Here is a 55,703-nt window from a genome sequence, read left to right on the forward strand (position 1 = left end):
TCCGGGGGCGTGCGCAGCAGGTACCCGACCCCGCGCTTGGTGTGGATGAGCGGCTGGACCGGCTCCTCGGTGCCGTCAGGACCGGTCACCGTGAGGTTGTCGATCTTGCGGCGCAGGTAGGAGATGTAGGACTCGACGATGTTCGCGTCGCCGCCCCAGTCGTACTGCCAGACGTGGTCGAGGATCTGCGACTTCGAGAGCACGCGGCCCGCGTTGAGCATGAGGTAGCGCAGCAGCTTGAACTCGGTGGGCGACAGGTCCACGACCTGGCCCGCGCGGCGCACCTCGTGCGAGTCCTCGTCGAGCTCGAGGTCGGCGAAGCGCAGCACCGCGGTGTCCTCGGGCTCGGCGTGCGTGCGGCGCAGCACCGCACGGATGCGGGCCACGACCTCCTCGAGGCTGAACGGCTTGGTCACGTAGTCGTCGCCACCGACCGTGAGGCCCGTGACCTTGTCCTGCGTGTCGTCGCGCGCGGTGAGGAACAGCACGGGCGTGTGCTGGCCCGTGGCCCGCATGCGCCGCGTCACGGTGAAGCCGTCCATGTCGGGGAGCATGACGTCCAGGACCACGAGGTCCGGCTCGACGTCGCGCACGAGCTTGAGCGCGCTCGTGCCGTCCGCCGCGGCGAACACCTCGAACCCGGCGAAACGCAGGGACGTGGACAGCAGCTCGCGGATGTTGGGCTCGTCGTCGACGACGACCAGCCGCGCCTCGGGTTCGCTCATGGTTCCAGTGTGCGACCGAACCCTGGGAGTCGCCTGGGCGCGAGCGGTGGGTCGGGGAGCTGTGGGTGGCGCCCCGGACCATGGTGCGGCGGAGCCGTCCTGGCACTGACAGCAGCCGGTCGAGACGGAAGGATGCAGGCATGCGCATCAGCGACGACCAGAGGAGGGCGCGGCTCGTCGCGCACCAGCTCGACCTCGGGGCTGCCGGTCCCGCGCCGGAGAGCACGGTCGAGGGGGTCGTCGACCGGCTCGTCGCCCTCCACGCGACCGACGCGCCCAGCGTCTACCTCTCGGTCCTCGCGCGCGTGCCGGAGCTGCGCATCGAGGACCTGCAGGCCGCGATGTACGACCGGCGCACCCTCGTGCGGGTCCTGGCCATGCGCCGGACCCTGTTCGTCGTGGCGCGCGACATGGTGCCGGTCGTCCACGCGGGGGCGAGCGCCGCCGTCGGGCGCAGGCTCAGGGCCCGCCTCCTGAAGGAGCTCGCGACCCTCCCCATGGACCCGCCCGTCGAGGACGCCGAGGCCTTCCTGGCGGCCGCCGAGGAGCAGGTGCACGACGCCCTGGCCCAGCACGGACCCCTCACCGGGGCGCAGCTCTCGGCGCAGGCCCCCGTGCTGCGGACCGCGTTCCTGCCCACCACGACCAAGTCCTGGGACGTGCGGCGCTCGCTGACCTCGCCTCTGCTGTCGCTGCTGTCGGCCGAGGGGCGGATCGTGCGCGGCGAGCCGACCGGCGGCTGGTCGTCCAACCGCTTCCTGTGGCGGCCCGTCGAGGACTGGCTGCCCGGCGGCATCCCGGAGGTCGACGAGGCCGAGGCGCGCGTGCGGCTCGCGCAGGTCTGGCTCGAGGCGTTCGGACCCGCGACCCTGGCGGACCTCCAGTGGTGGACCGGGTGGAACCTGGGGCAGACGCGGGACGCGGTCGCGACGCTCGACGTCCGAGAGGTCGAGCTCGCAGGGCTCGGTGCAGGGGTCGTGCTGCGCTCGACCGAGCTGCCGACCGGGCCGGGGCTGGGTGCTGCGGCCGGGCACGTCGCGCTGCTGCCCTCGCTCGACCCCACCGCGATGGGCTGGAAGCACCGGGACTGGTACCTCGGTCCGCACCGCGAGCAGCTCTTCGACTCGGCGGGCAACATCGGCGCGACGGTCTGGTGGGAAGGACGCATCGTGGGGGCGTGGGCCGTGCGGACCGACGGCGAGGTCGTGTCCCGCCTGCTCGAGGACGTCGGGACCGAGGGCGCCGCGGCCGTCGGGGCCGAGGCCCAGCGGATCGGGTCGCTCCTGGGCGGGGGAGGCGTGACGGCGTCGTTCCCCACGCCCCTGTACCGCGAGCTGCGGGGCTGAGGCCGGGCGCGGCCTGACACGTCGTGCGGACGGCGTGCCCCGCGTGCGTGCCGGCCGTGCTGCTGACGACGCGAAGGGCGAGGCCGCGCGTGCTGCGCGGCCCCGCCCTTCGGTGAACTCAGAGGTAGCGCAGCGGGTCGAACTCCTCGAGCGGGATGATCCGGACGCGCGGCAGGATCGTCGTGAACGCCCCCACGTTGTCCTCGAGGTCGTAGAAGCTCAGGCCGCGCGAGGCCAGCTCGGAGAAGCGCGAGTTCACGAACTCGCGGAAGCACAGCAGCCCGACGCGGCGGTCGCTGTCCTCGAGCAGCTCCTCGACCTGCGGGATGAAGTCGCCGTCGTGGCTCGCCAGGAGCACGTCGCCCGGGCGGTCCTTGAGCGCCTCGAGGGTGCGCTGGATACCGATGTCCACGACCTTCTCGGAGCTGGAGCCGGCCAGCGGGATGGGACGGTAGCCCATCGCGAGCAGCGCCTGGACGAACGCCATGGGCATCTGACCCGACGAGGCGTTCAGGAAGAACAGCGGTGTGACGTCCTGGGCCCACAGGTGGGCCGCGAAGTCGACGATGCGGTCCCAGCGCGGTCGCTCCTCGGGGTTGGGGCGGTGCCCCAGGACGCTCATGCCGAGCGTCGCGTCGATGTTCTCCCCGTCGACGATCAGGTAGGTGCGGCGCGGGGCCTCTCCCTGGATGTTGACGAGGCCGTTCGACGTGCTGGAGTCCGACATGGGGTCCAGCCTATCCGGCGGGGGGAGTCCCCGATCCCGACACGGAACGGGTCGAGGCGTGGGCACGGTTTGCACCGGACCCCCCGGGGGCGAGTACCTTTCAGCGGTGAACCAGCAGCTTCTCGACCCGGTCCGGATCACGGTCGTCCAGAACTCCCCGGACGTCACTCTGGACGCCTTCGCCGTCCGGCTCGGGCCCGACGTGCGCCTCGTCCGTCCCTTCGACGGGGACGCCCTGCCGGCAGCGACCGACCTGGGCGACGGGTTGGTCGTCCTGGGCGGGCAGATGTCCGCCTACGCCGACGACGTCGCCCCCTGGCTCCCCGCGCTGCGCGACCTGCTGGCCGCCGCCGTGTTCTCGGACGTCCCGACGCTCGGGATCTGCCTCGGCGCCCAGCTGCTCGCGGTCGCGGGCGGTGGCAAGGTGCAGGTCGCGGCCCCTCCCGGTCGCGAGGCAGGCCTGACCCGCGTGTTCTGGAAGGCGGGCGCCGAGGGCGACCCCGTCCTGGGGCCGATCGCCCGCGCCGCGGCGGGCACGGGCAAGCGGGCCCGCTCGTTCACGGTCAGCATGCACGCCGACGCGATCATCGACCTCCCCGAGGGCGCGTCGTGGCTCGGTATGTCGGACATGTACCCGTACCAGGCGTTCCGCCACGGCTCGGCCCTGGGGGTCCAGTTCCACCCCGAGGCGACGCTCGCCACGATCCGCGGCTGGGCCGACCAGCACGACGACGTCGACACGACCAACATCCTGGCCGACGCCGCGCCGTTCGAGGGCGAGGTCCTCGAGACGGGCCGCCTCCTCGCGGAGTCGTTCCTGGCGGTCGTGCACGACGACGTCGCTCGCCGGGGTGTGCGGGCGTAGGTCGCGCAGGGCGCGTCGCGCCGCGACACGACGCGTGTCCGCCCGGGCTGACCGGTCGGTCGGTGGCAGGGTGTCGGGATGATCCGTCACACCGTCGCCTTCCGCCTGCGCCACCCCGAGGGGTCCGCCGCAGAGACCGCCTTCCTGACCGACGCCCGCGTCCTCGCGACGATCCCGGGGGTCGAGCGGTTCGAGCAGCTGCGCCAGACCAGCGCCAAGAACGACTTCACGTTCGGCTTCTCCATGGAGTTCGCGGACGCCGCGGCCTACGCGGCCTACGACCAGCACCCGGACCACCGGGCGTTCGTGGCCGATCGCTGGGTCCCCGAGGTCGAGGACTTCCTGGAGATCGACTACGAGCCCCTGCCTGCGGGCTGACGCGCGACCGCAGGCCTGCCCCGGCAGCCCCTGCTGAAGAGGCGTGGCCCCCGGGCCGGACCGTCCGACTGCCTCTCCGACGACGACGCGACGGCCGGTGACCACGAGGTCACCGGCCGTCGCCGCATCCTTGCGTGGGGCGCCCGCACCCCGGCCGCAGCGCCGTCTTGTCAGGGGACTACCACTCGCTGGGGGCGTCCTGGGTGCCGGCCTCGATCGACGTGACGGTCGTGGGCGAGATCTGTGGGGCGGGGGACGAGCCGCCGCTCTTGAGCGCCGCGAGCCGGGCCTCGATCTCGATGTTGGCGCCCGAGGTCTCGAGCTCCTCGAACTGCGCGTCGAGCGAGGACGCGGCGACCTCGGCCTGGCCGAGCGCCTTGGCCTCCTCGCGGCGGACCTTCTCCTCGAAACGCGAGACCTCGCTCGTGGGGTCGAGGACGTTGATCGAGCTGATCGCGCCCTGGACGGTCTGCTGCGCCTCCGCGGACTTCTGACGGGCGACCAGCGAGTCGCGCTTGGACCTGAGCTCGCCCAGCTTGTCCTTCATCTGCGCGAGCCCGGTCTTGAGCTTCTCGACCGTCTCGCGCTGCGAGGTGATCAGGGGCTCGGCCTGACGGACCTCGCCCTCCGCGGAGATCTGCTTCTGGAGGGCGACCTTGGCGAGGTTGTCGAACTTGTCGGCGTTGGCCGGGTCGCCTGCGGACCTGTACTGGTCGGCGCGTGCGGAGGCTGCGGCGGCCTTGTCGCCCCACTCGCGGACCGCGGCGACGTCCTCGTTGTAGTCCTGCTCGGCGAGCCGGAGGTTCCCGATGGTCTGCGCGACGGCCTGCTCGGCGTCGGCGATGCTGTTCGTGTAGTCGCGGACGAGCTGGTCCAGCATCTTCTGCGGGTCCTCGGCGCCGTCGAGGAGCGCGTTGATGTTCGCCTTGGCCAGCTGGGTGATGCGTCCGAAGATGCTCTGCTTCTCTGCCATCGGTCGTGCCTTCCTGCTCGTGGATGCGTGTACGCGGTGCTGTCGTGACGACGTGGTGCCTGGCCGTGCGACCTGCGGGGCCGGGCGAGGGGCGGACCCCTAGAACCGTCCTCCTCTGCTGGAGCGACCACCCGAGGAGCGGCCACCGGACGAACCGCGGGAGGACCGGCCGGACGAACCGCCACCGCCGAACCCCCCACCGCCGTAGCCGCCGCCGAACCCCCCGCTCGAGCGACGGCCTCCTCCGCCCCCTCCGCGCAGGATCTGGTCGAGCAGGATGCCGCCGAGGACCATGCCGCCGACGTTGTTCCCGCCTCCCGAGCTGCCGCCCCCGAACATGCCGGGCCCGTTCTGCTGCTGCTCCCATGCGGCCGCGTCGCGCTGGGCCAGCTGGGCTGCGGACTGTGCGAGGGAGTCGGCATGCTGGGCCGTGGCGAGGGCGCGGACGGGGTCGGACGGCTGCAGGGCCCGCGCCTCGCCGAGGTAGCGGATCGCCTCGGAGAGCCGGGTCCGGGCCTCGGGGCCGACGGCGCCGCGCCGGGTCTCGATGAACGAGTTCGTCGCGCGGATCTGGGAGTCGACGCGGCCCAGGGTGTCGCGCAGGAGGGCGGCGGCGCGTGCGGCCTGCTCGGCGCTCTCGCGGAACGGTGCGAGGGCGGCGTCGATCGCGGCCTCGGCGTCGGTGAGCCGGCGCAGGGCGGCGAGCGGGTCGCCACCGGTGCGTGCGGACTGGGCGTCGGCCACTGCGGCCTGGGCCTCGGTGGAGCGCGCGGTCACGGTGGGATCGCCCGGGGCGAGGCGCGCGGCGTCGGAGATGTCCGCGGTGATCGAGGCGACGGCCACGTCGAGGCGCTTGCCCGCCTGTGCCAGGTCCTCGCCCGCCGAGTCGACCGCGTCGAGGAGCACGACGGCCTGGCCGACCGCGTTCTCGGCGGCGCGGGCGTGGGCGACGGCCGACGCTCGGTCCTTTCCCTCGAGCGCGGCGCGTCCTGCGGCGACGGCCTCGCGGGCGCCCGCGACGAGCTGCGTGGCCTGGTCGGGGTTGGCCGCGACCGACGCGAGCGCGGCCTCGGGGTAGGTCGCGAAGAGGCCCGCGAGCGTGCTGCGGGCCGGGGCGATGCGGGCCTCGACCTCACCGGCGCGCCGCTCCACGGTGTCGAGGACCTCGGGGGCGCGGGACTGGAGGTCGCGCAGCTCGTCGAACTGGGCGGACTCGGCGTCGAGCGCGGACGCGACGTCGGCGCACAGCGTGATGATCTGGGCCATGATCGAGCGCGAGACCGGCTCGGTCTCGGGGGTCTGGTCGTCGAGCTGCTGACGCAGCGCGAACGCCTGGGAGACCTTCTGCTTGCCCGTCTCGAGCGCGACCTGGAACTCCTTGGTGGCCTCGAGCCCGAACTGGGCCTGGGCGAAGCCGAGCTCCTGCTCGGAGGTCTTGATGGCGTCGTCGATCGCGACGAGGGCCGAGCTGGCCCGACGGTTGAGCTCGTCGGTGGGGAGCTGTGCGAGCTCGTCGGCCTCGTCCGCGCCACCCTGCTGCGCGGCCGTGCCGCGTCGCTTGCGCAGGATCGAGCGGACCACGAAGAAGCCTGCGATCGCGAGCAGGCCCACGACGAGCGCGATCAGCCAGCCGGATCCGCCCGACGACGACGAACCGGTCGCCTCGGTGCGCAACGTGTCCGCGGCGACGATCGCGGACTGTGCCCACTCCTCCTGGCTGAGCTCGTCCTCGACCGCGGCCTGGACCTTGTCGAGCGAGGCGTCCGAGAGCCCGATGTTGTTGTCGGCCGAGAGGTCGTAGCGACGGTCCTCGGTCGCGACGGCGAGCAGGACGTCGTCGCGGCCCAGCCCCGACAGGTTGGCCGTCGCGGTGGCCCAGGTCTGGGCATCCTGACCGTCGAACGTGTCGACGTACACGACGTAGAGCTGGTACGGGGTGTCGGCCTCGAGGCGGTCCATCGCGGCCTCGACCTCGTCGGTCTGGTTCCCCAGGACACCGTCCGGGTCGGTGATGCGGCCCGGGAGGTCCAAGGGCTGTGCAGCGGGGAGCCGGGTGTCGGCTGTCGACGACGTGACCGTGCCCGGCGCCTCGGCCACGACAGCCGTGGTGGCCGCACCGTCGCTCGGCCACGCGGTGTCGACAGCGCCGGCGGGCGCCGCGAACGTCGCCGCTCCCAGGGTGCCGAGGGCGGCGAGCGTGAGCCCGGTGCGCAGCGCGGACGGGAGCGTGCGGGCGGGGCGAGGTGCGGCTGTATCGGACGACGAGGTCACCTCGTGATCCTTTCCCAGGGGGCGCCCCGCCGCAATCGCGATTCCGGACACCGGTGGGCATTTCACCCGGCCTGTGTCCTGCACCGGATCGGGGCGGTCTGGTTCTTCCGGGCGTCGCGGGCAGGCCGCGTGATGTACGCCCGTCCGTGGGACTGGCCCTCCGAGGAAGGTGGAATATTCGTACGGCGTACAGTGTTCTTCGAGCGCCACGCTCCCGACGAGAGGCCCTCATGACTCCCCGCACGACGACGTCCTCGCCTGCCGCGGCCCCGACCACCGTGCCCTCCCGCACCACGGCCCCGGCTCCGGACACTGCCGCGCCCGCCGTCTCGCCCCTGCCGCCGCTCGTCGAGCAGGCCGAGCGCCTGATCGCGCTCGGTGTCCACGAGCTCGCCGGGCTGTCCGCTCGCGAGGTGCGCGACGCCGTCGGGCGCCTGGCCCTGAGCGCGCCCCCTGGCGGGCTGCTCGCCGTCCATCCGCGTCTCGCCCCGCCGTCCGTCCTCGCGCCCCTGCTCCGTCTCGGGGACAAGGAGGGGTTCGTCGTGGTCGACATGGACGACGTGGACCGGTTCGAGCCTCTCGAAGGGCTCGCGCTGCCCGAGGAGGCGCTCTACGTCGTGACGGACGTCGACCGTGGCGACGACATGGCGAGCTGGTCCCCTGACGAGGCGCTGCCGGAGCTCGCTCGTCGAGGCCGCACGCCCCTCGTGCTCAGCGAAGGGATCCACTGGGCCGTGCAGGTACCCGACGTCGTGGCGCGCAACCACTGCTTCATGACGATCGGGTCGCGGCTGCGCAAGGACGAGGGACGCCTCGACTCGCGGACGCCCGCGGTGTGGATCTCGAACGGCACGGGGCGCGACGGCAAGCAACGCCGCGGCGCGCCCAAGGTCGGCTGGTGCTGGGCGGGCAACCGGCACACGTGGCTGGGTTTCGCGTCGGGGGACCGGCGGGTGGTCTAGGGGCTCGCTGCCCGACGGCGGAGCGCGCCCTCTACTGCACGACGTCCAGGTCCTCCGCGTCGACGATGCGATACGCGTAGCCCTGCTCCGCCAGGAAGCGCTGCCGGTGCGCCGCGAAGTCCTGGTCCACGGTGTCGCGCGAGACCACGGCGTAGAAGTGCGCGGTGCGCCCGTCCTGCTTGGGCCGCATGATGCGTCCCAGGCGCTGCGCCTCCTCCTGGCGCGACCCGAACGACCCCGACACCTGGATCGCGACCGACGCCTCGGGCAGGTCGATCGAGAAGTTCGCGACCTTCGACACGACGAGCCGGTTGATCTCCCCGGAGCGGAACGCCTCGAACAGGCGCTGACGCTCGCGCACGGTCGTGGCACCCGTGATGACGGGCGCGTCGAGGTGCTCGCCGAGCTCCTCGAGCTGGTCGAGGTACTGGCCGATCACGAGGACCTGGTCGTCAGGGTGCGCGGCCGCGATCTGCTCGACGACCCGGTTCTTGCCCGGTGCCGTCGCGGCGAGCCGGTACTTGTCCTCGGGCTCGGCGGTCGCGTACGCCATGCGGTCGCGGTCGGGGAGCGTGAGCCGCACCTCGACGCAGTCCGCGGGCGCGATGTACCCCTGGGCCTCGATGTCCTTCCAGGGCGCGTCGTACCGCTTGGGCCCGATCAGGCTGAAGACCTCGTCCTCGCGGCCGTCCTCGCGCACGAGCGTCGCGGTCAGGCCCAGGCGGCGGCGCGCCTGGAGGTCCGCGGTCATGCGGAAGATCGGGGCCGGCAGCAGGTGGACCTCGTCGTAGACCACGAGGCCCCAGTCGCGCGCGTCGAGCAGCTCGAGGTGCGTGTAGACGCCCTTCCGCTTGGTCGTGAGCACCTGGTAGGTCGCGATCGTGACGGGCTTGATCTCCTTGCGGGCGCCCGAGTACTCGCCGATCTCGTCCTCGGTCAGCGTGGTGCGCCGCACCAGCTCGTCGCGCCACTGGCGCGCGCTCACGGTGTTCGTGACGAGGATCAGCGTCGTCGTCCCGGACTTCGCCATGGCCCCGGCCCCGACGATCGTCTTGCCCGCACCGCACGGGAGCACGACGACGCCGCTGCCGCCGTGCCAGAAACCGTCGACGGCCTGCTGCTGGTAGGGCCGCATGGCCCAGGGCTTGTCCTCGTGCGCCGGGTCGGTGGGCGACAGGTCGATCGGGTGCTTCTCGCCGTCGACGTAGCCCGCGAGGTCCTCTGCGGGCCAGCCGAGCTTGAGCAGCACCTGCTTGAGGTGCCCACGCTCCGAGGGGTGCACGACCACGGAGTCGTCACCCAGGCGGTCACCCACGAGGCCCGCCGTCCGCTTGGACTTGAGGACCTCGGCGAGCACGGCCTTGTCGGTCGCCTGGAGCACCAGGCCGTGCGTGGGGTGCGCGACGAGCTGGAGCCTCCCGTAGCGCGACATGGTCTCCGCGACGTCGACGAGCAGCGCGTGCGGCACGGGGTAGCGGCTGTACTGGAGCAGGACGTTGACGACCTGCTCGGCGTCGTGGCCCGCGGCCCGCGCGTTCCACAGGCCCAGTGGCGTGAGCCGGTACGTGTGGACGTGCTCGGGGGCGCGTTCGAGCTCGGCGAACGGGGCGATGGCCCGGCGGGCGTCGCCGGAGAGCGGGTGATCGACCTCGAGCAGCAGCGACTTGTCGCTCTGCACGATCAGGGGGCCGTCGGCCATGTGCGTCCTTCCGGGTGGTGCGTCGTGTCGTGGCGCGGTGGTGCGGGCTAGTCGTTCGGTGCCCCCGAGGAGGCGCCCGTGGGTGCGTCGTCCTGCGCGGGCGCAGGGGCGTCGGTGAAGACGCCGGCGATGCGGTGGACCGCGACGGTGAGCTCGGCGTCCCGGGCAGGGTCGAGAGCGCGCAGGCGCCCTCCTTCGAGGACCAGGGGCTTCACGCGGCGGCGGGTCGGCTGACCCGTGGGGTCGATCGTCTCGAGCACCACGTGGTCGCCGGCGTCGATCGCGTCGCGCAGGAGTCCCAACGCGGCAGGGGGTTCGGTTGTTCCGCGCGGCTCGGGCGGGGCGTCCGCGCGGCTCGCCGACGCCGGGGGGGCGGCGAGGGCTGCGTCGTCGGCGGCGCGCAGGCGCGGGACGAGGTCGGCGTACCGTTCGCGCCGGGCTGCGGTGTCGAGCGCGGCCCCCTCCCGTGCCGGTGCTCCGTGCCCGACGGCGGAGCGCCCCCGGGTGGCCGTGTCCAGCGGGCGCCGCCCGCCCACGCGAGAACGGACCGTCGACCGGACGCGCTCGGTGCGCACGACCCGGCCGTCGGGCCCCTCGACCATGGACGCGAGGCCGCGGTCGCGCAGCGCCGCCTGGAGCGTCGCGGCCGGGACGAGCGCGGCCAGGACCGTGGGCGCGACGCGGAAGAGCGACAGGTGGCGTAGCGCCGGGTCCTCGACGAGACCCGTGAGGAGCGCGGGGTCCTCTGCGCGGACGTAGCTCGACGCGGTCCCGACGCGCAGCCGCCCGTGCCGCCGGGCCGTGTCGCGCACGAGGTAGTCGAGCGGCTGCGGGAGCGGCGTGCGCGAGTGCGCCGCGAGCTCGGTGAGCAGGTCCTCCGCGCTGCGGCCCGCGTCGAACGCACGGGTCAGCGACTCGGGCGTGAACCGGACCGTGATCGCGGCGCCGCGGGACTCGACGTCCGCGGCGTCCTCGAGGAGCCGTTCGAGAGCGGCGCTCGGGCGTCCCGGCACGATCCCCGTGAGGTCGCCCTGGACGAGCAGCTCGTCGACCTCGGGCGGCAGGACCGACTCGAGGGCGTGCGCGAGCGCGGTCTCGGGTGAGCCGACCTCGCCGACCCTGCCCGTCGCCGCCGGTGAGCCGACGCGCAGGCCGTGCGCGGCGCCGTCGGGCACGGGGAGCAGGAGTGCCCGACCCGTCGGGGCGAGCGCGCCGACACCTGTGACGCCCAGGAGCGCGGCCTCGTGCACGAGGCCCTCGACGGCCTGGGCCGGGGGAGTGGCGCGCGGCGACCCCCAGCGCAGGACCTCGAGCAGGTCGGTCGGGGTCAGGGCCTGCCCGGGGCGGTCGGCGAGGGCCGAGAGGAGGTCGAACCGCAGGCGCGGGACCCACGGGCGGCTCAGGTCGGGTTCGAGGGCCGCGCGGAGCGTGCCGCGCTCGTCGCGGCTGCCGATGGTCCACGGGGTGCGTCCCGACGCGGCCCATGCAGCGGCGAGCGCGGCCCAGCGGCTCGCGAGCGGCAGCTCGAGCCAGTCCTCGCCCGCGAGCGTCACCGTGAACGAGGGCGGGTCCTCGCCGTCGTCGACGACGAGGCCGGTCGCGAGCGCGAGCTCGGCCACGAACGCGGCGGTCGGCTCGTCGACCTCGAGGGTCGTCGCGAGGCGACGCAGGTCGCGCACGCCCAGCCCGCCCGCGCGCAGGACGTTCGGGGGCGAGGCCTGCCACAGGGCCAGGAGGTGCGCGACGAGCCGGACCACGTCCTGGGCTGCGCGGGCGGCCTCGGCCGTGATGGTGTCCTCGGCGAAGTGCGGGGCGTCGGGCTGGGGTGGGTGCGCGGCCGTGCTCGCGTGCGTGCGGCCGCCGCGCAGCGCGAGCGCGACCTCGCGCGGCAGGACGACGTGACGCTCGTCCGAGGCGAGGAGCAGGCGGTGGCGCAGGAGCCAGGTCGTGGCCTCGCGGCCCACGGGGTCGGCGCGGGGCGCGACCCCCACGGGCGGCCCCCAGGTCAGGGCGTCGAGGATGCTCCGCGCCCCTGGGGGAGCGTCGGCGAGGAGAGCGCCGAGGGCTACGGCCGCCTGGTCGGACGACGGGCCCGACGGCGCGTGGGCGAGCGGGGAGGACGGGTCCGCGGGGCCGAGCCCCGCCGGGTAGGGGCCGAGGACCTCGGACAGGCCCGGGGCGACGGCCAGGTCGCTCGCGGCCGACGGGTCCGTCGAGTCGGAGGTACCCCGGTCCCACAGCAGGGCCCCCTCGAGCAGGTGCGCGACCGCCGCGCGGACGAGCGGGGCGTCGGCGGGCTCGGTCGCCAGGGCGGCCAGGAGCCGGTCGATCGTGACGGGCGGGTGGGGAGCGGCTGGGGCGGAGGGCTGGTCCCCGAGGACCAGGACGGAGTCGAGCACCTGCAGCTCGAGGGCGTCGAGGCGGGCGACGGCCCGGTCCAGGCTGGTACGGCTGGTGGCGCGGGCTGCGAGCGAACGCAGGGTCGACGGCGAAGGAGTGGCCAGGTCAGGGCGCTGCATCAGCAGCGCGACGAGGTGCTCGTCGCTGCGGGAGCGAAGAGCCTCGGGGAAGGTCCGGCGCGGAGCCGGAGGCGTTGAGGCCATTCGTCCGATGCTACGCGGGTCGAGGGTGCGCCTCACCCGGGTCCTCGAGGCGCGGATGGTCGTGGCGGTGCTGTGCCGCGGCGGTCACGCACCGACCTGGGGCCGTGCGGAGCGTCGCGTGTCGACCGGTGTCCGCGGGGCGTGCGGATCGAGCGCCCGCGCCCCGACCTCCGCGACGTCGAGGGAGTCGACCGCATCGAGCCCGCCCATGACGAACGCGGTCAGGGCGTCGAGGGCGAGGTCGGACGAGAGGACCTTGGTGTGGCCGAACCCGGACGTGAGGACCAGGCGAGACCTGTCGCCGTGGGCAGCGTGCAGCCGTCGCGCGTCCAGGTCAGGCATCCGTCGGTCGCCGCGGTCGTGCACCACGAGGAGTTCGGTCGTCGTCGGCAACAGGTGGGTCACGGCGTCGTAGCGGGCTGAGGCGGAGGCCCGGTCCTCGCCGAGCCGGGCGAAGAAGCGGGCCCCGACGTGGGTCAGCGTGCGGGCGTCCAGGCCCAGGTCGCGCCCGAACTGCGTGAGATACGGATCGGGGCTGCCCACGCCCGAGACGACCGCGACGCGTCGCGTCGGGACGGTCGAACGGGCCGCGGTGAGTGCAGCCAGGGCGCCCAACGAGTGCCCGACGAGCGCGTGGAACGGGCCGTGGACGCGCTGCAGGGCCTCGGTCGCCGCGACCCAGTCGCGGATGTCGGCCGGACCGCCCGGAGACGTGCCGTGCGCCGGGGCGTCGAACGACACGACGTGGAAGCCCTCGGCGACGAGCTCGCGAACCAGGGGCGAGAGTTGGGACGCGCGCCCGCGCCACCCGTGGACCAGCAGCACCGTGCGCTGGCCGGACCCCCACTCGTAGCTCGTGAGCGCCCGGCCGCGGACGATGAGCGTTGCTCGCCGCGCGGTGTGGTGCGTGGACGTGTCGGCATCGCGCACGGGGATGCGGGGAGCGGTGACGAAGAAGGCTCGCAGCGCGAAGCGGCCGGCGAGCCCCGGGGAGACGGTGGCGACGGCGCGCAGGCCGCGGCCGACCGCGCTGTTCAGGACGGGCATGTCTCCTCCAGATGAATGCGTACGATCGTTCGTTCTGTAGATTACGCGAACGATCGTTCGTACACTAGGGGGATGGCAGAACTCGCAGCCCTGGACGGTCGACGAGCCCGTGGTGACGCGTCACGGCGGGACGTGCTCGCACGCGCGACGGACCTCGCGTCGGTCGAGGGGCTCGACGGACTGACGATCGGTCGCCTGGCCGAGGCGTCGGGCCGCAGCAAGAGCAGCATCGCCACGCTCTTCCACGGCAAGGAGGGGTTGCAGCTCGCGACCGTCGTCGCGGCACGGGAGATCTTCGTCGCGACCATCGTCGAGCCGGCGCGCACCGAGCCGAGGGGCCTGCGCCGCCTGGTCATGCTGCTGCGGAACGCTCTCGTGTACTCGAGGGACCGAGTCTTCACGGGCGGCTGCTTCTTCGCCGCGACCGCGGCCGACGTCGACTCCAAGCCGGGTCCCGTGAACGCCGCTGTGCGGTCGGCGCTCGCGGACTGGTACGGCTACGTCGAGGCGCAGACGAGGGCGGCGGTGGCAGCGGGCGAGCTCGCGATCGACCAGTCCGAGGCCGAGGTCCTCGCGTTCGAGCTGCTGGCCCTCGACGAGGCCGCCAACTCGCGGTCCTTGCTGCTGGGCGACGACCGCCCCTACGTGCTCGCGGCGGCCGCGATGCGCGCCCGGCTGCTCGCCGCCGGGGCGGACCCCGAGCTGCTCGGCGCGCTGGATCTCGCGGGCTGAGCCAGGCCGCGAGCCCAGCCGAACCTGGCGCGGGGGCCTTGTCGACGAGGGTTCGCTGAGCGAATCTCTGTCCCGCTCAGCGAACGCGACTTCCGCTCACCGGAATGCGCTGCGCAGGCATCCCCTGTCCCGCGCTCGGCAACGGTGCCGGTGCATGGTGCCCGGTGGTCGGCTGGTCCGGCGAACCGCTGCACCCGCTCCGGGGCCGTGGCTGCGGTGGCCTTGCAGCCGCTGTCGCCCGCGCTCCCAGGGGTCGCCGTGACCCTCGATCCGGAAGAACCGACGGCCGGCCACGAGGATCCCGTGACCGGCCGTCGATCTGTGTGTCGCGCTGTCGCACTGTCGGGCGGCCGTGCTGTCGTGCGGCGCGCCCCACACGGGCCGCCGGCCCGGCGCGCGCCGGTCAGTCGAAGCTGAGGCGCACGCTCGACACGGCGTGCCCGCCGTCGACCCGGGTCGACACGCCGAACGCCTGGAGGGGCGCGACGTAGGAGATCCAGGAGTCGTCGCCGCCCAGCGCGTCGATGTTCGCCCGGGCGATCTTCTCGATCGCGTCGATGTCGACGAACACCGCCGAGCTGGCCGACTTCGCGTCGGGCACGACCGTCGTGAACGCGGGCTTCGTGCCCAGCTTGCCCTCTGCTGCGAGCTGGGCCGCGTAGTCGTCGTTCGACGCGATCACGAGGCCGTCCTTGGTCGTGGCGCTCGAGAGCTTGTCTGCCCCGGCGTCCACGAGGATCGCGTCGATCCGACCCAGGAGGTCCTCGAGGGCCGCCTTGTCACCGATCGTGCGCGCCCCGAAGCTCACGTCTCCCGGGCCCGTCACCGACGAGATGTCGTCGAGACCCGCGGAGTCGAGCGCGACGACGATCTGCTCGCCCAGGAGCGTCTTGAGGTCCTCGGGCAGCTTGATGTCGAACGACTTCTCGAGCTCTTCGACCGTCTCCTGGAAGCCGAGACCGCTGGGCAGCAGGTCGTCGCCGTACGGGTCGTCCGTCAGGTAGTCGTCGCCGTAGAGGTCGTCGGTGCCGAGATCGGTGTCGAGGTCCTCGGTGCCCAGGTCGTCGGCCCCCAGGCCCAGGTCGGTGCCGGTGCACGACGACATGAAGGCCTCGTCGTAGGTCCTCTTGTACTCGGCCTCCTCCTCGGCCGTGAGGCCGAGCCCGGAGAAGTCGGCGGCGTACTCGGGCTGCGCGAGCAGCGCGGCGCACTCGGCCTCGGTCACCGTGGGGAGCGTCGTCGTGCCGACCGGGTTCGAGGACAGCGACCAGTCGTCGTCGAGCAGGTCGCCGCTGCCGCCCAGCCCGCCGAGGTCCTCCAGGCCACCCAGCCCGCTGGACCCGAACGTGTCGGCGAGCGTGCTCAGCTGCTCCCACGCCTCGTCGATCGCCGCGGGGTCGACCGTGCCCGCCGACGCGAACAGCGTCGTGTCGGGGAGCCCGGTCAGGAGCGAGGTCCCGGAGCCCTCGAGCGGCGTGAGGGTCGCCTCGTCGGCGCCCACCGCGAACGCGAGCTCGAGGTGGTCGGAGCCGGCGCGCAGCGCCCCCGTGACCGAGGTGACGCCGTCGAGCTCGGCGAGCGCCGCCGTCGTCTCCTCGCTGTCGCCCTGACCTGCGAGGGAGTCCTCCAGCAGGCCCTTGGCGCCCTGGACGTCCACCCACACCGAGACCAGCCCGGCGTCGCCCAGGGCCTTCCTGCCCGCGCTGAACAGCGGGTCGTCGGCGAGCGAGGCCTTCTTCGCGGCGGTCGCGACGTCCGCGGCAGCGAGCGTCTCGGACGTGATGAGCGCGAACCCGTCGGTGAACGCTACCTGTGCGGGCTCGATGCCGTCCCCGCAGCCCAGCTCGGACTCGATGGCCGTGCGGGCCGCGCCCTCGTCGGTCACCTGGAGGACCACGACGGGCTCGGGCTCGGCGCCGTCCTCGGCGGCCGGGAGGGACGCGACCCCCGCACGCTGGCCCAGCCACGGCTCGACGTCGGCCGCGTAGTCGACCGTGCACTCGCCGCTGCCGGCGATCGCGTCGACCAGGAGCTCGCGCAGGTCCGCCGTCTCGCTCAGGTCGACGTCGAGGTCCTTCGCGAGGTCCGGGAAGCGGTTCGCGAGGCGCAGGAGGTTGACCTTCTGGGTGGCCGACGGGTCCAGGTCGACGCGCACGTAGGCGATCGTGGTGTCCGGGAGCGCGGCCTCGGGCTGCGCGCCGCCGCCGTCGAGCGTCGTGTACGCGAAGACCCCGCCACCCACCAGGACGAGTGCGGCGGTCGCCGCGCCGCCCAGGACCAGGCCCGTGCGCAGGCGCGAAGGCTTGACGGGGCCCGGGGTGGGAGGCGGGTAGCCGGCAGGCTGCTGCCAGGCCCCGGAGGGGTCGGCGGGCGGGAAGGTGGGCGGCGTGGTCATGAAGAACCTCTGTGTCGGGGGCGGCGCGTCCGGCGCTGCGGGGCCGGCGGTCGCCTGAAGGCTAGTGGAGCCGGACGGTCCGCCGCCGCCCCCTCTCATGGGGAGTTCTCCCCTCCGTGCCGGGCTGCCGCGGTGTCGCGCGGCTCGCGGCTCGTCGCGTCCCGTGTTTCTCACCCGGAGCCCGCTCCCGGACGCGGCCGGGCGGATGCGACGGTGGGGGCGCACGCCCGGTAACCTGAGAGTTCTGATTCCCACGAGCACAAACGAGGTTCACGTGCCCACCGGCAAGGTCAAGTGGTTCGACACCGAACGAGGGTTCGGCTTCATCGCCAGCGATGAGGGAGACGAGGTCTTCCTGCACGCTTCCGCGCTGCCCGACGGCGCTGCCGCGCCCAAGCCCGGTGCCCGGGTGGAGTTCGGTGTGGCCGACGGCCGCCGCGGCCCGCAGGCGCTCGCGATCAAGCTGCTCGACCCGGCGCCGTCGGTCGCCAAGGCGCAGCGGCGCCCTGCCGAGGAGCTCGGGGTCGCGATCGAGGACCTCATCAAGGTGATGGACCAGGTGGGCGGTTCGCTGCGCCGTGGCCGCTATCCCGACGCCGCCAAGGGAGCCCAGATCGCCCGGGTCCTGCGCGCTGTCGCCGACGACCTGGAGGCATGACATGGCTGCCGTGGCCGCCGCTGAAGGACCGACCGTTCGTCGCGTGAGCGCGCGCGCCGCCAAGGACGCCGTGCTCACGGGTGCGGTGGACCTGGCGCGTGCCGCGGCGGAGCAGGTCGCCGAGCACCCCGGGGACGTCGGGGAGCACCTGGGGACCCTCGCCGTCGAGGACCGCCTGATCTCCCACCTGTTCGCCTGCACCATGCTCGGGTACCGGGGGTGGCGCTGGACGGTGACTCTCGCCCGCGTGCCGCGCGGTCGTGTCGCGACGGTGTGCGAGGTCGAGCTACTGCCGGGCGACGGCGCCATCCTGGCCCCCGAGTGGCTGCCGTGGTCGGAGCGCCTGCGCCCCGGCGACATCGGCACGGGCGACGTGCTGCCGTTCCAGGCGGACGACCCGCGCCTCGAGCCGGGCTACGTGCCGACGGGCGACGAGGAGCAGGACGAGGTCGCGATCGAGGAGCTCGCGCTCGCCCGCGTGCGCGTGCTCTCGCCACAGGGCCGTGACGAGGCCGCCGAGCGCTGGTACCGCGGCACGCGGGGACCCACGGCGCCGGGCGCGGTCGCGTCCAGCGCCGAGTGCGGTTCGTGCGGCTTCCTGGTCCCGCTCCAGGGAGCGCTCGGGCAGCTCTTCGCGGTCTGCGCCAACCCGTGGTCCCCGGACGACGGCAAGGTCGTGAGCCTCGACCACGGGTGCGGGGCGCACTCGGAGACGGACGTCGAGCCGCACCCGACCGACTGGCCCGCGCCGGACCCGTTGATCGACGAGATGGACGTCGAGATCGTGCAGCTCCTCGACGCTGCACAGGCGTCGAGCGGGACGGCCGGTCCGGCGACGGACGTCGACGCGCCCGTCGACGTCGAGGTTCCCGCCGAGGCGGCCCCCGTGGAGCGTTCGGCCGAGGTCGAGGCGAGCATCCAGCTCGCGCTGTCGCGCATCACGCTGCCCGAGCCGGGCACCTCGTCGGCCGGCACCTCGGGCGACGGTCCGGACGACGTGCCGTCCGCCCCTGCCGAGGACGCAGCGCCGGACGAGCCCTCACGGTGACCGACGACGCCTTCGGGACAGCGGCCCTGCGCCGGGCTGTCTCGGAGGCGTGGCTCGCGTCGCCGACTCGCTTCCGGGAGGACGCGAACACCGAGGAGGACCACGCGCGCGGCTACTACCGCGACCGTGTGGTCGTCGAGCTCGCGCAGAACGCGGCCGACGCCGCGGCGCACGCGGGCGTCCCGGGCCGCCTCGTCCTGCGCCTCGCGCCGGACGAGGCGGGATCCTGGTGGCTCACGGCCGAGAACTCGGGTGCCCCGCTGGACGCGGCTGGTGTCGCGTCCTTGGCGTCCATGCGCGCCTCCGCGAAGCTCGCCCCGTCCGGGGCTCGCCCGGACGCCCCCGCTCCGGGGTCCGGCCCCGGCCCGACGGCGGAGCGCACCTCCGCGGCATCGGGACCCGGGCGCGTGGGCCGGTTCGGCGTGGGCTTCGCAGCCGTGCGGTCGGTGGCCGACGAGATCGTGGTCCGGTCGACGCTGGGCGGCGTCGAGTTCTCGCTCGAGCGCACGCGCGAGGCCCTGGACGGGCTGACGAGAGCTTCCGGGGCGGACCGGGCCGACGCGGACCGGCTCGCGGCCGCGGTCCGTGAGCGGGGAGCCGCGCTCCCGGTGCTGCGGCTGCCGTTCCCCGCTGACCCGTTGCCCACAGTCTCGTCGCCCGCCGTGCCCGCGGACACCGTCGTGTCGCTGCGCCTGCGGGACGACGAGGCCGTCCAGGCCGTGCGCCGCCAGCTCGACGAGCTCGACGACGCCCTGCTCCTGGCCCTGCCCGCGCTCGACGAGGTCGTCGTGGACGTCGCGGGCGCCGGCGAGGTGCGCCGCCTCCAGGACGCCGACGCCCGGTGGACCGTGCTGCGGGACGCGGGGGAGACCCCTGCCGACCTGCTCGCGTCGCTCCCGGTCGAGCAGCGGCACGTGGGGTGGTCGCTCCTGTGGGCCCTGCCGCACGAGCGGACCGCGGTCCCGGGTCTGCTGCACGCTCCCACGCCGACCGACGAGCGGCTGACCTTCCCCGCGCTCCTGATCGCGTCCTTCCCGCTCGACCCGAGCAGGCGCCACGTCCTGCCCGGTCCCGTGGCCGATGCTCTCGCGGCGAGGTCGGGCGAGGCATACGCGCGCCTCCTCGCGCGTCTCGCGGCGCAGGGGGCGAACGACCCGGGCTCTTCTGCGACTGCGCCGGACGCCCGCCGCAGCTCGGTCCTCGGGATCGACCACGCCCCAGACCGCGCCGATGTCCGCGGCCACGTCCTCGGGCTCGTCCCCACCGGTCTGCCCGCGAGCGAGGTCGACGCGCGGATCCGAGACGTCGCCCTGGACGCCCTGAGGGGCGCGCCGCTGCTCGCCCCGGTCGGTGAGATCATGGCGGCGACGGCGCACCGGGACGGTCAGGACGAGCCGGACGCTTCACGGCACCTCGTCGCTCCACGAGATGCTCAGGTCCTTGCGGGCGAGGTGGGCCGCGACCCCGCCGTGCTCCGGGTCCTCGGACGCTGGGTGCCCGGGCTCGTGGACGTCCCGTCGCCCTTCCTCGCGGTCGCGCGCTCGCTGGGCGTGCAGGCGCGTGACCTGGCCGACGTGCTCGACGAGCTTCCCGCGGGCATGGGCCCGAGCAGCTGGCGGGAGATCTACACGGTCCTCGCGCCGCACCGCGGCCAGCCGGGTGTGCTCGACGCTCTCGGTGCCGTCACCGTCCCGCTCGCGGACGGCCGCACGGTGCGGGGGGCCCGTGGCGCGCTCCTGCTCACCTCGGACGAGCGGGATCCGGGCACGGCCGGCACAGCGAGCGCGGCCGGTTCGCCGCCGTTCCTCGCGCTCGCGCGCTCGCTCGGTCTGCGGCTCGTCCACCCGGAGGCGGCGCACCCGCTCCTCGAACGCCTCGGCGCCACGGTGTCCTCGGCGCGCACGCTCCTCGAGGAGCCCGCGGTCAAGGACCACGTCCTGCACCTCGCGGACGAGGCCGCGGACGGCGATCCGCTCCTGGGCGACCTCGAGGACCTCGGAGACGTCGAGCCCGAGCCGTGGACGACCGTTCCCCTGCCAGGTAGCGAGCCCGACGCCCCGGTTCCCGGCACCGAGGGGGACGTGCCCGCCCAGGTGCCCTCCGCCGTCGGGCAGGTGCTCGCCCTGGTGCGGGCCGCGCTCGACGAGGGCGCGCTGCCCGCCGAGCTGCCCTTCTGGCTCGGCGAGCTCCCTCTGCCCACCGCTGACGGCGACCTTTCCCCGGCGCGCGAGTGCGTGCTGCCCGGGTCGTGGGCGGCCGAGCACCTCGACGGCCTGGTGCCGCTCGTCGCGCAGGCCGAGCCGTCGGGCGCGTGGAGCGAGGACGTGCTGCGCGCGGTCGGTGTCCAGGCGGACGTGTCGGTCTACCGGGTCGCGGACGTCCTGACCCCGTGGGCCCGGGGGGCCGACCTGGCTGACGACGCGGCCGACCCGGCCGACCCGCAGTCCTGGCTCGCGGGCTGGACCGACTACCTGGACGCCCTCGCGGGCCTGCACGGTGGTGGGGCGTACGTGGGCGACCTCGACGGGGTCGCGGACCTCGACGCCGTGTCCGACGACGCCTGGCCCGCCTTCCTCGCGCGCCTCGCGCACGACCCCGACGCCCGCGCCGCGCTCCTCGCCCCCGTCCGGGGCCAGGGGAGCGCGCGGGTGGGGGACGCGCCGTCGTACACCGCGTGGTGGCTGCGCCGGCACCTCGGCGCGCCCTTCGCTGCCCAGCCCGGCACCGTCCCCTTCCTCGCCGACCCACCCCCGGCCGTGCGCGGTCTGGACACCGAGGTGGTGCGCGCGCTGGGCGGGGTCGTCCGGCTCGAGGACCTGGACCCGGCGGACTGGTCGGGGTACCTCGCCGCGCTACCCGACGTCGGCACGCCCCTCCCGCTGTCCGCCTCGCTCGCGGTGTGGCGCGGGCTGGGCGCGCTCGCGGGTCGCGCCCCGGCCGCGGAGGTGCTCGACGAGCTGCCCGAGCGCCTGCCCGGCCTGCGCGCGGGGCGCGCGACGTGCGTCGCGGCCGACGACCTGGCCGTCGCGACGAGCGCCATGTGGGCGCAGGTGCGGACCGTGCTGCCCGTCGCGCCCGGTAGCGCGGGGGACGCAGCGCGCGTGGGCGAGACTCTCGCGGACCTGCTCGACCTCCTGCTGCTCGCGCCCCCGGGGAGCGTGGACGTCCCCCTGCCCGACGGCGAGGGCTCGCCCCAGGCGGTCGACCCCCGTGTCGTGGGGCTCGTCCCGGGCGTCCCGGTGCGCTGGTTCGAGCACGACGCCCTGAGCGTGGACGGCGTCGAGGTCGACTGGTGGGTGTGCGCGGGACGCGACGGGGCGCAGGTGCACGCCGCGACGACGTCGGGCCTCGCGCGGGGGCTCGCCGCCGCGGCCGGTCGCCCGGACGCGCGGCACCTGCTCGAGGTCGCGCTCCTGGATCCGGACGCGGCCGACGAGCTGCTCGCCGAGTCGGCGTGGGACCGATGACCGGCACGACGCGCACCGCATGAGCCGCACGACCCGCCCCAGCCGCGCGACGCCGTCGGACGACGGGCCCTCGGGCATCTTCGACCGGCGGCTCGTGGGCGGCGTGTACGTCCCCACGTTCGTGTTCGAGGCCGGGGTCAGCGCGATCGTGCCCGTGATCGCGCTGACCGCTCTCTCGATGGGTGCGGGGATCGCGCTCGCGGGGTTCGTCGTGGCGCTCCTGGGGATCGGGCAGATCGCCGGGGACGTGCCCGCGGGGGCGTTCGCCGCGAGGTTCGGCGACCGGCGGGCCATGATGACGGCCGCTGCGGCGTCGGTCGTGGGTCTCGTCGCGTGCGCGCTCGCGCCCAACCTGTGGGTCCTGGGTGCCGGGGTGTTCTGCGTCGGCATGACCAACGCGGTCTTCATGCTCGCGCGCCAGGCCTACCTGACCGAGGTCACTCCGGTGCTCAAGCGCGCCCGCGCGCTGTCGACGCTCGCGGGCACGCACCGGATCGGGGCGTTCGTCGGCCCGTTCGCCGCGGCGGCCGTGCTCGCGGTGTGGGACCTGCAGGCCGCGTACTGGCTGGCGGTGGGGACGAGCCTGCTCGCGGGGCTCGTGACCCTCGTGGTGCCCGACGTCGCGGCCCGGTCCACCGAGCACCGCCGGACCGCGGCTCCCGTGAGCTTCCGGACCGTCCTGGTCGAGAACCGGCGGGTCTTCGCGACGCTCGGGCTCGCGGTCGTCATGGTCGGTGCGACGCGCGCGGCCCGCCAGGTCGTGCTGCCCCTCTGGTCGGAGCACCTGGGGTTCAGCCCCGCGACGACGAGCGTGATCTTCGGGCTGTCCGGTGCGGTCGACATGCTGCTCTTCTACCCGGCCGGCAAGGTCATGGACCGCATGGGCCGGTTGTGGGTCGCGATCCCCTGCATGGTCGTGCTGGGCGGCGCGATCGTCGTCCTGCCGCTCACGAGCACGGTCGCCGGGGTGGCCGTCGTCGCGATGGTCATGGGGTTCGGCAACGGGATCGGTTCGGGGATCCTCATGACGCTCGGGGCCGACGTCGCTCCACCGGACGTGCGCGCCCAGTTCCTCGGGATCTGGCGCCTCTTCCAGGACTCCGGGGCCGCGCTGGGTCCGCTCGTGGTCTCGGCGGGGGCCGCGCTCGGCAGCCTCGCGGGCGGGATCGTCGCGTCCGGGACGGTCGGGCTGCTCGGGGCGGTCGCGCTCGCGAGGTGGGTGCCCCGGTGGTCCGTGCACGCGAACCGGACCACACGCCGTCGGGCCGGGATCGAGACCTCGTCCCGATCCTGACCCGACGGTGCGTCCGGAGGCGTGCTCAGCGTGCCGAGCGGAACTGCGCCGTGAGGGGGCACTGGAACGGGTCGCGCGAGGCGATGCCCACCCGGTTGAGGTACGCGATGACGATCCGGTAGGAGTCGATCAGCGTCGTCTCGGTGTACTTGATGCCCTTGGCCTGGCAGAACTCGATGACCATGGGGCGGACCTTGCGGAGCGCGGGGCTCGGCATGCTGGGGAAGAGGTGGTGCTCGACCTGGAAGTTGAGGCCGCCCATGAAGACGTCGACCGCGCGGCCGCCACGGATGTTGCGGCTCATGAGGACCTGGCGGCGCAGGAAGTCGATCTTGACGTCGGGTGCGATGACCGGCATGCCCTTGTGGTTGGGGGCGAACGAGGCCCCCATGAGGAAGCCGAACACGGCAAGCTCGACACCGATGAAGGCGAAGCCGATGCCCACGGGCATGAGCAGGAAGACCGCCGCGGCGAACCCGACCAGGCGGATCGTGACGAACGTGATCTCGACCGCGCGGCGCTTGACCGGCTCCTTGCCGAAGATCGTCTTGAGTCCGTTGACGTGCAGGTTGAGGCCCTCGAGGAGCAGGAGCGGGAAGAACCAGTAGCCCTGGTGCGACGCGAGCCACCCGCGGACACCGGTCTTGGGCTTCTCGAGCGTCTCGGTCTCCCACACGAGGACGCCGTTGATCATGTCCGGGTCCGTGCCCAGGACGTTGGGCTTCTGGTGGTGCTTGGAGTGCTTGTGCAGCCACCAGCCGTAGCTCAGCCCGCCGAACAGGTTCGCGATGACCAGGCTCGCCCAGTCGTTCCACTGACCCGAGCGGAAGATCTGGCGGTGCGCCGCGTCGTGCCCCAGGAACGCCATCTGCGTGAACAGCACGCCCAGCGCGCCCGCGATCGCGAGCTGCCACCACGAGTCGCCCAGCAGCACCATGCCCACGCCGCACGCGGCGAGCAGTGCCACGATGCCCGCGAACCGCGCCCAGTAGTAGGCGTAGCGACGACGCATGAGCCCGGTCTCCTGGACCATGCGGGTCAGCTCCGAGAAGTCGCTGACCTGTCGCTGGCGAGCCGACGGCGCCTTCGCCTGAGGGGGGTCGAGCTCCAGTACCGCGCTGCTAGGCGTCATCATCGTCCACTCGTCGATCGGGGGGCGGACGCAGAACAAGACGCCGCGAGATCGACTCTACGAACGGGGTGGGCGAAGAACTATGGGGTTGTCCCCCCTATCGGGAGGGCGGCGCGGGAAGCGGGTCGACGAAGGCCCCCGGCGGGCGCGGCTCACTCGGGCGAGCGGTACTCCGCACGGTTCCTGCGCTCCCACGCGAGGCCGACGAGGCCGAGCAGGAGGCCCGCGCCGCACGTGGCGGGGGCCTGGTACGTCGCGTGCCCGAGCACGAGCAGGACCAGCGAGACGGCGAGGGCGATCGCCCAGAGCGACATCCCCGCGAGGGCCACGTGGCGCAGGTCGACACGGAGCGCCGGCGGGTTGGGGCGGCGCCGCTCCGGGTGGACCAGGAGGGAGATCATCGAGGGCACGGGACGAGTCTAGTGCGGGCGGCGTGAGCCGGGGGAGCGGGTGAAATCTGCGGTGAGACGGGCCGGGCGCTGCCTGCGCGCCGAGACGTGCGGGCACGTGTCGGTGCGTGCCGAAGCCTCCCGGGGTCGGCCGTTTGCCCTCTTCCGGCGCGATGCCCTTTTCACCCGGTGACCGGCGTCACAACCTGGACGGTCGACCATCTCTCCAGTGTGAGACGAACGGTGGACGACGGTTCCGCCATCGCCTCGACAGCCGCTAGTATCCGAAGGCTCGATGAACGCTCAGACCTGGACGCACGTCCAAGCTTCGGGGTGACGCACCGCAGCGTCCCCCGGGAGATCGTCTCCTCGGGACCTTTACTTGGACGGTCGTCCGACTCCCTTTCCTGTTCCGGCAAGCCACGGGCGATCCTTGCCCGGAGGCGCTGAATCACAGGGCTGAGAGTCGGGGCGTCCGCAACCTTCTCACCCGGGTGAAAAGGCGTTCACAGCATTCTTATTACCTGGGGACGGCTCCTAGTATGAGTCGTTCCGCGCAGTCAAGAAGTCGGCTGCAGGACTTTATCGAGAGGTTGCCGGGCCATGGCCGGAAGCGTCATCCACGACACGCGTCGTGGACTCCGCCACATCTTCACCGCTTCGCCTGCCGCTCCTCTCCGGGCGGCCCGTGCGTCGTTCGCCGAGGTCTCCTGGGACAGGTCCTACCGGATCCGCCTGGTGGCGACCGACACGCTCGCCATCATGGTCGGTGTCGTCGCCGCCTACTTCCTGCGCTGGGACAAGTTCATCAGCCAGCCGGTCCGTGAGGACGTCGGTGTCCCGTACCTGGTCCTGAGCGTGCTGATCGGCGTCGCCTGGGCCGGTTCGCTCGCGTTCTCCAAGACGCGCGACGTGCGGATCGTGGGCAGCGGGCCCACCGAGTACCAGCGGGTCTTCGACTCCTCGTGGCGGCTGTTCGCCGTCCTGGCGATCCTCGCGTTCCTCTTCCGCTTCCCGGAGGGCCGCGGCTACCTCGTGGTCGCGTTCCCCCTGGGGCTGGGCGGTCTCCTCCTGGGGCGCTACCTCTGGCGCCAGTGGCTCCACCGCAAGCGTGCTGCCGGCTCGCACCGGACCGCGGTCCTGGCGATCGGTCACCGCGACCAGGCCGAGCGGCTGATCCGTGACCTCAACGAGCGAGACAGCTCGGGCTACCGCGTCGTGGCCGTGTGCATCCCCAGCGGCCAGGTGCGGGACGGCGACTCGATCCTGGGGGTCCCGATCCTCGGTGACCTGCGGTCCGCGGGGCAGGTCGCCGCGCGCGTCGAGGCGGGGTGCGTCGCGGTGAGCGGGTCGGACGCCGTGACCGCAGAGGTCGTGCGGCACCTGAGCTGGGAGCTCGAGCCCGTGGGCGTCGACCTCATGCTCACGACCGAGCTGGTCGACGTGGCCGGTCCGCGCATCACCATCACCCCTGCCGAGTCGGTGTCGCTCCTGCACGTCGACGCCCCGCGGTTCACGGGCCCCAAGTTCGTGTTCAAGTCGATCTCCGACTGGTTCGGCGCGGCGATCCTCACGATCCTGCTCCTGCCGGTGCTGATCACGGTCGGCCTCGCGGTGTGGCTCACGAGCAAGGGCCCCGTCTTCTACTCGCAGCAGCGTGTGGGTCGCAACGGCGAGACGTTCTCCATGCTCAAGTTCCGTTCGATGCGCGTCGACGCGGAGCTGGACCTCACGGCGCTCGCCCAGGCGAACGAGGGGTCGGGGCTGCTGTTCAAGATCCGCGACGACCCGCGCGTGACTCCCGTGGGCCGGTTCATCCGCCGGTACTCGCTCGACGAGCTGCCCCAGATCTTCAACGTGCTGCGAGGAGACATGAGCCTCGTGGGCCCGCGCCCGCCCCTGCCGCGCGAGGTCAGCCAGTACGAGAAGAAGGTCCGTCGCCGCCTCCTGGTCAAGCCGGGCCTCACGGGCCTGTGGCAGGTCGGTGGTCGCTCGGACCTCTCCTGGGAGGAGAGCGTGCGCCTCGACGTGTACTACGTGGAGAACTGGACCATGTTCGGGGACTTCCTGATCCTGGCCCGGACGGCGCGTGCCGTGGTGTCGGGTCACGGGGCGTACTGACCGCGGTTCACTAGCACGTCACGCACCCGATTCGGGAGCGCAACACGGCATCTGGCACCATTCTCCCCATGACCACCACGACTGACGAGCGCGAAGCGCCCCCGCGTTCCAGCGGCATCGACCGCTTCTTCAAGATCACCGAGCGCGGCTCGACCATCGGCGCCGAGATCCGTGGCGGTCTCGTCACGTTCTTCGCGATGTCCTACATCATCATCCTGAACCCGATCATCCTCTCGGGCGCGGACGGCACGGGCCGCTTCCTCGGCGGCGGCACCGACGGTCCGAACATGGCCATGATCGCGGCCACCACGGCGCTCGTCGCCGGGATCATGACGATCGCGATGGGCGTCTTCGCGAACTACCCCATGGCTCTGGCCGCGGGCCTCGGCCTCAACGCGGTCGTCGCGTTCACGATCGCCACGATCCCCGACGTCACGTGGGCCGACGCGATGGGCATCGTGGTCATCGAGGGCCTCATCATCCTCGTGCTCGTCCTCACGGGCTTCCGCGAGGCCGTGTTCCGCGCCGTCCCGGTCGAGCTCAAGACGGCGATCAGCGTCGGTATCGGCCTGTTCATCGCGCTCGTCGGTCTGGTCAACGCGGGCTTCGTCGCCTCGGGCGGCGGGACGCCGCTCCAGCTCGGCGCGACCGGGTCGCTCGCGGGCTGGCCCATCCTCGTCTTCGTGGTGGGCCTGGTCCTCATGATCGTCCTGTGGGTCCGCAAGGTCCGGGGCGCGATCCTCATCTCGATCCTCGCCGCGACGGTGCTCGCGGTGGTCATCCAGGCGATCGCGGGCGTCGGCACCAAGGGCGCCGGTGCGGCGAACGGCTGGAGCCTGAACGCCCCGGCGCTCGACGGCAGCCCCGTCTCGGTCCCCGACTTCGGTCTGCTGGGTCAGTTCTCGCTGCTGGGCTCGATCGAGAAGGTCGGCGTCGTCACGGTCGTCCTGCTCGTCTTCTCGCTGCTCCTCGCGGACTTCTTCGACACCATGGGCACCATGGTCGCCGTGGGCTCGGAGGGCAAGCTGCTCGACGAGACGGGCAACCCGCCCAGGTCGCGCGCGATCCTGGTCGTCGACTCGATCGCCGCTGCTGCCGGCGGTGCGGCGAGCGTCTCGTCGAACACGAGCTACGTCGAGTCCACGACGGGCGTCGGCGAGGGCGCCCGCACGGGCCTCTCGGCCGTCGTGACCGGCATCGCCTTCCTCCTGGCGACCTTCCTGTCGCCGCTCGTCGCGCTGGTCCCGAGCGAGGCGGCCGCACCGGCGCTCGTCCTCGTCGGCTTCCTCATGATGACCCAGATCACGGGCATCAAGTGGAACAACGTCGAGGTCGCGATCCCCGCGTTCCTCACGATCGCGCTCATGCCGTTCACGTACTCGATCACGGCCGGCATCGGTGCGGGCTTCCTGGCGTTCGTGGTCATCAAGCTGGCGCTGGGCAAGGTCAAGGCGATCCACCCGCTCATGTGGGTGGCCGCGGCCGCGTTCGTCATCTACTTCACCCTCGACCCGATCAGCGACGCGCTGGGCCTCTGACGTACGCTCGCTGGCGATGACCTCGCCGATCCTGCACCTGACGCCCACGCTCCAGTCCTACGACTGGGGTTCGAGGAGTGCCCTGCACTCCCTGCTGGGGCTGGAGCAGGACGGAGGTCCCCTCGCCGAGATGTGGATGGGCGCGCACCCGAAGGGCCCGTCGTCGGCTTCGGCCGACGGCGGGCCGTCGGCGTCTCTGGCGGACCTGATCCATGCGGACCCGGTCGCGATGCTCGGGCAGCGCGTGCTGGACGAGTACGGTCCCCGTCTGCCGTACCTGCTCAAGGTGCTCGCGGCGGACCGTGCGCTGTCGTTGCAGGTCCACCCGCAGCCGCACCGCGCGCGGGCGGGGTTCAACCGCGAGAACCGTGCGGGCATCCCGCGCGGGTCGGCAGAGCGCAGCTTCCACGACGACCAGCACAAGCCGGAGATGGTCGTCGCGATCAGCAGGTTCGAGGGACTCTCCGGGTTCCGTCGTCCGGCGCGGGTCCTGGAGCTGCTCGACGGGCTGCGGGGGGACCTGGTCTCTCGGATGCGGGCCGCGCTCGAGGCGCGTCCTTCTGCGGCCGGGTTGCAGGAAGCGTTCACGCTCGCGCTGCACGCGAGGACCCTGCCCGACGTCGCAGCGGACCTGGCCGTGACCGTCGCCGACGTCGCAGCCCGTCTGGGTGCGGGCACGACGTCGCCTCGCGCGGACGCCACCGTGGTGTCTCTCGCGGACCAGCACCCGGGGGATCCCGGAGCGGTCGTGTCGATGATGCTCAACCGCGTCACGCTCGAGCCGGGGGAGTCGATGTTCGTCCCGGCCGGGCACGTGCACGCCTACCTCTCGGGGTGCGCGGTCGAGGTCATGTCGAGCTCGGACAACGTGCTGCGTGCCGGGCTGACCACCAAGCGGGTGGACGTCGACGCCCTGCTGGCGTGCGTCGCGTACGCCCCGGGGCCTGCGGCCCGCCCGCGGGTCCGACGGCTCGGGACGGGGCCCGTGCCTGGGCGCCGGGGCGCGCTCGCGGCGGGCCACGGGCTGCAGGAGTACCGGGCGGCGATCCCGGAGTTCGCGCTCGTCATGGGGGAGCTGTCGCTCGACGACGGGGCCGTGGTGCTGCAGGCCGAGGGGCCTCGGATCGTGCTGGTCCTCGCCGGGCAGATCGAGGTGGGGTGTCCTGCCGTCGGTAGCGGCACGGCGGGTGGATCCCTGCAGGCGGTGGTGCGCACCGGGGAGTCGGTGTTCGTCCCGCACGCTGCAGGAACGTTGACGCTGAGCGGATCGGGCCGAGCGGTCGTCGCCTACGTGCCCTGAGGGCGTCGTCCGCCGCCGCCCTCCACCGACGCAGCGAAGGGTCGTGATCTCGCTCACGATCCATTTCATTACTTAAGGTAATGAGTTAGGGTAAAGAGATGCCTGCTGCGGAACCGATCACGTCCTCGTCCCCCACGAAGGCGCAGTGTCGGCCCGCGACCCTCGGTGGCGACCTGCGCGTCGCCCTGACCCGCGTCTCGCGCGCGCTGCGCTCGCAGCGCGGAGGCGCCGACCTTCCCGAGGGGCAGTTCGGGGTCCTGACCGTGCTCCACAAGCACGGCGGCATGACCCCCGGCGCGCTCGCGACGCACGAGCGCATCCGGCCGCCCTCCATGACGCGCACGGTGAACGCGCTCGTCGAGCTCGGCCTGGTCCACAAGGTCGAGCACCCCACGGACGGGCGCCAGGTCCTCGTCGCGCTGACCGACGCCGGCGTGCTCGAGGTCAAGGAGACCCGGCGCCGCCGCGACGCGTGGCTCACCCAGCAGCTGACCAGCCTGACCCACGAAGAAAGAGAGACCTTGGCCCGCGCCAGTGACCTGTTGACCCGGATCGCCGCACGATGAGCGCGACGTTCTCCTCCCTCAAGTACTACAACTACCGCCTGTGGTTCGGCTCCGCGCTCGTCGCGAACGTCGGGACCTGGATGCAGCGCATCGCCCAGGACTGGCTCGTCCTGACGGTGCTCACGGCGAACTCCGGCGTCGCCGTCGGCGTCATCACGGCCCTGCAGTTCGCGCCCGTCCTCGCGCTGTCCGCATGGGCGGGCGTCCTGGCGGACCGCCTGCCGCGCCGCAAGATGCTGATGGCCACGCAGGGCGCCTCCGGCCTGCTCGCGCTCGGGCTCGGCGCCCTGGTGCTCTCGGGGCACGTCGAGCTGTGGCACGTCTACGGGTTCGCGCTCGCGCTCGGGTGCGTGTCCGCGCTCGACGGCCCCGTGCGTCAGACGTTCGTCGCCGAGATGGTGCCGAGCGACAAGCTCTCGAACGCGGTGGGCCTCAACAGCGCGTCGTTCAACGCGGCCCGGCTGATCGGCCCCGGCGTCGCCGGCCTGCTGATCGCCGCGGTGGGCACGGGCTGGGTGTTCATCATCAACGGCATCAGCTTCGGCGCGACCATCTTCGCGCTGTCCCGCATGCGCACGCGCGAGATGCACAGGCTTCCGAGCGCCTCGCGCGAGAAGGGGCAGATCCGCGAGGGCATCCGCTACGTGCGCGGCCGCTCCGACATCATCGTCATCATGGTGGTGCTGAGCGTCGTGTCGACGTTCGGCCTCAACTTCCAGCTCACGTCGGCCATGATGGCGCGCGTCGAGTTCGGCATGGGCGCGGGCGAGTACGGGATGCTCGGGTCGATCCTCGCGATCGGCTCGCTGACCGGCGCCCTCATGGCTGCGCGGCGCGAGCGGCCCCGCGTGCGGCTCGTGATCGGGTCGGCGTTCGGCTTCGCGGTCGCGACCGGGGTCATGGCGCTCATGCCGAGCTACACGACGTTCGCGCTCGCGTGCATCCCTGTCGGCTTCGCGTCGCTGACCATGATGACCGCGGCCAACACGACCATCCAGATGACGACGGACCCCGTGATGCGCGGGCGCGTCATGTCCCTGTACATGATCGTGTTCCTCGGGGCGACGCCCGTCGGTGCACCGATCGTGGGCTGGATCGCCGAGGCCTACGGTCCCCGCTGGGCGATCGGGATCGGCTCCATCACGGCGCTCCTGGTCTCGGTGGGCGCGGCGATCTGGGCCATGCGGAACTGGAAGTTCACGGTCAGCTACCGCGTGACGCAGCGCCCGCACCTCCTGGTGACCTACCCCGCGGGCGGCGCGGCGCGGCGCGCGAGCCGCAGCGACACGCGCGAACGGCTCGGCGTCGACGACGCGCAGGACGTGGCCGAGGCGGCATGACCTCGCTCGGCCGGTGGCCGGGCAGGCGCGTCGAGCGATCGTCTCGAGCCGTGCGCAACGAGAAGCGGCCCGCCCCGGGTTCCCGGGGCGGGCCGCTTCGTGTCTCAGGTCTCAGGCCAGCGCGTCGACCACGAAGTCGATGCTCTGGGTGAGCAGCTCGACGTCCGTGGGCTCGATCGCGGGGAACATCCCGATGCGCAGCTGGTTGCGACCCAGCTTGCGGTAGGGGAACACGTCGAGGATCCCGTTGGCGCGCAGCGCCGCGATGACCTGGGTCGCGTCGATCGACTCGTCCAGGTCGACGGTCCCGACGACGGTGGACCGGTCCTCGGGGCGTGTCACGAACGGCGTGGCCCACTCGCGCGACTCGGCCCACGCGTAGAGCGTGCGCGCCGAGGTCGCCGAGCGGGCGCTCGACCATGCGAGACCACCCTGCTCGTTGAGCCAGTCGACCTGCTCGGCGAACGTCACGAGCGTCGAGACCGACGGCGTGTTGAGGGTCTGGTCCAGGCGCGAGTTCGTCAGCGCCGCCTGGAGCGAGAGGAACTCGGGCACCCAGCGGTCACCGGACTCGATCTCCTCGAGGCGCGCGACGGCGTCGGGCGACAGGATCGCGACCCACAGCCCGCCGTCGGACCCGAAGACCTTCTGGGGCGCGAAGTAGTAGACGTCGGTCTCGGCGAGGTCGACCGGGAGGGCGCCTGCGCCCGACGTCGCGTCGACGAGCGTCAGCGCGCCCTGCTCGCGCGATCCGGGGACGCGACGCACGGGGGCCATGGCGCCCGTGGAGGTCTCGTTGTGGGGCCAGGCGTAGACGTCGACGCCGTCCGCGAGCTCGGGGAGCGCGACCGACCCCGGGGGAGCGGTGACGACCTGCGAGGGCTCGAGGAACGGTGCGCGCGTGGTCGCGGTCGCGAACTTGGCGCCGAACTCGCCGAACGCGGCGTGCTGGGCGCGCTCGCGCACCAGGCACAGCGTCGCGACGTCCCAGAACGCCGACGACCCGCCGTTGCCCAGGACGACCTCGTAGCCCTCGGGGGCGTCGAACAGGTCCGTGAGCCCGGAGCGGATCCGGCGGACCAGGGACTTGACCGGTGCCTGGCGGTGCGAGGTGCCGAGCACGGACGTGCCGGCCTCGACGAGCGCGCGCACCTGGGCGTCACGGACCTTGGAGGGCCCGCAGCCGAAGCGGCCGTCGCTGGGCAGCAGGTGCGGGGGGACGGTGATCTGGGTGGGCTCAGGCACAGGGCAACGATAGTCCGGCCTGGCGCGAACACCGTCGGGCGTCCACAATGTCGGTGGCTCGGACCTAAACTAGGGTCAGCGGCCCGCCGGTGCGGCAGGTGCCCCCAAGCCCCCAAGCGACAGGAGCGCGACGTGACCGACCTGATCGACACCACCGAGATGTATCTGAAGACCATCTACGAGCTCGACGAGGAGGGCATCGTCCCCCTGCGTGCGCGCATCGCGGAGCGCCTCGGACACTCGGGACCCACCGTCTCCCAGACGGTGGCCCGCATGGAGCGGGACGGTCTCGTCGTCGTGACGGGGGACCGTCACCTCGAGCTCACCCCGGACGGCCACGCCAAGGCCCAGCGCGTCATGCGCAAGCACCGCCTCGCGGAACGCCTGCTGACGGACGTCATCAAGCTCGACTGGGAGTTCGTGCACGTCGAGGCCTGCCGGTGGGAGCACGTCATGAGCGAGCTCGTCGAGAAGCGCCTCATCGGCCTGCTCGACCACCCGCACTACGACCCCTACGGCAACCCCATCCCCGGGCTCTCGGAGCTGGGGGAGGACATCCAGGAGATCGAGTACCTCGACGGCGTGGTGTCCCTCCCGGCGTACGTGGCCGCCGCGGACCGCGCGGGGCGCGAGCCGGGCGGGCTGCGCGTGGTCGTGCAGCGCATCGCCGAGCCGCTCCAGACGGACACGGACCTGCTGGCCCGCATCGCGGCCGCGGGCATCCTGCCCCGCCAGGAGGTCACGGTCACGCCGGAGACGGGGTCGTTCACGGTGTCGGCGGAGGGCGCGGAGACCGTCCTCGACCTGCCCGACGACGTCGCTCGCCACATCTTCGTCACGGCGCCCTGAGCGCAGCGCACCACGGGTTCCGCCGCCGCCCCGCACCCCCTCCGTGGGGTGCGGGGCGGTGGTGTTCTCGGTGCCTTCTCGGGGTGCCCGGGGCAACGATCTCGTGCCGGTTCGTCCTGCTATACCAGGCCTTTCCAGGGCGTCGTGACGGGAACGTGACATTCACCCGGAGGTCGTGTACGTTCGGTTCTGCTTCACGGATGAATCGTCCGTCGAGGCCCTTGCGCGGAACGCCGAACCCTGTCACCGCGCGAGGAGCACCACGACCCGATGACAGGGACGGGGGACCCAAATTCGGGTACCGGAAACGGTGCCCTTGGGGTGAAGCCAGACGGACCTCGGTCCTGACGGCCGGGTGATTCTCCCACCCGAACCCGACAGCTGACCTCGCAGGCGTCCAGGAGAGGTATCCAGTGAACGCAGTCACGACCGGCGCACGCCACCGTGCAGCGCGACGCCCGCTTTCCACCCTTGCTTCGGCGGCGACGGCTTCCTCCGTCGGCCGCCGCACCGCTGTCGTCGCTGCCTCGTCGGGACTGATCGTCTCGATGCTCGGCGCGATGCCCGCCAACGCTGCGCCCGTCGACCACGACACGGCCAAGCTCAACACCGTCGACCTGAACGCACTCACGACGCAGGCCCGCGCCGCGCTCGAGTCCGCTCCGTCCGTCACGGTCGCCGCTGAGGCCGGCTTCACGATCGAGAGCGCGGCCGTCGCCGTGACCCCCGCTCCTGAGCCCGAGCCGGAGCCCGTCGTCGAGCGCGCCACGCAGGCCTCCTCGCGCTCGGCCGCACGCACCGCCAACACCACTGCCACCACGTCGACGACCGAGAAGGCTGCTTCGGTCTCCGTCCCGGCCTCGGCCAACGGCAGCGCGATCGTCTCGATCGCCAGCCGCTACGTGGGCGTCCCGTACGTCTACGGCGGCACCACCCCGGATGGCTTCGACTGCTCCGGCTTCACGAGCTACGTCTTCGCGCAGGTCGGCATCACCCTCCCGCGCCAGTCGAGCGCGCAGGGCAACGTCGGCACCAAGGTGTCGCGTGCCGACGCTCAGCCCGGCGACCTGATCTGGACCCCCGGCCACATCTCGATCTACGCCGGCGACAACATGCAGATCGACGCCCCGCGTCCCGGCAAGACGATCCAGTTCCGTCAGATCTGGCAGTCGAACCCCACGTTCATCCGCGTCGCCTGAGCTCCCTCGCGGGACTCTGAGCCTCGCGGGAGCGATCTTCCGCAGCTCGACCAGCACCCCGTCACCCTGCCTCGTGCAGGGTGACGGGGTGCTGTCGTTCGCGGGGGGCCAGTGCCGGGTCGGTGCCGGGCGGGCCGAAGCGTCATGGGGTGCGCCGACGAGAGAGCGACCCGCCCCTCCGGGGCCCGGCGCCTCGGTGGACTTTGCCTGTTCTTTCGATAGGTTTGTCTCAGGATGGTGCTTCACCATCGGGAGGAGATGAAACCATGACTCGTGCAGAGATCGTGCTCGTCGGGGTCGACGGTTCGGAGCCCAGCCTGCACGCCCTGGACTGGGCGGCTGCGTACGCGCGCCAGGTCGGCTGGCCCCTGCACGTCGTGTGTTCGTACTCGCTCCCGTCCTTCACCGCGGCCTCGCTCGACGGCGGGTACGCGGCCCTGGACGACACCGCGATCCAGGAGGGTGCCAAGGCGGTCCTGGCCGAGGCCACCCAGCGGGCCGAGGCCGCGGGCGTCAGGACGACCGCCGCGATCGCGACCGGCGACGCCGCTGGTGTCCTGGTCGAGCTCTCCAAGGACTACAGCCTGGTCGTGGTGGGGACCCGCGGGCGGGGTGGGTTCACCGAGCGTCTGCTCGGCACCGTCTCGTCGGCGCTGCCCGCGCACTCGCGGTGCCCCACGGTCGTGGTGCCCCTGAAGTCGGACGGGGAAGGCGGCGAGCTGCCGGCGATCCAGCCGCTCAAGCGGATCGTGGTCGGCGTGGACGGCTCGCCGTCGGCCGACATCGCCCTGCGGCACGCCATCAAGCAGGCCAGGGCGTGGAGCGCCGAGCTCGTCGCGGTCGCCGGGGTGCCCGTCGGTGCGGGGGCTGGGCTGCTCGCGTGGCTGCCGGCCTCGATCGACCACCAGCAGGTCCTCGACGACATCACCGAGGGGCTCAACGTCATCGTGGACCGGCACGAGGCCGAGAACCCCGACGTCCCGATCAAGCGGATCGTCCTCGACGGGACGGGAGCCGAGCTCCTCACGGAGTTCTCGACGGCCTCGGACCTCGTCGTGGTCGGGTCGCGCGGGCGTGGTGGCTTCACGGGGCTGCTCCTGGGCTCGACGAGCCAGGCGGTCCTGCACCACTCGGCCTGCCCCGTCATGGTCGTGACCAAGCGCTGCGAGGACGAGAAGCCCCCGGTGGCGAAGGGCGCCTCGGCAGAGGGCTGACGGCACCGCACCGCGGGGACGTGCGGAGCGGGCGTGACCTCGAGGTCACGCCTGCTCCGACATGCCGCCGCAAGGACGGGTTCAGTTGCGCGTGCGGTACAGGTGCATGGTGATCGGCGCGAAGACGGCGGTGAGGAGCACCGAGGCCAGCAGGACCCACCCGATCTGGTCGAACGTGGCGGTACCGGCCATGAGGGCGCGGACCGCGGTCGCGAGGTGGCTCACGGGGTTGATCTCGGCCCAGGTGCGCAGCGCCGAGGGCATGGTGTCCGGGTCGACGAAGATGTTCGACGCGAACGTCAACGGCATGAGCACCAGCATCGAGACGCCCATGACCGCGTTGGGCGTGCGCATCACGAGGCCCAGGATCGTGAAGATCCAGCTGATCGCGAACGCGAAGACCAGCAGCAGGGCGACGGCCAGCAGGACGCCGACCAGCCCGCCGGCGGGCCGGAAACCGATCGCGAGCCCCAGGCCCACCGTGATGACCGACGCGATCGTGTACCGGACCGTGTCTCCCATGAGCGCGCCCACGATCGGGGCGGGCCGCCAGATCGGGAGCGAGCGGAACCGGTCGAACACGCCCTTGGTGATGTCGGTGTTCAGGGTGAAGCCCGTGTAGACCGTGATGATCAGGACCGTCTGCACCAGGATGCCGGGCAGCAGGTACTGCAGGTAGGTCGTCGTGTCCCCGGCGATCGCCCCGCCGAACAGGTACGTGAACATGAGCGTGAAGATGATCGGCGTGAGCGTGACGTCGAACAGCTGCTCGGGGACGTGCTTGATCTTGAGCAGCGCCCGCCACGCGAACGTCAGGGTGTTCGCGAGCGGCGACGGCCGGGTCGGGTGCTGGTCGATCGCGATGGCCTCGCGCAGCGTCTGTGCCTCCGGGGTGGTGATCACCTCGGTCTGGGTCGCGGCCATCAGGCCACCTCCTCGGTGTGGCTCGTGGTGCCACTTCGGTCCTGGTCTTCCTCGTCGACCGGCTGGCCCGTGAGCGCCAGGAACACCTCGTCGAGGCTCGGCTGCCCGAGCGTGAACTCCGGTACCCCGATCCCCGCGTCCGCGAGAGCGGGCAGGAGCTGTGCTGCCAGGTCCGCGCCGTCGTCGGGCACGCGTGCCGAGAACGCGTACGGGTCCGGCGCGAGCACGACCTCCGCGCGCAGCACGCGCTCGACGATCTCCGCGGCCCGGGCGCGGTCGGACGAGTCGGCGAGGCGCAGGTTCACCGACCCCTCGCCGACCGAGCGCTTGAGCTCGGTCGCGGTGCCCTCGGCGATGACCTTGCCGTGGTCGATCACGGCGATGCGGTCCGCGAGCTGGTCGGCCTCCTCGAGGTACTGGGTCGTGAGCAGCACGGTCGCGCCGTCGGCCACGAGCACGCGCACGATGTCCCACACCTGGTTGCGGCTGCGGGGGTCGAGCCCCGTGGTCGGCTCGTCGAGGAACAGCACGCGCGGGCTCATGACGAGGCTCGCGGCGAGGTCGATGCGGCGGCGCATGCCGCCCGAGTACGTCTTGACGGGCCGGTTCGCGGCCTCGGCGATGCCGAACGCCTCCATGAGGTCCATGCCCCGGCGCCTCGCCGCGGGCTTCGAGAACCCGTAGAGCCGCGCGATGACGATCAGGTTCTCCGCGCCGGTCAGGTCCTCGTCGACCGACGCGTACTGGCCCGTGAGACCCACGAGTGAGCGGACGGCGTCGGGCTGGGCCAGGACGTCGTGCCCCAGGACGTGGGCCGTGCCCGCGTCGGGGCGCAGGAGGGTCGTGAGCATGCGGACGGCCGTGGTCTTGCCCGCGCCGTTGGGACCGAGGACCCCGTAGACCGTGCCGGTCGGCACGGCGAGGTCGATCCCGTCGACGGCCCGGGTCTCCTTGAAGTGCTTGACGAGGCCGTGGGCCTCGATCGCGAGATCTGGTGCGCTGGTCATACGTGCTCCCTGAGTCGTGGGTGGTGCACGGGTCTGTCCAGGTTCGACCGGCGGCGGCGTGAGAACTCATCGGTGCCGGGCGGCCGAGATCTCCATCATGCGACGACGGACGGCCCCGGACCAGAGGTCCGGGGCCGTCCGTCGGGAGCGGGGCGGGTCAGGCGTCCGCAGCCGCCTTCTCCGCTGCGGCGAGCAGCACGCACGTCGCGACACCGTCGATCGCGACCCGGACCTCGTCGAGCGGGGGCAGGGTCGGGGCCAGGCGGATGTTGGCGTCCTGCGGGTCCTTGCCGTACGGGAACGTGGCCCCCGCAGGCGTCAGGGCGATGCCCGCCTCCTTGGCGAGCCGGACCACGCGCGCCGCGGTGCCCGGCACGACGTCGAGCGACACGAAGTACCCGCCGAGCGGCGCGGTCCAGGACGCGACACCGTCCGCACCGAGGCGCTCGCGCAGGATCGTGTCGACGGCCTCGAACTTGGGTGCGATCACGTCCCGGTGCTTGCGCATGTGGGTGCGCACACCCTCGGCGTCGCCGAAGAACTCGGCGTGGCGGAGCTGGTTGATCTTGTCCGGGCCGATCGACTGGGCCGCGAGGTGCTTCTTGTACCAGGCGATGTTGGCCGGGGAGGCGCCCAGGAACGCGACCCCCGCACCGGGGAACGTGATCTTGGAGGTCGAGGCGTAGAGCAGCACGCGGTCCGGGTTGCCGGCCTCGGCGGCCAGGGCGAGCGCGGGCGCGGACTCGGTCTCGACGTCCGTGAGGTGGTGCACCGCGTACGCGTTGTCCCACATGATGCGGAAGTCGGGCGCAGCGGCGGGCATCGACACGAGGCGCTGGGCGACCTCGCGCGAGACCACCGAGCCGTCCGGGTTCGCGTAGGTCGGCACGACCCACATGCCCTTGATGCTCGGGTCGTCCGCGACGAGGGCAGCGACGGCCTCGGCGTCGGGACCGTCGGCCGTCATGGGGACGGTCACCATCTCGATGCCGAACGCCTCGCACAGCGCGAAGTGCCGGTCGTATCCCGGGACCGGGCACACGAACCGGACCTTCTCCTCGCGGGACCAGGGGCGCTCGGAGCCGGGCAGGCCGAACAGCATCGCGAACGCGAGCGTGTCGTGCATGAGCGTGAGGCTCGCGTTGCCGCCTGCGAGGAGCTGGGCGACGGGGACGTCGAGCAGCTCGGCGAAGATGCGGCGGATCTGCGGCAGGCCGTCGAGCCCGCCGTAGTTGCGCACGTCGGTGCCGTCGGCGTCGGTGACCGTTCCTGCGCCCGGCAGTGCCAGGAGGGCGTCGGAGAGGTCGAGCTGCTCGGCGGAGGGCTTGCCGCGCGTCAGGTCGAGCTTCAGGCCGAGGGACTGCAGGTCAGCGTAGGCCTGCTGCCACTCGGCGAGGCGGGTGGAGGTGTCAGAGGCAGGAGTGGTCACCCTCCGGACTCTACCGATCTGCGGCGAGCTGCGTCAGGGCGTCACGCAGAGCGGCCATCCCGAGGTCGAGGTCTGGACGCTCGATCACGAGCGGGGGCGCGAGCCGGATGGTCGAGCCGTGCGTGTCCTTGGCCAGGACACCCCGCGCGAGCAGGGCCTCGCACAGGTCGCGGCCCGTCCCGCGGGCGGGGTCGAGGTCGATCCCGGCCCACAGCCCCACGCCCCGGACGCCCGTCAGGAGCCCCTCGTCGACGAGGCTCCCGAGGCGTGCGTGCAGGTGCCCGCCCAGGTCGCGCGTGCGGGACTGGAGCTCGCCCGTCTCGAGGAGCCCGACGACCGCGAGACCCACCGCGCACGCGAGCGGGTTGCCCCCGAACGTCGACCCGTGCGTCCCGGGGGTCAGCACGTCGAGGATCTCGTGCCGCCCGACGACCGCCGAGACCGGCACGACGCCGCCGCCCAGGGCCTTGCCGAGCGTCACGAGGTCCGGCCGCACGTCCCACAGCTCGCACGCGAGCGTGGTCCCGGTCCGGCCCAGGCCGGACTGGATCTCGTCCGCGATCAGCAGGACGTCGCGCTCGTCGCACACGCGGCGCAGCGCGGGCCAGTAGTCGTCGGGAGGCACGACGACGCCGGACTCTCCCTGGATCGGCTCCATGAGGACGGCGACCGTGGTCTCGTCGATCGCGTCCGCGACGGCACGGGCGTCGCCGTAGGGCACGAGGCGGAACCCGGGCGTGAACGGGTCGTACCCGTCGCGCGCGTCGGGGTCGTCGGAGAAGGACACGATGGTCGTGGTGCGCCCGTGGAAGTTCCCGTGCCCGACGACGATGCTCGCCTGCCCGGCCGGCACGCCCTTGACCTCGTAGCCCCACTTGCGGGCGATCTTGATCGCGGTCTCGACGGCCTCGGCGCCCGTGTTCATGGGGACCATCACGGCGCTGCCGGAGTCGCCGGGTGCCCCCGCCTTGCCCGCGCGTCCGGCCGGCGTGCCGGGGTCGGCGCCCTGGACGAGCGGTCCGATCAGCCGGGTGAGCCGGTCCGCGAACGGGTGCAGCAGGTCGTGGTCGAACGCCCGCGACGTGAGGGTGACGCGCCCGAGCTGCTCGGCCGCGGCCGCGACCAGCCCGGGGTGGCGGTGCCCGAAGTTCAGGGCGGAGTACCCCGCGAGCAGGTCGAGGTAGCGGCGGCCCGCGACGTCGGTGACCCAGGCGCCCTCGCCCGTCGCGATCGTCACGGGCAGCGGGTGGTAGTTGTGCGCGAGCGAGTCGCGACGGTCGGTGCCGGTGCTCGACGGGGCCGCTCCCGCCGTGCGGGCCCGTGCGGCGTCGGTGGTGTCCGGGCTGGTCGCGGGCGCGGGGGCCGCCTGGCTCTGGGCGTTCACGGCCGGATCTCCAGGGTGCAGCACTTGGAGCCGCCGCCCCCGCGCAGGAGCTCGGACGTGTCGATCCCGACGGTCTCGTAGCCTCGCTCGGCCAGGGCCGCCGCGAAGCGGGTCGCCGCGGGCGTGTGGATCACGTGCAGCCCGTCGCTCACGGCGTTGAGGCCCAGGACCAGGGCGTCGTCCTCGGTCGCGTGGTGGGCGTCGGGGTAGCGCGCGGCCAGGAGCTCCTGGGACGCGGGGGAGAACGCCGGCGGGTAGTAGGCGACGTCGACCGTCACCTCGGCGGGGCGAGCGTGCGTGAGGTGCGGGGCGTCGCGCGGGGGAGCGGCGCCGTCGGGCAGGGGGGAGAGGAGCGGCGGCGGTGTGCCGCCCTGCGTGACGTGCGCCGTGCCGTCGCTGCCGTTGCCGCCTTCGCTGCCGCGCAGCACCACGAGCGCGGTGTCGAGGTGGTAGAAGCGGGGGTCGACGAGCTCGAGCGTGAGGACCTCGCGGCCCCACAGGTCGGCGGCCTCCTGGTGGGCGCTGACCTCGGTGCGGAAGCCCGTGCCCGCGAGGACGACGTCGCCCGCGACGAGCAGGTCGCCCTCGCCCTCGTTGACGTGGTCGGCCGAGTGGGTCACGTAGCCGCGGTCGGCGAACCACTTGAGGTAGGCGGGGCCCTCGGGGGCGCGCTCGGGGTGGCGGAACAGGGCCGAGTAGACGAGGCCGTCGACGACGGTCGCGCCGTTGGCCGCGTAGACCATGTCGGGCAGGCCGGGCTCGGGCTCGATGAGATCGACCTGGTGCCCGAGGTCGAGGTACACGTCGCGCAGGCGCTCCCACTGGGAGACGGCCAGTGCGGTGTCGACGGGCCGTGCTCGGTCCATCCACGGGTTGATCTCGTAGCTGACCGTGAAGTACGTGGGGCGGCACATGAGGTAGTGCCGGGGGACCTGCGTGGGTCCCGGGATGCTGGTCGTCATCTGCGCCTCTGTCGTGGTCTCGGTGGGCGTGGGACGTGCGACGGTGCGGGGTGTGCGTCGTTGCACGGTGACTGCTGCGGGACCCCGGGTCGCGAGCCGGTCCGAGGCCTTCCCGTCACTGTACGACCTGGACGGTCACTTGGGTGGTCGGCGGACCGGCCCCGGAACACGATCGAGATCAGGGGTTGACTATCGATACGTCAACGATATATCTTTAACTCATCGACGCAGAGAGTGCGGAAGAACGCACCGCGTCGAGGACCCGGATGTCAGGCCGAGGGCCCGTCGGAGAACCGACGAGAACCCGCCGGCACCCGCCACCCGAGCCCAGTGCTCGGACGCCCCGCGAAGGGGCTCCCCAGACACAGCCGACTCATCACAGGAGACACCACATGCGTACCCCCCACCAGCACCCAGATGCTTCCCGCCCGCCCCGCGACCGTTCCGGCCGCGCAGGCGCATTCGACTCCTTCGGGGGCCGACCCCGTCGCCGACGCGACGACTTCCCCGCCGCCGGAGAGGGCTTCGGCCCGGACTTCGGTGCCGACCTCGGCGGCCCGCGCGGTCGCCGCGGCGGCCGACCCGACGGCCCCGGCCGTGGCGAGCCCGGGCGTGGCGACGCGCCCCGTCGCGGGCCCGAGGGCTCGGGCCGTCCCGGGCGTGGCCCCGACGGCCACCACGGTCACCCGGGCCACCACGAGCACCACGACCACGACGGACCCGACGAGCGGTTCGACGACCGGTTCGAAGGACGCGGGCCCCGTGGGCACCGAGGCGGACCTGGCGGCGGCCCTCGCGGCCACCGCGGTCCCGGAGGACGCGGCCCAGGCGGCCGCGCCGGGCGCGGCGACATCCGCGCTGCCGTCCTGCTCCTCCTGACCGAGGCGCCCATGCACGGCTACCAGATCATCCAGGAGATCGGCGAGCGCACCTCGGGTGCGTGGCGTCCGAGCCCCGGTGCGATCTACCCCGCGCTGAGCCTGCTCGAGGACGAGGGCCTCGTGACCATCACGGCCGAGGGCGGGCGCAAGCTCGCGAGCCTCACCGACGACGGTCGCACCTACGTCACCGAGCACGCCGACGAGCTGGGCTCTCCCTGGCAGGACGCGGCCGACGGCGGCGTCCGCCCGGCGCGGCAGCTCCGTGGCTCGCTCCAGCAGGTCGCCGAGGCGCTGCGGCAGGTCGCCCGGTCGGGCTCGGACGAGCAGGTGGCCCAGGCCGTCGCGCTCCTCGAGCGCACGCGCCGCGAGCTCTACCTGATCCTCGCGGGACCGGCCGACGCGCCGGTCGCCGAGACGTCTGACGCGGCGGAGACGCCGGACCAGGAGGCCTGACCCCTCAGGGTGCCGAGCATGCGGTCGGCGTCGGGATCCGCCCGGATCCTGGCGTCGACCGCATGCCTCTGTGACCGTCGACCGCATGCTCGGTGCCGAGGCTGCGGGCGCCCTCGGCACCGACCCTCGGGTCGTGCCCGGACGAGCCGTCGGCGTCAGAGCCCGCGCGCGACGATCCGGTCCAGACGGCGCAGCGACAGCCGGATCATGAGGTCCAGCACGCGCGCGGCGAGCGGGGCCGTCACGGCCCGGGGCAGCGGACCGGCGAGGTACACGTCCTCCCACCAGGTCACGGCGCAGCGCGCTACGGGCTCGCGCGGGATCGCGGCGGGCAGGTGATGGGCCGCGAGGGGCACGACGACGATCCCCGCCTCCCCGAGCAGCGCGGGACCGAGCTTCAGGTACGTCGCGCGCCCCGCCTGGCCGCCGGGTCCGGGCGGCTCCCAGGCCGTGATCCGCATGCGGTCGGGGAAGCCCGGCGCACCCTGGGGTGCGAACGGCCCGGAGACCATGGTGAACTCGGCGCCGACCCCGGGCTTCCAGGCCGTCGCGGGGAGCGGCGAACCGTCCGCGCCGTGGAACGTGCCACGACTCAGGGGGACCCAGCGCGGGTGCGTCCGCACGTCCGCGACCAGGGCGAAAGCCCGCTCGGCGTCGAGGGGCAGGACGTGCGTGAGCTCGACGCGTCCCGGTCGTGCTGGGGTGCTCGGCCCGTCCGCTGCTGTCACGAAGACTTCTTGGGTCGGCGCCAGCGCACCGACCGGATGCCGCGCGGCGCACCGTCGGCGCCGGACCCACCGCGTGCCCTGCGGGCCGCTGCCCGTTCTGCTGCCTCGTCGACCACTCCGGGCCCGGCGCCGGGCACGGGGGCGTCGACCAGGCTGAGCCGGTCGGCTGGTGCGGGGACGAGCAGAGGGGGAGCGGCGCCGTCGGGCACCTCGATGACCTCCAGGACGGGCCGGAACGCCTGGGGCGGCGGGCCGAAAGCCCGCCGGGACTGGCTGATCACGGTCTTCCCGAGCGCCCGCGAGCCCGCGACCCCCACGACGGCGCCCACGCCGAACGGCACGAGCCGCCCGATCGCCAGGCCGCCGTGCTTGACCAACTGCGTGCGCATGAACTTGTTCGTCAGGGCCTTGTTGACCTGCTTGAGCGTGCTCGACGGCATGCTCGTCATGAGCACCTTGCCCCACGCGAGCGCCGACCCGCCCGACGCCTTCTCGACCGCCTGGGACCCCTTGTCCCCGAGGACCGAGGCCATGAGGAGGGCGCGACGACGTGCCGCGTCGTCGACCTCGAAGCCGTACACGTCCGCGACCGCGAGCGAGAACGCGGCCGACGACCCGAAGAACGTCGCGACGTCGCTCGCGGTCAGCGCGATGCCCACGCCAGTGCCGACGGCCGGGAACGCCGCGGCGGCCCCCACCGCGCCGCCCGCGGTCCCGATGACCATGAGGTACTCGCGCTCGAGGATCCCGATGATCTGCGCGGGCGACGAGTGCGGGTTGCGGCGGCGCAGGCCGTCCACGTGCGCGTGGATGACCGACGACGGGATGGTGACGGCCTTGTCCAGGGCTGCGTCGAGCAGCGGCGTGCTGCGCAGGTCGCCCCAGTCGTCGGCGGTCTGTCCCTCGGGTGCGTCCTGGACCGCGGTCAGGTGCCCGTACTGCGGCTCCGGCCGGACGCTGTCCGACGTTCCCCAGACGGCCATCTGGGACTCGGTGTCCTTCTTCTTGCGACCCATCGGACGACTCCCTCCAGTGACGGCTGCTGTCCCTCGTGCCCCGGACCGCGGTGCCACGTGTCGACTACTCGCCGACCGCACCCACGACCGGGCCGAAGGTGTGCTCCACTGTCGCACCGTTCTTGACGGTACGCCCCACGGTGCACGTGGTCTCGATCGCGCGGTCGGCGACCTTGAGGAGACGCTCGCGCGCGTCGTCCTCGAGGCCCGACAGGTCGATCTCGAAGTGCTCGGTGATGGCCGTGTAGCGGTCCTCGGCCATGTCCTTGGCGCCGTCGACGCGGATGGTCACCTGGTAGTCGTCGCCCAGGCGGCGCGCGAACGGCGCGTCGCTGCTCATGCCCGCGCACGCGGCCAGCGCGATCTTGAGGAGCTCGCCCGGGGTGAAGACCGCACCCTCGCTCGCGGGGCCGATCGACACGCTCGCGCCGCGCGCCGAGAAGCCGGTGTACGTGCGGGTGCCGGTGCGCTCGACCCACAGGGCGTCCGTCGGGGACGGCGACGACGTGGGGATCTCTTCGGCTGCGGTGTTCGTCATGCTGCTGATCTTCCCATCCTCGGGGTACGGCCGTTCCGTGCGACCGGTGCCCGGACCAACGCCGCCGGGGGACCGCGCATTCCCCGGACGAGTCATCGGTTTCACAGCCTGGAAGGGGTCCACGAGTGCGCTGTGGGGAGACTCCCTCTCTAGACTGGCACCCGTGGTCACCGTCAGCGACAGCTCCAGCGCGCCCAGCAGCTCACCCGTTCCGACGCCCTACGAGGACCTTCTCCGGCTCGTGCTGGAGACCGGGACGCACAAGTCGGACCGCACGGGGACGGGCACGCGCAGCGTGTTCGGCCACCAGATGCGCTTCGACCTGTCGCAGGGCTTCCCGCTCGTGACGACCAAGCGCGTGCACCTGAAGTCGATCGTCTACGAGCTGCTGTGGTTCCTGCGCGGCGACTCGAACGTGCGCTGGCTCCAGGAGAACGGCGTGAAGATCTGGGACGAGTGGGCCGACGAGGACGGCGAGCTCGGCCCCGTCTACGGCGTCCAGTGGCGCTCGTGGCCCACGCCCGACGGCGAGCACGTCGACCAGGTCAGCCAGGTCCTCGAGACCCTGCGCACCAACCCGGACTCGCGGCGCATGATCGTCTCGGCGTGGAACGTGGGTGAGCTCGACAAGATGGCCCTGCCGGCCTGCCATGCGTTCTTCCAGTTCTACGTGGCCGACGGCAAGCTCTCGTGCCAGCTCTACCAGCGCAGCGCAGACCTGTTCCTGGGCGTCCCGTTCAACATCGCGTCCTACGCGCTGCTCACGCACATGGTCGCGGCGCAGTCGGGGCTCGAGGTCGGCGACTTCGTCTGGACGGGCGGCGACTGCCACATCTACGACAACCACGTCGAGCAGGTGCGCGAGCAGCTGAGCCGTGAGGCCTACCCGGCCCCCACGCTGCGCCTGGCCCCGCGCGACTCGTTGTTCGACTACACGTACGAGGACGTCGAGGTCGTGGGCTACCAGCACCACCCGACGATCAAGGCCCCGGTGGCGGTGTGAGCCGTCCGGCTGTCGGACTGGTCTGGGCCCAGGCGCACGACGCCGCGGGCCGTCCCGTGATCGGCGCGGGCGGTGTCATGCCGTGGCACCTGCCCGAGGACCTCGCGCACTTCCGCCGCGTCACCACGGGCCACCCGGTCCTCATGGGTCGCGTCACGTGGGACTCGCTCCCGCCGCGCTTCCGCCCCCTGCCGGGGCGGCGCAACGTGGTCGTCACGCGCCAGGAGGACTGGCTGCCCGACGACGCCGCTCACCCGGGCGCCCCCGGCACCGGCGTCGTGGTCGCCTCGTCGGTCGAGGAGGGGCTCGCGCTCGCGTCGGCCGCGGCCGAGGAGTCGGGCTCGGAGCAGGTCTGGGTCATGGGCGGCGCGCAGGTGTACGCCGCGACCCTGCCGCTCGCGGACCGCTGCGTCGTCACGGAGATCGACCTCGAGGTCGACGGCGACGCGTTCGCGCCGGCGCTCGCGGCCGGTCCCGGCGGCGACTGGGAGCTCGGAGGGGTCGGCCCGGACGCTCCGGGCGCCCCGGACGGCGGCTGGCAGACCTCTGCGGCGGGGGTGCGGTTCCGGATGCTCACGTACGAGCGGCGGCGCTAGCCCGGTCGCGGGAGCCTGCGCGTGCGCTCGCGCGCACCCTGGTCGATCCTTGTCCTGCACGGGTGGCGCGATGACGCCCGCCCGCCGCGACCTGCGACCACGGAGGCCCCGCATGACGACCGAGACCACGCTCGCCGAGTCCTTCGACGGTCGGCGCTTCACCTACCGCCTCCCGCGCGTGTCGAGCATCGGCCCGGGAGACTTCGTGACGATCGGCGTGACGTTCCCGGAGACCGCCGAGCACCCCGGTGCGGCCCTGGTCATGGGGCAGGTCCTGACGCGCGCGACCAAGGCGGGGGACGCCGTCGGGCACGGGCGGATCCTCGGGGAGCTGCGCCCGGACGGCACGGTGGCCACGTCGGGGGGCGACCCGTTCACGTCGGATGACCTCGCCCCGGCCGGGGCGGGCGTGCTCGAGGCGCTCCAGGCGCGCGAGCGTGCGACGCTGCGGATCGGCGACCTGCACCACAGCCGCGGCAACGTGGACGCGCTGCTCCAGCCGCACCGTTTCAACCGGCACACGTTCCTGTGCGGGCAGTCGGGCTCGGGCAAGACGTACGCGCTCGGGGTCCTTCTCGAGCAGCTCCTCATCGACACCGACCTGCCCATGGTCATCCTCGACCCGAACTCGGACTTCGTGCGGATCGGCGAGCTGCTCGAGTCCGCGTCGTCCGAGGACGCCCACCGCCTGCGCGAGCTCGACGTGCGCGTCCTGCGCAACGACGGCGAGCACCACCCCGTCACCGCGCGGCTCACCGCGATGGAGGCCGCGAGCCAGGCCGCTGTGCTCCAGCTCGACCCGCTGACGGACCGCGGCGAGTACAACACGTTCCTGCGGATGCTCGAGAGCGCGACGGGTCCGGGCGGCGTCGCGGGAGCGCTCGGCGCCGCAGCCGGGCCGCCCGCCATCGCGACCGAGGGCATGCTCAACCCGCACACGATCCCGTCGGCACTGCGCGCCACGGGCGAGCCCGACGCGCTCCGGCTCGCCCAGCGCGTCGAGAACCTGGGGATCCTCGACTGGGACGTGTGGGCGGGCGTCGGGCAGTCCGTGAGCGAGGTGCTCGACGAGGGGCCCCGCGCGGTCGTGGTCGACCTCGGGAGCCTGCACACGCACGAGGAGCAGCTCGCGGTCTCGCTCGCCCTGCTCGACGAGCTGTGGGCCGACCGCGCCACGCGCAAGCCCCGACTGATCGTGATCGACGAGGCGCACAACGTGGTCTCGGCCGAGCCCGCGACCCAGCTCCAGCGGCTCACGACCGAGCGCGTGATCCAGATCGCCGCCGAGGGACGCAAGTTCGGGCTGTGGCTGCTGCTCTCGACGCAGCGGCCCTCCAAGATCCACCCGAACGTGCTCTCGCAGTGCGACAACGTGATCGTCATGCGCATGAGCTCTCCCGCCGACCTGGTCGAGCTCGAGGCCGTCTTCGGGTTCGCGCCGCCCGAGCTGCTCGCCGCGACCCCGTTCTTCCACCAGGGTGAGGCACTCATCGCGGGTGGGTTCGTGCCGGCCCCCGCGATCATCCAGATGGGCGCCCGGCGCACGGTCGAGGGCGGCTCGGACGTGCCCGTGCCGATGCCGGGCTAGACGCCCGCGTCGGCCCTCACGCTCGCGGCCCCGGGCCGGGTCGTCTCGACGGCCCGGCCCGTCCGTGCGCCCGCAGTGCCCGCAGTGCCCGCAGTGCCCGTCGTGCCCGGCGGCCGCGCAGCACCCGGCAGCCGCGCGACGACCGTCAGCCCGCCGCCCTCGCGCGGCTCGGCCGTGACCTCGCCGTCGTGCGCGGCCGCGACCGAGCGCACGATCGACAGGCCCAGCCCCACGCCGCCGCGCACGTACCCGCCGCGCCGGTCGGCCACGGCCCCGTCGCGCCCGAGCCGCCGGAACGGCTCGAACAGCGCCTCGACCTCGTACGACGGGACGACGGGGCCCGTGTTGGACACCGCGACCTCGACCGTCCCGCCCGGCCCGGGGCGCGTCGCGACGGCGACCCGGCCGCCGGGCTCGTTGTAGCGCACGGCGTTGTCGACGAGGTTCTGGACCAGCCGTTCGAGGAGCACGGCGTCACCGAGCAGGGGGGTCGGGGCCGTGTCGAGGCGCAGGTCGACACCGGCGTCGCGCGCGGAGACGCCCGCGGTCGCGACGGCCTGCGCGGCGACCTCGGCAAGGTCCACGGTCTCGGTGACGATCGGGGCCCGGTCCGCGGCGGCGAGCGTGAGGAGCCCCTCGATGAGGCGCTCCTGGCGCGCGTTGACCGCGAGCAGCGTCGCGCCGAGGTGGCGCGTGTCCTGGTGCGTCTCCGGGTCGTCGAGCGCGACCTCCAGGACCGTGCGGCTGATCGTGAGCGGGGTGCGCAGCTCGTGCGAGGCGTTGGCGACGAAACGGCGTTGCCCGTCGAACGACCGGTCGAGGCGCTCGAGCATCGCGTCGAACGTGTCGGCGAGGTCCTTGAGCTCGTCGTCGGGCCCAGAGTGCGCGATGCGCTCGTGGAGGTTGGTGTCCGCGACGCGCCGGGCCGTGGCCGTGATGCGGTGCAGGGGTGCGAGCACGCGCGAGGACATGACCCAGCCGAAGCCCACCGCGAGCACGCCGATCCCGAGCAGCGCGACGACCGACCACGTGAGGACCGTGCGCAGGGTCTGGTCGCGGGCCTCCTGGTTGTTGAGCTGGACGACGTCGCGCAGGTCGGTGAGTGTCCCCGCGGTGTCGGAGTACGTCGCGGTGGGTGTCAGGTCCTCGACCGGGCTGAACGGGATGGCCTCGCCCGAGACCAGGGCGGCCGACGTGGAGGCGTCCAAGGTCGCGTAGAGGCCGGGGTCGGTCGCCTGGACGGCGCCCACCGCGATGCCGACCGAGTCGAGCGGCTGGCGGTCGATCGCGGCCGCGAGCAGGACGTACAGGACGGCGATGAGCACGGCCCCGGCGACCACGAAGGCCGCGGCGTAGACGGCCGTGAGGCGAGCGCGCAGCGTGGGGCGCAGCACGGGGCGCGGGAGCGGCCTCATGCGACCCGGTACCCGACACCCGTGACGGTCTCGACGAGCGAGGCGTCCTCGAGCTTGCGGCGCAGCTGCTTGATGGTGAAGCGCACGACGCCCGTGAACGGGTCGATGTTCTCGTCCCAGACCTTCTCGAGCAGGTGCTCGGCCGACACGGGCCGCCCGTCGGCGCGCAGCAGCTCCTCGAGCACGCCGAACTCCTTGCGCGACAGGTGCACGAACCTCCCCTCGCGGTAGACCTCGTGCCGGCTCGTGTCGAGGCGCAGGCCCGAGCGTTCGAGCACGGGCGGGGCAGCGGGGCGCGCCCGCCGGCCGAGGGCCCGTACGCGGGCACTGAGCTCGGCGAACGCGAAGGGCTTGACGAGGTAGTCGTCGGCGCCCAGGTCGAGCCCGTTCACGCGGTCCAGCACGCCGCCCGAGGCTGTGAGCATGAGGACCCGCGCGTCGCCGCCCGAGGCCACGAGCGCCCGGCACACGTCGTCGCCGTGGACGCCGGGCAGGTCCCGGTCGAGCACGACGACGTCGTACGCGTTCACGTCGATCCGCGCCAGGGCCTCGTGCCCGTCGAGCGCGACGTCGACCGCCATCGCGAGCCGTCGCAGCCCCGTCGCGACCGCCTCCGCGATCAGCTCCTCGTCCTCCACCACCAGTACTCGCACCTGAGGAGCATGCCGGTGAGCACTGTGAGATCTCTGTGAGGGCGTGACTCACGGGGGTCTCACGGGCCGCCCGCTGAACTGTTCGTGCACCCCGTCCCCGAGGCCGTACGGCCCCGGGGACCGACCACGACGTGAGGACGCACCATGACCATCCACCAGACCCTGGCCCCGACCACGGGGCGCAGCAGAGCCCGCTCGCGTCGCAGCGCGGCGTCGGTCGCGTTCGTCGTCGCGCTCCTGTCGGTCACGCTCTCGGCGTGCGCGCCCGACGGCGCCCCGGACGTCGCGAGCGCGGGCGGCGGCACGGGCGAGAACAGCCAGGCGAAGGACGGGAAGTCGTACGAGGAGATGACCGACGCCGAGCGCGACGACCTGTCCCGCAAGTTCGCGAGCTGCATGCGGGACAACGGCGTGGACATGCCGGACCCGGACTCCTCGGGCGCCGTCGCCCTCACGACCGAGTCGGGCGCCGACATGGACGAGATGGACAAGGCGTTCGAGGCCTGCAAGGAGTTCCTGCCCAACGGCGGTGAGCCCATGAAGCCGAGCCCCGAGGACCTCGAGTCGCAGCGCGAGTTCGCGAGGTGCATGCGCGAGAACGGCATCGACATGCCGGACCCCGACCCGAACGGTGGCATGACGCAGGCGCTCGAGGTGCCCGACGACGTCGACGCGTTCGACGCGGCGATCGAGGCGTGCAACGGCGAGGGCGGCGCGAGCCTCTCGGTCGGCGGCGCGGTCCCGGCGGGTGGCGAGTGAGCCGCCGGCGGCACGTCGCCCCGGGCGACGGCCCCCGGAGCGCCGAGGTCAACGCACCGGCCGACGCGGCACCGGCGGGCGCCGCGCCCCGACGGCGGCGTCGCCGCGGGGCGATCGTCGGCGGCGTCGCCGGCGCCGTGGTGATCGGTGCCGGCGCCGTCCTGGTCCTGGGCGGGTTCGGTCGGGGCGCGGAACCCGACCCGGCCGCGTCCGGGCCCGGTGCGACCGCGACCGTGACGCGCCAGACGCTCGTCGAGCGGAGCACCGTCAAGGGTGTGCTCGGGTACGGCGAGGCCGTCGTCCAGGGACACCAGGGCGCGGGCGGCGACGGCGGGGGAGGAGGCGGGACCGTGACCTGGCTGCCCGGGGTGGGCGACGTCGTCGACCGCGGGGGAGTCCTGTTCAAGGTCGACGAGCACCCCACGGTCCTGCTGCTCGGCAGCCTGCCGATGTACCGCGACCTGGGCGTCGACGCCGAGGGGGACGACGTGCGCCAGCTCGAGGAGAACCTCGCGGCGCTCGGCTACACGGGCTTCACCGTGGACGCGAAGTTCACCGCAGCGACCGCCAAGGCCGTGGAGAAGTGGCAGAAGGACCGCGGGCTCGAGAAGACGGGGAGCGTCGGCCCGGCGGACGTGCTCGTGGTCCCCGGTCCGGTGCGGGTCGACGCGCTCAAGGTGCGGGTCGGGGCCCCGGCCGCGGCCGAGATCCTCACGACGACGGGCGTCGACCGGGCGATCTCGGTCGACCTCGACCTCGCCGACCGCGACCTGGCCGTCGAGGGGGGCGCCGTGAGCGTCGCGCTCCCCGGCGGCGGGTCGGCCGACGGCGTGATCACTGCGGTCGGGAGCCCCAAGATCGTCAAGGACGAGAGCGGCATGCCCGGGGCCTCCGACACGACCGTGGTCCCCGTGACCGTGACCCTCGCCGACGGGACCGAGGCCGACGCGGGGTCGGTCAAGGTCACGTTCGTCGCCGACGAACGGCCCGACGTGCTCACCGTGCCCGTCGCAGCGCTCCTCGCGCTCGCCGAGGGCGGGTACGGCGTCGAGGTCGTCGAGGGCGGCTCGACCCGTATCGTCGCCGTGACCACCGGGCTCTTCGCCGACGGGAACGTCGAGGTCACGGGCGACCTGGCCGAGGGTGACGTCGTCGGGATGCCGTCGTGAGCGCCGCGACCGTCGCGCTCGCGCCGTCCGCGACCGTGCCCGGGCCGGGGACCCCGGAAGGCGGTGGCGGGCCCGTCGTCACGCTGCACCAGGTCTCGCGCGTCTTCCCCGGGGGCGTCGCCGCGCTCCGGGACGTCCACCTCGACGTCGCGCGCGGCGAGCTCCTCGCGATCGTCGGGCCCTCGGGGTCGGGCAAGTCGACCATGCTCAACGTGATCGGCACGCTCGACCGGCCCACCTCGGGGCACGTCATGATCGACGACTTCCTCGTCGAGGACCTCGACGACCGCGAGGTGTCCGCGCTGCGCGCGAGCCGCATCGGGTTCGTGTTCCAGCACTTCCACCTGGCCGTCGGGGTCTCGGCGCTCGACAACGTGGCCGACGGCCTCCTGTACCGCGGGGTGGGGCGGCGCGAGCGGCGTCGTCGGGCGGCGGAAGCGCTCGAGCGGGTAGGACTGGGGCACCGGCTGACGCACCGGCCGCACGAGCTGTCGGGCGGGGAGAAGCAGCGGGTCGCGATCGCCCGCGCGGTCGTCGGCGACCCGCCTCTGCTGCTCGCCGACGAACCCACGGGCGCGCTCGACACGGTCGCCGGGGCCGGCGTCATGGACGTGCTGCGCGGGCTCAACGCGGCCGGCACGACCGTCGTCATCATCACGCACGACCGCGATCTCGCGGCCTCGCTGCCGCGTCAGGTCGTGATGCGCGACGGCGCGATCGTCGCGGACGTCTCGGGCCCGGCCCGCGAGGGCCGGGGGACCGTCTTCGACGCGTCGCCGGGAGTCCTCGGCGCGGTGCCGGACGGCGTGGCCGCAGGCCACCCGACCGACGCGTCGACCGAGGAGGCGTCGTGCTGACCGTGCTGCGCCCGGCCCGGCTCGCAGCCCCCGACGTGCTCCGCGTCGGTGCGACCGGTCTGCGCACCCGCCCGCTGCGGGCCGTCCTGTCGGCGCTGGGCATCGCGATCGGCATCGCGGCCATGGTCGCGGTCGTCGGGATCTCGAGCTCCTCGCGCGCCGAGCTCGACCGGACGCTCGCGACCCTCGGGACCAACCTGCTGCGGGTGGCTCCGGGCACCGACCTGTTCGGGGAGGCGGCCAGCCTCCCGCCCGAGTCCGTCGAGATGGTGCGCCGGATCGCGCCCGTCGAGACGGCGACGTCGGTCGCGCTGCTCAAGGCCAAGGCGTACCGCACGGACCTGGTCCCGGCCGGTGAGTCGGGCGGGATCGGGGTGTACGCGACCGACCTCGACCTACTCGAGTCGATCGGGGGGAGCGTGGCCCAGGGCGCGTGGCTCACCGAGGCGACCTCGCAGTTCCCGGCCGTCGTCCTGGGGCACACGACCGCCGAGCGGCTCGGGATCTCGGCCCCGGACCCGGCCGTCAAGGTCTGGATCGGCGGCGAGTGGTTCACGGTCGTCGGGATCCTCGACCCCGTCCCCCTGGCTCCCGAGGTCGACCTCGGGGCCCTCGTCGGGCGCGAGGCCGCGGCGGAGTACCTCGGCTGGGACGAGCTGCCGACGACGATCTTCACGCGGACCCGGGAGGACGCCGTCGAGCAGGTGCGCAGCGTGCTCGGCCCCACGGCCAACCCGCAAGCGCCCAACGAGGTCGACGTCTCGCGCCCCTCGGACGCGCTCGCGGCCCAGCAGGCGACGGACGAGGCGTTCACGGGTCTGCTCGTCGGGCTCGGCGCGGTCGCGCTGCTCGTGGGCGGGATCGGGGTCGCCAACACCATGGTGATCTCGGTGCTCGAACGACGGGCGGAGATCGGGCTGCGCCGCTCGCTCGGGGCGACGCGGGGGCAGATCCGCGGGCAGTTCCTCGTCGAGTCCCTGGTGCTCTCCCTCATGGGAGGGGCCGCCGGGGTCCTGATCGGCGTCGGCATCACGGCCGGGTACGCCACCTCGCAGGGGTGGCCGGTCGCCGTGCCGCCCGTCGTCGCGGCCGGAGGGCTCGTCGCGACGCTCGCGATCGGGGCCGTCGCCGGCCTCTACCCCGCGGTGCGGGCGGCGCGCATGGCGCCGACCGAGGCGCTCGCGGCGGTCTGACCGCGCAGGTGGGGTGCCGGGCCTGAGGTCCGGCACCCCACCGGCGACAGCCCGGCGGGATGGGACGCCCGGGCCGGCGCACCGTAGAGGCCGTAGTGTCCCGACACATGCTCACGCGACCGGACCGACACCTCACCGTGACCTGGCTGGGCGCGGTGATCCTCGCCGTCGGGCTTGCTGCGTGCAGCGCGGGGACCGGCGACGAGGCCGCGTCGCCGAGTGCCGAGCCCGCTCCGGCCGTGGCCTCGCCAGGGGCCCCGGCCGGTGCGGACACCAACCCGTTCCTCGCGGGCGCCCCCGCGGCGGACCCGGACATGCAGTCGGTGCACGCCGCCGACGCGCTCCGGGCGAGCGACCCCGACGGGGCCGCCGCGCTCGACGTCATCAGCGAGGTGGGGGCGTCCCTGTGGGTCGGGGACTGGTTCGACCCCGCCGCGGCGCAGGCGCTCGTGCACGACTACGCGACCGCGGCCCACGCGGCCGGACGCACGGGCGTCGTCACGATCTACGCGATCCCGGCCCGGGACTGCGGCTCGTTCTCCGACGGCGGCCTCACGCCCGAGGAGTACCGGGCCGGGCTGCTGCGGCAGGCGACCGCGGCGCTCGCGGACGCCGGCGCGAGCGTCTACCTCGACGCCGGGAACTCGGCGTGGATCGACGCGCCGACCATGGCCGACCGCCTGCGGCAGGCCGGGATCGAGGACGCCCGCGGGTTCGCGACCAACGTCTCGAACTTCCGCACCACGTCCGACGAGCGCGCGTACGGCGACCAGCTTGCCGCGCTGCTCGGCACGCACTACGTGGTCGACACGTCGCGCAACGGGCTCGGGCCCCTGGGCGACGGGCCGCTCGACTGGTGCAACCCTGCGGGGCGCGCGCTCGGCGAGAAGCCCGCAGCGGTCGACGACGGCAGCGCCCTGGACGCGTACCTCTACGTCAAGGTCCCCGGGGAGTCCGACGGCGAGTGCGACCGCGGCGACCCGGCCGCCGGTCAGTTCTGGCCCGAGTACGCGATCGGGCTGGTCGAGCGCGCGGGCGGGTAGAGCGGCCGGGGGGACAGCCGGG

48 protein-coding genes and 1 riboswitch are annotated in these 55,703 nt (G+C 73.2%); of the genes, 27 read left to right on the forward strand and 21 right to left on the reverse strand.

The genetic code is table 11. The features are described from left to right. The coding region (locus OERS_RS13175) for a response regulator transcription factor (protein ID WP_068626116.1) at positions 1 to 725 on the reverse strand (725 nt) is incomplete at its 3' end. 140 nt (positions 726 to 865) lie between these two features. On the opposite strand from OERS_RS13175, the gene OERS_RS13180 reads away from it, so the two are divergent. Beyond that, positions 866 to 2,071 carry a winged helix DNA-binding domain-containing protein gene (locus tag OERS_RS13180; RefSeq protein ID WP_068626117.1) on the forward strand — a complete coding sequence of 402 codons (1,206 nt, stop codon included), beginning with the start codon at positions 866 to 868 and terminating at the stop codon, positions 2,069 to 2,071. A gap of 118 nt (positions 2,072 to 2,189) precedes the next feature. Here the strand turns inward: OERS_RS13180 and OERS_RS13185 are convergent, their stop codons facing one another. Further along, positions 2,190 to 2,798, reverse strand: a complete 609-nt coding sequence (locus OERS_RS13185) for an NYN domain-containing protein (RefSeq protein WP_056645372.1) — start codon at positions 2,796 to 2,798, stop codon at positions 2,190 to 2,192. A gap of 106 nt (positions 2,799 to 2,904) precedes the next feature. Between OERS_RS13185 and OERS_RS13190 the strand changes: the two genes are divergently transcribed. Together OERS_RS13190 and OERS_RS13195 are read left to right on the forward strand one after the other, a co-directional pair. After that, positions 2,905 to 3,663, forward strand: coding sequence for a type 1 glutamine amidotransferase (locus tag OERS_RS13190; protein ID WP_068626118.1), 759 nt, complete (start codon positions 2,905 to 2,907; stop codon positions 3,661 to 3,663). 78 nt (positions 3,664 to 3,741) lie between these two features. After that, positions 3,742 to 4,041: a Dabb family protein gene (locus OERS_RS13195; protein ID WP_056645375.1), complete on the forward strand. Its 300-nt coding sequence runs from the start codon at positions 3,742 to 3,744 to the stop codon at positions 4,039 to 4,041. Between the two features lie 178 nt (positions 4,042 to 4,219). On the opposite strand, the gene OERS_RS13200 is transcribed toward OERS_RS13195, so the two are convergent. Together OERS_RS13200 and OERS_RS13205 are read right to left on the reverse strand one after the other, a co-directional pair. Further along, complete coding sequence (locus OERS_RS13200; RefSeq protein ID WP_056645378.1) at positions 4,220 to 5,014, reverse strand: PspA/IM30 family protein; 795 nt, start codon at positions 5,012 to 5,014, stop codon at positions 4,220 to 4,222. A gap of 99 nt (positions 5,015 to 5,113) precedes the next feature. Further along, complete coding sequence (locus OERS_RS13205) at positions 5,114 to 7,285, reverse strand: TPM domain-containing protein (protein ID WP_231907557.1); 2,172 nt, start codon at positions 7,283 to 7,285, stop codon at positions 5,114 to 5,116. A gap of 230 nt (positions 7,286 to 7,515) precedes the next feature. Here OERS_RS13205 and OERS_RS13210 point away from each other — a divergent pair, with 230 nt between their 5' ends. Further along, entirely contained in the window at positions 7,516 to 8,247 is a 732-nt protein-coding gene (locus OERS_RS13210) for a DUF5701 family protein (protein WP_248948560.1), read from the forward strand. Positions 8,248 to 8,278: 31 nt separating this feature from the next. Here OERS_RS13210 and OERS_RS13215 read toward each other — a convergent pair whose 3' ends face one another. The 3 genes from OERS_RS13215 to OERS_RS13225 all read right to left on the reverse strand — a co-directional run bounded on the left by OERS_RS13215 (position 8,279) and on the right by OERS_RS13225 (position 13,596). Continuing rightward, positions 8,279 to 9,946 (reverse strand): DNA repair helicase XPB, encoded by a 1,668-nt coding sequence (locus OERS_RS13215; RefSeq protein WP_056645383.1) that lies wholly within the window; start codon positions 9,944 to 9,946, stop codon positions 8,279 to 8,281. A gap of 47 nt (positions 9,947 to 9,993) precedes the next feature. Then, positions 9,994 to 12,549 carry a helicase-associated domain-containing protein gene (locus OERS_RS13220; RefSeq protein ID WP_068626119.1) on the reverse strand — a complete coding sequence of 852 codons (2,556 nt, stop codon included), beginning with the start codon at positions 12,547 to 12,549 and terminating at the stop codon, positions 9,994 to 9,996. Positions 12,550 to 12,633: 84 nt separating this feature from the next. Then, the gene (locus OERS_RS13225; protein WP_068626120.1) at positions 12,634 to 13,596 is read right to left on the reverse strand and encodes an alpha/beta fold hydrolase; all 963 of its coding nucleotides are present in this window, start codon (positions 13,594 to 13,596) and stop codon (positions 12,634 to 12,636) included. A gap of 72 nt (positions 13,597 to 13,668) precedes the next feature. On the opposite strand from OERS_RS13225, the gene OERS_RS13230 reads away from it, so the two are divergent. After that, positions 13,669 to 14,328: a TetR/AcrR family transcriptional regulator gene (locus tag OERS_RS13230; protein ID WP_068626121.1), complete on the forward strand. Its 660-nt coding sequence runs from the start codon at positions 13,669 to 13,671 to the stop codon at positions 14,326 to 14,328. Between the two features lie 403 nt (positions 14,329 to 14,731). Here the strand turns inward: OERS_RS13230 and OERS_RS13235 are convergent, their stop codons facing one another. Then, positions 14,732 to 16,723, reverse strand: coding sequence for a DUF3352 domain-containing protein (locus tag OERS_RS13235; protein WP_068626122.1), 1,992 nt, complete (start codon positions 16,721 to 16,723; stop codon positions 14,732 to 14,734). A 274-nt stretch (positions 16,724 to 16,997) separates the two neighbouring features. Between OERS_RS13235 and OERS_RS13240 the strand changes: the two genes are divergently transcribed. The 4 genes from OERS_RS13240 to OERS_RS13255 are packed head-to-tail and all read left to right on the forward strand — an operon-like array spanning position 16,998 to position 23,190. After that, positions 16,998 to 17,381, forward strand: a complete 384-nt coding sequence (locus OERS_RS13240) for a cold-shock protein (protein ID WP_056645398.1) — start codon at positions 16,998 to 17,000, stop codon at positions 17,379 to 17,381. Between the two features lies 1 nt (position 17,382). Continuing rightward, positions 17,383 to 18,429, forward strand: a complete 1,047-nt coding sequence (locus OERS_RS13245; RefSeq protein WP_068626123.1) for a DUF3027 domain-containing protein — start codon at positions 17,383 to 17,385, stop codon at positions 18,427 to 18,429. Continuing rightward, on the forward strand, positions 18,426 to 21,896 hold the full coding sequence (locus tag OERS_RS13250) for a hypothetical protein (protein ID WP_068626124.1): 3,471 nt from the start codon (positions 18,426 to 18,428) through the stop codon (positions 21,894 to 21,896). The genes OERS_RS13245 and OERS_RS13250 overlap by 4 nt, the downstream gene beginning before the upstream one ends. Positions 21,897 to 21,915: 19 nt before the next feature. Then, positions 21,916 to 23,190, forward strand: coding sequence for an MFS transporter (locus OERS_RS13255; RefSeq protein WP_082608416.1), 1,275 nt, complete (start codon positions 21,916 to 21,918; stop codon positions 23,188 to 23,190). Between the two features lie 25 nt (positions 23,191 to 23,215). Here OERS_RS13255 and OERS_RS13260 read toward each other — a convergent pair whose 3' ends face one another. Both OERS_RS13260 and OERS_RS13265 read right to left on the reverse strand, forming a co-directional pair. Further along, positions 23,216 to 24,325 (reverse strand): fatty acid desaturase family protein, encoded by a 1,110-nt coding sequence (locus OERS_RS13260; RefSeq protein ID WP_231907564.1) that lies wholly within the window; start codon positions 24,323 to 24,325, stop codon positions 23,216 to 23,218. A gap of 149 nt (positions 24,326 to 24,474) precedes the next feature. Next, positions 24,475 to 24,723 carry a DUF2530 domain-containing protein gene (locus OERS_RS13265; protein WP_068626125.1) on the reverse strand — a complete coding sequence of 83 codons (249 nt, stop codon included), beginning with the start codon at positions 24,721 to 24,723 and terminating at the stop codon, positions 24,475 to 24,477. 591 nt (positions 24,724 to 25,314) lie between these two features. On the opposite strand from OERS_RS13265, the gene OERS_RS13270 reads away from it, so the two are divergent. The 5 genes from OERS_RS13270 (at position 25,315) to OERS_RS13290 (ending at position 31,576) form a co-directional block, all read left to right on the forward strand. Further along, positions 25,315 to 26,832 (forward strand): sugar transferase, encoded by a 1,518-nt coding sequence (locus OERS_RS13270; protein ID WP_068626126.1) that lies wholly within the window; start codon positions 25,315 to 25,317, stop codon positions 26,830 to 26,832. Positions 26,833 to 26,900: 68 nt separating this feature from the next. Next, the gene (locus tag OERS_RS13275; protein ID WP_068626127.1) at positions 26,901 to 28,370 is read left to right on the forward strand and encodes an NCS2 family permease; all 1,470 of its coding nucleotides are present in this window, start codon (positions 26,901 to 26,903) and stop codon (positions 28,368 to 28,370) included. A 16-nt stretch (positions 28,371 to 28,386) separates the two neighbouring features. Next, a complete protein-coding gene (manA, locus tag OERS_RS13280) occupies positions 28,387 to 29,670 on the forward strand; it encodes a mannose-6-phosphate isomerase, class I (protein ID WP_068626128.1) in 1,284 nt (427 codons plus the stop codon). A gap of 98 nt (positions 29,671 to 29,768) precedes the next feature. Next, complete coding sequence (locus OERS_RS13285; protein ID WP_068626129.1) at positions 29,769 to 30,236, forward strand: MarR family winged helix-turn-helix transcriptional regulator; 468 nt, start codon at positions 29,769 to 29,771, stop codon at positions 30,234 to 30,236. Further along, entirely contained in the window at positions 30,233 to 31,576 is a 1,344-nt protein-coding gene (locus OERS_RS13290; RefSeq protein WP_068626130.1) for an MFS transporter, read from the forward strand. The genes OERS_RS13285 and OERS_RS13290 overlap by 4 nt, the downstream gene beginning before the upstream one ends. A 111-nt stretch (positions 31,577 to 31,687) precedes the next feature. Here OERS_RS13290 and serC read toward each other — a convergent pair whose 3' ends face one another. Beyond that, on the reverse strand, positions 31,688 to 32,821 hold the full coding sequence (gene serC, locus OERS_RS13295; protein WP_231907563.1) for a phosphoserine transaminase: 1,134 nt from the start codon (positions 32,819 to 32,821) through the stop codon (positions 31,688 to 31,690). A gap of 132 nt (positions 32,822 to 32,953) precedes the next feature. Between serC and OERS_RS13300 the strand changes: the two genes are divergently transcribed. From OERS_RS13300 to OERS_RS13310, 3 genes are all read left to right on the forward strand, one after another. Then, the gene (locus OERS_RS13300) at positions 32,954 to 33,670 is read left to right on the forward strand and encodes a metal-dependent transcriptional regulator (RefSeq protein WP_068626131.1); all 717 of its coding nucleotides are present in this window, start codon (positions 32,954 to 32,956) and stop codon (positions 33,668 to 33,670) included. A 221-nt stretch (positions 33,671 to 33,891) separates the two neighbouring features. Then, positions 33,892 to 34,081: riboswitch (cyclic di-AMP (ydaO/yuaA leader) on the forward strand. A 149-nt stretch (positions 34,082 to 34,230) separates the two neighbouring features. Further along, the gene (locus tag OERS_RS13305; protein ID WP_231907562.1) at positions 34,231 to 34,869 is read left to right on the forward strand and encodes a C40 family peptidase; all 639 of its coding nucleotides are present in this window, start codon (positions 34,231 to 34,233) and stop codon (positions 34,867 to 34,869) included. Between the two features lie 266 nt (positions 34,870 to 35,135). After that, positions 35,136 to 36,083: a universal stress protein gene (locus OERS_RS13310; protein WP_068626132.1), complete on the forward strand. Its 948-nt coding sequence runs from the start codon at positions 35,136 to 35,138 to the stop codon at positions 36,081 to 36,083. A gap of 81 nt (positions 36,084 to 36,164) precedes the next feature. On the opposite strand, the gene OERS_RS13315 is transcribed toward OERS_RS13310, so the two are convergent. The 5 genes from OERS_RS13315 to OERS_RS22010 all read right to left on the reverse strand — a co-directional run bounded on the left by OERS_RS13315 (position 36,165) and on the right by OERS_RS22010 (position 41,789). Further along, a complete protein-coding gene (locus OERS_RS13315) occupies positions 36,165 to 37,007 on the reverse strand; it encodes an ABC transporter permease (RefSeq protein ID WP_068626133.1) in 843 nt (280 codons plus the stop codon). Then, a complete protein-coding gene (locus OERS_RS13320) occupies positions 37,007 to 38,014 on the reverse strand; it encodes an ATP-binding cassette domain-containing protein (protein WP_068626134.1) in 1,008 nt (335 codons plus the stop codon). The genes OERS_RS13315 and OERS_RS13320 overlap by 1 nt, the downstream gene beginning before the upstream one ends. Before the next feature lie 157 nt (positions 38,015 to 38,171). After that, complete coding sequence (locus OERS_RS13325) at positions 38,172 to 39,443, reverse strand: aminotransferase class I/II-fold pyridoxal phosphate-dependent enzyme (protein WP_068626135.1); 1,272 nt, start codon at positions 39,441 to 39,443, stop codon at positions 38,172 to 38,174. 10 nt (positions 39,444 to 39,453) lie between these two features. After that, the gene (locus OERS_RS13330; RefSeq protein WP_083201452.1) at positions 39,454 to 40,827 is read right to left on the reverse strand and encodes an aspartate aminotransferase family protein; all 1,374 of its coding nucleotides are present in this window, start codon (positions 40,825 to 40,827) and stop codon (positions 39,454 to 39,456) included. Further along, a complete protein-coding gene (locus tag OERS_RS22010; protein ID WP_248948562.1) occupies positions 40,824 to 41,789 on the reverse strand; it encodes a dimethylarginine dimethylaminohydrolase family protein in 966 nt (321 codons plus the stop codon). Before OERS_RS22010 ends, OERS_RS13330 begins: the two co-directional genes overlap by 4 nt. 540 nt (positions 41,790 to 42,329) lie before the next feature. Here OERS_RS22010 and OERS_RS22015 point away from each other — a divergent pair. Beyond that, entirely contained in the window at positions 42,330 to 42,668 is a 339-nt protein-coding gene (locus OERS_RS22015; RefSeq protein WP_068626136.1) for a hypothetical protein, read from the forward strand. Between the two features lie 11 nt (positions 42,669 to 42,679). Beyond that, complete coding sequence (locus OERS_RS22020) at positions 42,680 to 43,123, forward strand: PadR family transcriptional regulator (RefSeq protein ID WP_068626137.1); 444 nt, start codon at positions 42,680 to 42,682, stop codon at positions 43,121 to 43,123. A gap of 155 nt (positions 43,124 to 43,278) precedes the next feature. On the opposite strand, the gene OERS_RS13350 is transcribed toward OERS_RS22020, so the two are convergent. From OERS_RS13350 to OERS_RS13360, 3 genes are all read right to left on the reverse strand, one after another. Then, positions 43,279 to 43,851: an SRPBCC family protein gene (locus tag OERS_RS13350; protein ID WP_068626138.1), complete on the reverse strand. Its 573-nt coding sequence runs from the start codon at positions 43,849 to 43,851 to the stop codon at positions 43,279 to 43,281. Then, positions 43,848 to 44,867, reverse strand: coding sequence for a hypothetical protein (locus OERS_RS13355; protein ID WP_068626139.1), 1,020 nt, complete (start codon positions 44,865 to 44,867; stop codon positions 43,848 to 43,850). The genes OERS_RS13350 and OERS_RS13355 overlap by 4 nt, the downstream gene beginning before the upstream one ends. 64 nt (positions 44,868 to 44,931) lie before the next feature. After that, entirely contained in the window at positions 44,932 to 45,405 is a 474-nt protein-coding gene (locus OERS_RS13360) for an OsmC family protein (RefSeq protein ID WP_068626140.1), read from the reverse strand. Positions 45,406 to 45,568: 163 nt separating this feature from the next. Here OERS_RS13360 and OERS_RS13365 point away from each other — a divergent pair, with 163 nt between their 5' ends. From OERS_RS13365 to OERS_RS13375, 3 genes are all read left to right on the forward strand, one after another. Next, positions 45,569 to 46,408 carry a thymidylate synthase gene (locus tag OERS_RS13365; RefSeq protein WP_068626141.1) on the forward strand — a complete coding sequence of 280 codons (840 nt, stop codon included), beginning with the start codon at positions 45,569 to 45,571 and terminating at the stop codon, positions 46,406 to 46,408. Then, on the forward strand, positions 46,405 to 47,004 hold the full coding sequence (locus OERS_RS13370; protein WP_068626142.1) for a dihydrofolate reductase: 600 nt from the start codon (positions 46,405 to 46,407) through the stop codon (positions 47,002 to 47,004). The genes OERS_RS13365 and OERS_RS13370 overlap by 4 nt, the downstream gene beginning before the upstream one ends. A 112-nt stretch (positions 47,005 to 47,116) precedes the next feature. After that, positions 47,117 to 48,592, forward strand: a complete 1,476-nt coding sequence (locus tag OERS_RS13375; protein WP_231907540.1) for an ATP-binding protein — start codon at positions 47,117 to 47,119, stop codon at positions 48,590 to 48,592. On the opposite strand, the gene OERS_RS13380 is transcribed toward OERS_RS13375, so the two are convergent. Continuing rightward, positions 48,589 to 50,007 carry a sensor histidine kinase gene (locus OERS_RS13380; protein WP_083201454.1) on the reverse strand — a complete coding sequence of 473 codons (1,419 nt, stop codon included), beginning with the start codon at positions 50,005 to 50,007 and terminating at the stop codon, positions 48,589 to 48,591. The genes OERS_RS13375 and OERS_RS13380 overlap by 4 nt on opposite strands. Beyond that, a complete protein-coding gene (locus OERS_RS13385) occupies positions 50,004 to 50,660 on the reverse strand; it encodes a response regulator transcription factor (RefSeq protein WP_056645481.1) in 657 nt (218 codons plus the stop codon). Before OERS_RS13385 ends, OERS_RS13380 begins: the two co-directional genes overlap by 4 nt. A gap of 144 nt (positions 50,661 to 50,804) precedes the next feature. Here OERS_RS13385 and OERS_RS13390 point away from each other — a divergent pair, with 144 nt between their 5' ends. The 5 genes from OERS_RS13390 to OERS_RS13410 all read left to right on the forward strand — a co-directional run bounded on the left by OERS_RS13390 (position 50,805) and on the right by OERS_RS13410 (position 55,681). Next, complete coding sequence (locus OERS_RS13390) at positions 50,805 to 51,419, forward strand: hypothetical protein (protein ID WP_083201455.1); 615 nt, start codon at positions 50,805 to 50,807, stop codon at positions 51,417 to 51,419. Then, positions 51,416 to 52,588 carry a peptidoglycan-binding protein gene (locus OERS_RS13395; protein ID WP_068626144.1) on the forward strand — a complete coding sequence of 391 codons (1,173 nt, stop codon included), beginning with the start codon at positions 51,416 to 51,418 and terminating at the stop codon, positions 52,586 to 52,588. Before OERS_RS13390 ends, OERS_RS13395 begins: the two co-directional genes overlap by 4 nt. After that, complete coding sequence (locus OERS_RS13400; RefSeq protein ID WP_322788298.1) at positions 52,585 to 53,445, forward strand: ABC transporter ATP-binding protein; 861 nt, start codon at positions 52,585 to 52,587, stop codon at positions 53,443 to 53,445. Before OERS_RS13395 ends, OERS_RS13400 begins: the two co-directional genes overlap by 4 nt. Next, on the forward strand, positions 53,439 to 54,638 hold the full coding sequence (locus OERS_RS13405; protein WP_248948564.1) for an ABC transporter permease: 1,200 nt from the start codon (positions 53,439 to 53,441) through the stop codon (positions 54,636 to 54,638). Before OERS_RS13400 ends, OERS_RS13405 begins: the two co-directional genes overlap by 7 nt. Positions 54,639 to 54,745: 107 nt before the next feature. Next, positions 54,746 to 55,681, forward strand: a complete 936-nt coding sequence (locus OERS_RS13410) for a glycoside hydrolase family 6 protein (RefSeq protein WP_068626145.1) — start codon at positions 54,746 to 54,748, stop codon at positions 55,679 to 55,681. Positions 55,682 to 55,703 lie beyond the last annotated feature (22 nt).

Origin of the sequence: Oerskovia enterophila (assembly GCF_001692445.1) — a bacterium.
Lineage (GTDB): Bacteria > Actinomycetota > Actinomycetes > Actinomycetales > Cellulomonadaceae > Oerskovia > Oerskovia enterophila.

Excerpts from the sequence above, each read along its gene's own strand:
- OERS_RS13230 (WP_068626121.1), top strand. The coding sequence starts at position 13,669 with ATGGCAGAACTCGCAGCCCTGGACGGTCGACGAGCCCGTGGTGACGCG.
- OERS_RS13310 (WP_068626132.1), top strand. The coding sequence starts at position 35,136 with ATGACTCGTGCAGAGATCGTGCTCGTCGGGGTCGACGGTTCGGAGCCC.
- manA (WP_068626128.1), top strand. The coding sequence starts at position 28,387 with ATGACCTCGCCGATCCTGCACCTGACGCCCACGCTCCAGTCCTACGAC.
- OERS_RS22010 (WP_248948562.1), bottom strand. The coding sequence starts at position 41,789 with ATGACGACCAGCATCCCGGGACCCACGCAGGTCCCCCGGCACTACCTC.
- OERS_RS13210 (WP_248948560.1), top strand. The coding sequence starts at position 7,516 with ATGACTCCCCGCACGACGACGTCCTCGCCTGCCGCGGCCCCGACCACC.
- OERS_RS13245 (WP_068626123.1), top strand. The coding sequence starts at position 17,383 with ATGGCTGCCGTGGCCGCCGCTGAAGGACCGACCGTTCGTCGCGTGAGC.
- OERS_RS22020 (WP_068626137.1), top strand. The coding sequence starts at position 42,680 with ATGCACGGCTACCAGATCATCCAGGAGATCGGCGAGCGCACCTCGGGT.
- OERS_RS13185 (WP_056645372.1), bottom strand. The coding sequence starts at position 2,798 with ATGTCGGACTCCAGCACGTCGAACGGCCTCGTCAACATCCAGGGAGAG.
- OERS_RS13270 (WP_068626126.1), top strand. The coding sequence starts at position 25,315 with ATGGCCGGAAGCGTCATCCACGACACGCGTCGTGGACTCCGCCACATC.
- OERS_RS13215 (WP_056645383.1), bottom strand. The coding sequence starts at position 9,946 with ATGGCCGACGGCCCCCTGATCGTGCAGAGCGACAAGTCGCTGCTGCTC.
- OERS_RS13200 (WP_056645378.1), bottom strand. The coding sequence starts at position 5,014 with ATGGCAGAGAAGCAGAGCATCTTCGGACGCATCACCCAGCTGGCCAAG.
- OERS_RS13180 (WP_068626117.1), top strand. The coding sequence starts at position 866 with ATGCGCATCAGCGACGACCAGAGGAGGGCGCGGCTCGTCGCGCACCAG.
- OERS_RS13225 (WP_068626120.1), bottom strand. The coding sequence starts at position 13,596 with ATGCCCGTCCTGAACAGCGCGGTCGGCCGCGGCCTGCGCGCCGTCGCC.
- OERS_RS13390 (WP_083201455.1), top strand. The coding sequence starts at position 50,805 with ATGACCATCCACCAGACCCTGGCCCCGACCACGGGGCGCAGCAGAGCC.
- OERS_RS13285 (WP_068626129.1), top strand. The coding sequence starts at position 29,769 with ATGCCTGCTGCGGAACCGATCACGTCCTCGTCCCCCACGAAGGCGCAG.
- OERS_RS13305 (WP_231907562.1), top strand. The coding sequence starts at position 34,231 with ATGCCCGCCAACGCTGCGCCCGTCGACCACGACACGGCCAAGCTCAAC.
- OERS_RS13410 (WP_068626145.1), top strand. The coding sequence starts at position 54,746 with ATGCTCACGCGACCGGACCGACACCTCACCGTGACCTGGCTGGGCGCG.
- OERS_RS13235 (WP_068626122.1), bottom strand. The coding sequence starts at position 16,723 with ATGACCACGCCGCCCACCTTCCCGCCCGCCGACCCCTCCGGGGCCTGG.
- OERS_RS13220 (WP_068626119.1), bottom strand. The coding sequence starts at position 12,549 with ATGGCCTCAACGCCTCCGGCTCCGCGCCGGACCTTCCCCGAGGCTCTT.
- OERS_RS13265 (WP_068626125.1), bottom strand. The coding sequence starts at position 24,723 with ATGATCTCCCTCCTGGTCCACCCGGAGCGGCGCCGCCCCAACCCGCCG.
- OERS_RS13275 (WP_068626127.1), top strand. The coding sequence starts at position 26,901 with ATGACCACCACGACTGACGAGCGCGAAGCGCCCCCGCGTTCCAGCGGC.
- OERS_RS13255 (WP_082608416.1), top strand. The coding sequence starts at position 21,916 with ATGAGCCGCACGACCCGCCCCAGCCGCGCGACGCCGTCGGACGACGGG.
- OERS_RS13315 (WP_068626133.1), bottom strand. The coding sequence starts at position 37,007 with ATGGCCGCGACCCAGACCGAGGTGATCACCACCCCGGAGGCACAGACG.
- OERS_RS13375 (WP_231907540.1), top strand. The coding sequence starts at position 47,117 with ATGACGACCGAGACCACGCTCGCCGAGTCCTTCGACGGTCGGCGCTTC.
- OERS_RS13195 (WP_056645375.1), top strand. The coding sequence starts at position 3,742 with ATGATCCGTCACACCGTCGCCTTCCGCCTGCGCCACCCCGAGGGGTCC.
- OERS_RS13360 (WP_068626140.1), bottom strand. The coding sequence starts at position 45,405 with ATGACGAACACCGCAGCCGAAGAGATCCCCACGTCGTCGCCGTCCCCG.
- OERS_RS13320 (WP_068626134.1), bottom strand. The coding sequence starts at position 38,014 with ATGACCAGCGCACCAGATCTCGCGATCGAGGCCCACGGCCTCGTCAAG.
- OERS_RS13380 (WP_083201454.1), bottom strand. The coding sequence starts at position 50,007 with ATGAGGCCGCTCCCGCGCCCCGTGCTGCGCCCCACGCTGCGCGCTCGC.
- OERS_RS13290 (WP_068626130.1), top strand. The coding sequence starts at position 30,233 with ATGAGCGCGACGTTCTCCTCCCTCAAGTACTACAACTACCGCCTGTGG.
- OERS_RS13260 (WP_231907564.1), bottom strand. The coding sequence starts at position 24,325 with ATGATGACGCCTAGCAGCGCGGTACTGGAGCTCGACCCCCCTCAGGCG.
- OERS_RS13355 (WP_068626139.1), bottom strand. The coding sequence starts at position 44,867 with ATGGGTCGCAAGAAGAAGGACACCGAGTCCCAGATGGCCGTCTGGGGA.